General features: G+C 66.8%; 59 protein-coding genes and 1 pseudogene (2 of these 60 cut by a window edge). 26 read left to right on the top strand and 34 right to left on the bottom strand.

All coding sequences use genetic code 11. The features are described 5' to 3' along the window. Window positions 1-611, bottom strand: the beginning of a protein-coding gene (locus BM150_RS17290) for a glycoside hydrolase family 65 protein (protein ID WP_092928343.1). 1,810 nt of this gene lie to the left of the window's left edge; only the first 611 of its 2,421 coding nucleotides appear in the window; it begins with the start codon at window positions 609-611; its stop codon lies beyond the left edge, outside the window. A gap of 126 nt (window positions 612-737) precedes the next feature. Continuing rightward, complete coding sequence (gene otsB / locus BM150_RS17295; protein ID WP_092928344.1) at window positions 738-2,303, bottom strand: trehalose-phosphatase; 1,566 nt, start codon at window positions 2,301-2,303, stop codon at window positions 738-740. 172 nt (window positions 2,304-2,475) lie between these two features. On the opposite strand from otsB, the gene BM150_RS17300 reads away from it, so the two are divergent. Genes BM150_RS17300 through BM150_RS17315 form a run of 4 tightly spaced genes read left to right on the top strand, consistent with a single transcriptional unit; the run spans window position 2,476 to window position 4,771 of the window. Further along, window positions 2,476-2,793: an SAV_915 family protein gene (locus BM150_RS17300; RefSeq protein WP_217641716.1), complete on the top strand. Its 318-nt coding sequence runs from the start codon at window positions 2,476-2,478 to the stop codon at window positions 2,791-2,793. Continuing rightward, window positions 2,790-3,077 carry a hypothetical protein gene (locus BM150_RS17305; protein ID WP_092928346.1) on the top strand — a complete coding sequence of 96 codons (288 nt, stop codon included), beginning with the start codon at window positions 2,790-2,792 and terminating at the stop codon, window positions 3,075-3,077. Before BM150_RS17300 ends, BM150_RS17305 begins: the two co-directional genes overlap by 4 nt. A gap of 3 nt (window positions 3,078-3,080) precedes the next feature. Beyond that, the gene (locus BM150_RS17310; protein ID WP_139219578.1) at window positions 3,081-4,244 is read left to right on the top strand and encodes a hypothetical protein; all 1,164 of its coding nucleotides are present in this window, start codon (window positions 3,081-3,083) and stop codon (window positions 4,242-4,244) included. A gap of 53 nt (window positions 4,245-4,297) precedes the next feature. After that, window positions 4,298-4,771 (top strand): GNAT family N-acetyltransferase, encoded by a 474-nt coding sequence (locus BM150_RS17315; RefSeq protein WP_175496887.1) that lies wholly within the window; start codon window positions 4,298-4,300, stop codon window positions 4,769-4,771. 106 nt (window positions 4,772-4,877) lie between these two features. On the opposite strand, the gene BM150_RS17320 is transcribed toward BM150_RS17315, so the two are convergent. The 3 genes from BM150_RS17320 to BM150_RS24220 form a co-directional block, all read right to left on the bottom strand. After that, window positions 4,878-5,717, bottom strand: coding sequence for an SDR family oxidoreductase (locus BM150_RS17320; protein WP_092928349.1), 840 nt, complete (start codon window positions 5,715-5,717; stop codon window positions 4,878-4,880). A 113-nt stretch (window positions 5,718-5,830) separates the two neighbouring features. After that, complete coding sequence (locus BM150_RS17325; protein ID WP_092928350.1) at window positions 5,831-6,586, bottom strand: GAF and ANTAR domain-containing protein; 756 nt, start codon at window positions 6,584-6,586, stop codon at window positions 5,831-5,833. A 158-nt stretch (window positions 6,587-6,744) separates the two neighbouring features. Further along, complete coding sequence (locus BM150_RS24220; RefSeq protein WP_175496888.1) at window positions 6,745-7,266, bottom strand: STAS domain-containing protein; 522 nt, start codon at window positions 7,264-7,266, stop codon at window positions 6,745-6,747. A 2,115-nt stretch (window positions 7,267-9,381) separates the two neighbouring features. Here BM150_RS24220 and BM150_RS24225 point away from each other — a divergent pair. Both BM150_RS24225 and BM150_RS17335 read left to right on the top strand, forming a co-directional pair. After that, entirely contained in the window at window positions 9,382-9,543 is a 162-nt protein-coding gene (locus tag BM150_RS24225) for a hypothetical protein (RefSeq protein ID WP_175496889.1), read from the top strand. Window positions 9,544-9,599: 56 nt separating this feature from the next. Then, window positions 9,600-10,841 (top strand): MFS transporter, encoded by a 1,242-nt coding sequence (locus BM150_RS17335; protein WP_092928352.1) that lies wholly within the window; start codon window positions 9,600-9,602, stop codon window positions 10,839-10,841. A 141-nt stretch (window positions 10,842-10,982) separates the two neighbouring features. On the opposite strand, the gene BM150_RS17340 is transcribed toward BM150_RS17335, so the two are convergent. After that, window positions 10,983-11,651 carry a TetR/AcrR family transcriptional regulator gene (locus BM150_RS17340; protein ID WP_092928353.1) on the bottom strand — a complete coding sequence of 223 codons (669 nt, stop codon included), beginning with the start codon at window positions 11,649-11,651 and terminating at the stop codon, window positions 10,983-10,985. A gap of 113 nt (window positions 11,652-11,764) precedes the next feature. Here BM150_RS17340 and BM150_RS17345 point away from each other — a divergent pair, with 113 nt between their 5' ends. Continuing rightward, window positions 11,765-12,322 carry an NADPH-dependent FMN reductase gene (locus tag BM150_RS17345; protein ID WP_092928421.1) on the top strand — a complete coding sequence of 186 codons (558 nt, stop codon included), beginning with the start codon at window positions 11,765-11,767 and terminating at the stop codon, window positions 12,320-12,322. Between the two features lie 211 nt (window positions 12,323-12,533). Here BM150_RS17345 and BM150_RS17350 read toward each other — a convergent pair whose 3' ends face one another. The 5 genes from BM150_RS17350 to BM150_RS17370 all read right to left on the bottom strand — a co-directional run bounded on the left by BM150_RS17350 (window position 12,534) and on the right by BM150_RS17370 (window position 16,694). Further along, a complete protein-coding gene (locus BM150_RS17350) occupies window positions 12,534-13,076 on the bottom strand; it encodes a hypothetical protein (RefSeq protein WP_245755573.1) in 543 nt (180 codons plus the stop codon). A gap of 246 nt (window positions 13,077-13,322) precedes the next feature. After that, window positions 13,323-14,582: a metal-dependent hydrolase family protein gene (locus tag BM150_RS17355; protein WP_092928354.1), complete on the bottom strand. Its 1,260-nt coding sequence runs from the start codon at window positions 14,580-14,582 to the stop codon at window positions 13,323-13,325. Window positions 14,583-14,740: 158 nt separating this feature from the next. Beyond that, on the bottom strand, window positions 14,741-15,439 hold the full coding sequence (locus tag BM150_RS17360; protein ID WP_092928355.1) for a hypothetical protein: 699 nt from the start codon (window positions 15,437-15,439) through the stop codon (window positions 14,741-14,743). Further along, window positions 15,436-16,338 (bottom strand): ATP-binding cassette domain-containing protein, encoded by a 903-nt coding sequence (locus BM150_RS17365; protein ID WP_092928356.1) that lies wholly within the window; start codon window positions 16,336-16,338, stop codon window positions 15,436-15,438. Before BM150_RS17365 ends, BM150_RS17360 begins: the two co-directional genes overlap by 4 nt. After that, window positions 16,335-16,694, bottom strand: a complete 360-nt coding sequence (locus BM150_RS17370; RefSeq protein WP_092928423.1) for a GntR family transcriptional regulator — start codon at window positions 16,692-16,694, stop codon at window positions 16,335-16,337. The genes BM150_RS17365 and BM150_RS17370 overlap by 4 nt, the downstream gene beginning before the upstream one ends. A 334-nt stretch (window positions 16,695-17,028) precedes the next feature. On the opposite strand from BM150_RS17370, the gene BM150_RS17375 reads away from it, so the two are divergent. Next, window positions 17,029-17,460, top strand: coding sequence for an ester cyclase (locus tag BM150_RS17375; protein ID WP_092928357.1), 432 nt, complete (start codon window positions 17,029-17,031; stop codon window positions 17,458-17,460). Between the two features lie 134 nt (window positions 17,461-17,594). Here the strand turns inward: BM150_RS17375 and BM150_RS17380 are convergent, their stop codons facing one another. Together BM150_RS17380 and BM150_RS17385 are read right to left on the bottom strand one after the other, a co-directional pair. Beyond that, on the bottom strand, window positions 17,595-18,683 hold the full coding sequence (locus BM150_RS17380; protein ID WP_092928358.1) for an LLM class flavin-dependent oxidoreductase: 1,089 nt from the start codon (window positions 18,681-18,683) through the stop codon (window positions 17,595-17,597). Window positions 18,684-18,784: 101 nt separating this feature from the next. Next, window positions 18,785-18,997: an RNA-binding S4 domain-containing protein gene (locus BM150_RS17385; protein WP_092928359.1), complete on the bottom strand. Its 213-nt coding sequence runs from the start codon at window positions 18,995-18,997 to the stop codon at window positions 18,785-18,787. Between the two features lie 585 nt (window positions 18,998-19,582). On the opposite strand from BM150_RS17385, the gene BM150_RS17390 reads away from it, so the two are divergent. From BM150_RS17390 to BM150_RS17410, 5 genes are all read left to right on the top strand, one after another. Continuing rightward, on the top strand, window positions 19,583-19,942 hold the full coding sequence (locus BM150_RS17390; protein ID WP_092928360.1) for a hypothetical protein: 360 nt from the start codon (window positions 19,583-19,585) through the stop codon (window positions 19,940-19,942). 286 nt (window positions 19,943-20,228) lie between these two features. Beyond that, window positions 20,229-21,038 carry a pyrimidine reductase family protein gene (locus BM150_RS17395; RefSeq protein WP_245755565.1) on the top strand — a complete coding sequence of 270 codons (810 nt, stop codon included), beginning with the start codon at window positions 20,229-20,231 and terminating at the stop codon, window positions 21,036-21,038. A 134-nt stretch (window positions 21,039-21,172) separates the two neighbouring features. Next, complete coding sequence (folP, locus tag BM150_RS17400) at window positions 21,173-22,042, top strand: dihydropteroate synthase (protein WP_092928361.1); 870 nt, start codon at window positions 21,173-21,175, stop codon at window positions 22,040-22,042. A gap of 80 nt (window positions 22,043-22,122) precedes the next feature. Next, entirely contained in the window at window positions 22,123-23,121 is a 999-nt protein-coding gene (locus BM150_RS17405) for a glucosyl-3-phosphoglycerate synthase (protein ID WP_092928362.1), read from the top strand. Between the two features lie 60 nt (window positions 23,122-23,181). Beyond that, entirely contained in the window at window positions 23,182-23,928 is a 747-nt protein-coding gene (locus tag BM150_RS17410; RefSeq protein WP_092928363.1) for a class III extradiol dioxygenase subunit B-like domain-containing protein, read from the top strand. Between the two features lie 32 nt (window positions 23,929-23,960). On the opposite strand, the gene BM150_RS17415 is transcribed toward BM150_RS17410, so the two are convergent. After that, the gene (locus BM150_RS17415) at window positions 23,961-25,298 is read right to left on the bottom strand and encodes an NAD(P)/FAD-dependent oxidoreductase (protein ID WP_092928364.1); all 1,338 of its coding nucleotides are present in this window, start codon (window positions 25,296-25,298) and stop codon (window positions 23,961-23,963) included. A gap of 316 nt (window positions 25,299-25,614) precedes the next feature. On the opposite strand from BM150_RS17415, the gene BM150_RS17420 reads away from it, so the two are divergent. After that, a complete protein-coding gene (locus BM150_RS17420) occupies window positions 25,615-26,013 on the top strand; it encodes a carboxymuconolactone decarboxylase family protein (protein ID WP_092928365.1) in 399 nt (132 codons plus the stop codon). A gap of 4 nt (window positions 26,014-26,017) precedes the next feature. Continuing rightward, complete coding sequence (locus tag BM150_RS17425; protein ID WP_092928366.1) at window positions 26,018-26,242, top strand: hypothetical protein; 225 nt, start codon at window positions 26,018-26,020, stop codon at window positions 26,240-26,242. 105 nt (window positions 26,243-26,347) lie between these two features. Here BM150_RS17425 and BM150_RS17430 read toward each other — a convergent pair whose 3' ends face one another. The 4 genes from BM150_RS17430 to BM150_RS17445 form a co-directional block, all read right to left on the bottom strand. Then, window positions 26,348-27,070: a YqeB family protein gene (locus tag BM150_RS17430; protein WP_217641717.1), complete on the bottom strand. Its 723-nt coding sequence runs from the start codon at window positions 27,068-27,070 to the stop codon at window positions 26,348-26,350. Window positions 27,071-27,305: 235 nt separating this feature from the next. Beyond that, window positions 27,306-28,565 (bottom strand): hypothetical protein, encoded by a 1,260-nt coding sequence (locus tag BM150_RS17435; RefSeq protein WP_092928367.1) that lies wholly within the window; start codon window positions 28,563-28,565, stop codon window positions 27,306-27,308. A 217-nt stretch (window positions 28,566-28,782) separates the two neighbouring features. After that, window positions 28,783-29,880: a carboxylate-amine ligase gene (locus BM150_RS17440; protein ID WP_092928426.1), complete on the bottom strand. Its 1,098-nt coding sequence runs from the start codon at window positions 29,878-29,880 to the stop codon at window positions 28,783-28,785. 118 nt (window positions 29,881-29,998) lie between these two features. Next, the gene (locus tag BM150_RS17445) at window positions 29,999-31,978 is read right to left on the bottom strand and encodes an FUSC family protein (RefSeq protein WP_245755567.1); all 1,980 of its coding nucleotides are present in this window, start codon (window positions 31,976-31,978) and stop codon (window positions 29,999-30,001) included. Window positions 31,979-32,293: 315 nt separating this feature from the next. Between BM150_RS17445 and BM150_RS17450 the strand changes: the two genes are divergently transcribed. From BM150_RS17450 to BM150_RS17465, 4 genes are all read left to right on the top strand, one after another. After that, window positions 32,294-32,962, top strand: a complete 669-nt coding sequence (locus BM150_RS17450) for a trimeric intracellular cation channel family protein (RefSeq protein ID WP_092928369.1) — start codon at window positions 32,294-32,296, stop codon at window positions 32,960-32,962. Window positions 32,963-33,220: 258 nt separating this feature from the next. Continuing rightward, window positions 33,221-34,144: a metal ABC transporter solute-binding protein, Zn/Mn family gene (locus BM150_RS17455; protein WP_217641718.1), complete on the top strand. Its 924-nt coding sequence runs from the start codon at window positions 33,221-33,223 to the stop codon at window positions 34,142-34,144. Further along, complete coding sequence (locus tag BM150_RS17460) at window positions 34,141-34,902, top strand: metal ABC transporter ATP-binding protein (RefSeq protein WP_092928371.1); 762 nt, start codon at window positions 34,141-34,143, stop codon at window positions 34,900-34,902. Before BM150_RS17455 ends, BM150_RS17460 begins: the two co-directional genes overlap by 4 nt. Then, window positions 34,899-35,723 carry a metal ABC transporter permease gene (locus tag BM150_RS17465; protein ID WP_092928372.1) on the top strand — a complete coding sequence of 275 codons (825 nt, stop codon included), beginning with the start codon at window positions 34,899-34,901 and terminating at the stop codon, window positions 35,721-35,723. Before BM150_RS17460 ends, BM150_RS17465 begins: the two co-directional genes overlap by 4 nt. Window positions 35,724-36,618: 895 nt before the next feature. On the opposite strand, the gene BM150_RS17470 is transcribed toward BM150_RS17465, so the two are convergent. From BM150_RS17470 to BM150_RS17480, 5 genes and pseudogenes are all read right to left on the bottom strand, one after another. Beyond that, window positions 36,619-37,845: an MFS transporter gene (locus BM150_RS17470; RefSeq protein WP_217641719.1), complete on the bottom strand. Its 1,227-nt coding sequence runs from the start codon at window positions 37,843-37,845 to the stop codon at window positions 36,619-36,621. Next, entirely contained in the window at window positions 37,842-37,979 is a 138-nt protein-coding gene (locus BM150_RS24790) for a hypothetical protein (protein ID WP_245755568.1), read from the bottom strand. Before BM150_RS24790 ends, BM150_RS17470 begins: the two co-directional genes overlap by 4 nt. Window positions 37,980-37,985: 6 nt before the next feature. Continuing rightward, window positions 37,986-38,147 (bottom strand): annotated as a pseudogene (locus tag BM150_RS25295) (GntR family transcriptional regulator); the annotation flags it as partial. Beyond that, entirely contained in the window at window positions 38,144-38,299 is a 156-nt protein-coding gene (locus BM150_RS23835; RefSeq protein ID WP_139219579.1) for a GntR family transcriptional regulator, read from the bottom strand. The pseudogene BM150_RS25295 and the gene BM150_RS23835, both read right to left, overlap by 4 nt. A gap of 81 nt (window positions 38,300-38,380) precedes the next feature. After that, complete coding sequence (locus BM150_RS17480) at window positions 38,381-39,175, bottom strand: IclR family transcriptional regulator (RefSeq protein WP_092928374.1); 795 nt, start codon at window positions 39,173-39,175, stop codon at window positions 38,381-38,383. A 151-nt stretch (window positions 39,176-39,326) separates the two neighbouring features. Here BM150_RS17480 and BM150_RS17485 point away from each other — a divergent pair, with 151 nt between their 5' ends. After that, window positions 39,327-40,028 carry a CoA transferase subunit A gene (locus BM150_RS17485; RefSeq protein ID WP_092928375.1) on the top strand — a complete coding sequence of 234 codons (702 nt, stop codon included), beginning with the start codon at window positions 39,327-39,329 and terminating at the stop codon, window positions 40,026-40,028. Between the two features lie 148 nt (window positions 40,029-40,176). Then, window positions 40,177-40,821 carry a 3-oxoacid CoA-transferase subunit B gene (locus tag BM150_RS17490; RefSeq protein ID WP_092928376.1) on the top strand — a complete coding sequence of 215 codons (645 nt, stop codon included), beginning with the start codon at window positions 40,177-40,179 and terminating at the stop codon, window positions 40,819-40,821. 83 nt (window positions 40,822-40,904) lie between these two features. Here BM150_RS17490 and BM150_RS17495 read toward each other — a convergent pair whose 3' ends face one another. Then, window positions 40,905-41,654 carry an enoyl-CoA hydratase/isomerase family protein gene (locus tag BM150_RS17495; RefSeq protein WP_092928377.1) on the bottom strand — a complete coding sequence of 250 codons (750 nt, stop codon included), beginning with the start codon at window positions 41,652-41,654 and terminating at the stop codon, window positions 40,905-40,907. A gap of 197 nt (window positions 41,655-41,851) precedes the next feature. On the opposite strand from BM150_RS17495, the gene BM150_RS17500 reads away from it, so the two are divergent. Beyond that, complete coding sequence (locus BM150_RS17500) at window positions 41,852-42,460, top strand: dihydrofolate reductase family protein (protein WP_092928428.1); 609 nt, start codon at window positions 41,852-41,854, stop codon at window positions 42,458-42,460. Window positions 42,461-42,585: 125 nt separating this feature from the next. Here BM150_RS17500 and BM150_RS17505 read toward each other — a convergent pair whose 3' ends face one another. Both BM150_RS17505 and BM150_RS17510 read right to left on the bottom strand, forming a co-directional pair. After that, window positions 42,586-43,140: a dihydrofolate reductase family protein gene (locus BM150_RS17505; RefSeq protein ID WP_092928378.1), complete on the bottom strand. Its 555-nt coding sequence runs from the start codon at window positions 43,138-43,140 to the stop codon at window positions 42,586-42,588. 50 nt (window positions 43,141-43,190) lie between these two features. Beyond that, window positions 43,191-43,673 (bottom strand): helix-turn-helix domain-containing protein, encoded by a 483-nt coding sequence (locus tag BM150_RS17510; protein WP_217641721.1) that lies wholly within the window; start codon window positions 43,671-43,673, stop codon window positions 43,191-43,193. 37 nt (window positions 43,674-43,710) lie between these two features. On the opposite strand from BM150_RS17510, the gene BM150_RS24545 reads away from it, so the two are divergent. Continuing rightward, window positions 43,711-44,001 carry a hypothetical protein gene (locus BM150_RS24545; protein WP_217641722.1) on the top strand — a complete coding sequence of 97 codons (291 nt, stop codon included), beginning with the start codon at window positions 43,711-43,713 and terminating at the stop codon, window positions 43,999-44,001. Between the two features lie 168 nt (window positions 44,002-44,169). Here the strand turns inward: BM150_RS24545 and BM150_RS17515 are convergent, their stop codons facing one another. After that, a complete protein-coding gene (locus BM150_RS17515) occupies window positions 44,170-44,670 on the bottom strand; it encodes a TspO/MBR family protein (RefSeq protein ID WP_092928379.1) in 501 nt (166 codons plus the stop codon). Window positions 44,671-45,222: 552 nt separating this feature from the next. On the opposite strand from BM150_RS17515, the gene BM150_RS17525 reads away from it, so the two are divergent. Next, on the top strand, window positions 45,223-45,420 hold the full coding sequence (locus BM150_RS17525) for a hypothetical protein (protein WP_092928381.1): 198 nt from the start codon (window positions 45,223-45,225) through the stop codon (window positions 45,418-45,420). 5 nt (window positions 45,421-45,425) lie between these two features. Then, window positions 45,426-45,800, top strand: a complete 375-nt coding sequence (locus tag BM150_RS17530) for a type II toxin-antitoxin system death-on-curing family toxin (protein ID WP_092928430.1) — start codon at window positions 45,426-45,428, stop codon at window positions 45,798-45,800. Window positions 45,801-45,925: 125 nt separating this feature from the next. Here the strand turns inward: BM150_RS17530 and BM150_RS17535 are convergent, their stop codons facing one another. The 7 genes from BM150_RS17535 to BM150_RS24950 form a co-directional block, all read right to left on the bottom strand. Beyond that, entirely contained in the window at window positions 45,926-47,161 is a 1,236-nt protein-coding gene (locus tag BM150_RS17535) for a hypothetical protein (RefSeq protein WP_092928382.1), read from the bottom strand. A 362-nt stretch (window positions 47,162-47,523) separates the two neighbouring features. Next, a complete protein-coding gene (locus tag BM150_RS17540) occupies window positions 47,524-48,171 on the bottom strand; it encodes a LutC/YkgG family protein (RefSeq protein WP_092928383.1) in 648 nt (215 codons plus the stop codon). Then, window positions 48,168-49,622 carry a LutB/LldF family L-lactate oxidation iron-sulfur protein gene (locus tag BM150_RS17545; protein WP_092928384.1) on the bottom strand — a complete coding sequence of 485 codons (1,455 nt, stop codon included), beginning with the start codon at window positions 49,620-49,622 and terminating at the stop codon, window positions 48,168-48,170. Before BM150_RS17545 ends, BM150_RS17540 begins: the two co-directional genes overlap by 4 nt. Then, window positions 49,619-50,356, bottom strand: a complete 738-nt coding sequence (locus tag BM150_RS17550) for a (Fe-S)-binding protein (protein WP_092928385.1) — start codon at window positions 50,354-50,356, stop codon at window positions 49,619-49,621. Before BM150_RS17550 ends, BM150_RS17545 begins: the two co-directional genes overlap by 4 nt. Before the next feature lie 154 nt (window positions 50,357-50,510). After that, the gene (locus BM150_RS17555) at window positions 50,511-52,007 is read right to left on the bottom strand and encodes a rhamnulokinase (protein WP_092928386.1); all 1,497 of its coding nucleotides are present in this window, start codon (window positions 52,005-52,007) and stop codon (window positions 50,511-50,513) included. Between the two features lie 105 nt (window positions 52,008-52,112). Further along, window positions 52,113-54,161, bottom strand: coding sequence for a bifunctional aldolase/short-chain dehydrogenase (locus BM150_RS17560; RefSeq protein ID WP_175496892.1), 2,049 nt, complete (start codon window positions 54,159-54,161; stop codon window positions 52,113-52,115). A 129-nt stretch (window positions 54,162-54,290) separates the two neighbouring features. Further along, the gene (locus tag BM150_RS24950; protein ID WP_281243717.1) at window positions 54,291-54,422 is read right to left on the bottom strand and encodes a hypothetical protein; all 132 of its coding nucleotides are present in this window, start codon (window positions 54,420-54,422) and stop codon (window positions 54,291-54,293) included. 132 nt (window positions 54,423-54,554) lie between these two features. Between BM150_RS24950 and BM150_RS17565 the strand changes: the two genes are divergently transcribed. Then, a protein-coding gene (locus tag BM150_RS17565) for a substrate-binding domain-containing protein (protein WP_092928387.1) crosses the window boundary here: on the top strand, window positions 54,555-55,298 show its 5' portion. It continues 303 nt past the right edge of the window; the window shows 744 of its 1,047 coding nt (coding positions 1-744); its start codon is at window positions 54,555-54,557; the stop codon falls past the right edge of the window.

Genomic DNA, 55,298 nt, shown 5'->3' on the forward strand with positions numbered 1-55,298 from the left:
GCGTGCAGCACCACGAGGTTCTCTCCGACCTCGTTGCCGTGGGTGTCGACCAGATGCCGCCCGTTCAGTTCGCCGTAGCGTTCCACACCGTGGTTGCCGACCCGCCCGTCCAGGCCGCAGCGGAACGTGATGGTTCCTGACCAGTCCTCCGGCACGAGCGTGGTCTCCAGTCCCGCCAGATGAGGTCGGCTCATGTGCACGAACCGGCGCTGCACCATCCTGGTGGTTCTCCCCGAGCCGTCCCGCAGGCGCGCCCTGCGTACCAGGATCCCCCGTTCCAGATCGAGTTCCTGTTCGTGCTCCAGCGGCTCCACCACCGTCGGCCCGAGCCAGGGGCCGTCGTCGATGCGGAAGGTCAGCGCCAGCCAGTTCGGCATGTTGACCAGCGACTCGTGTTCCAGTTCCCGCCCGGACACCGTCGAGGTGATCCGGTTGTAGCAGCCCGCCACGTAGGTTCCCGGGTAGTGCACGCCGTCGTCGTCGGCCTCGGGCGCGCTCCCCCTGGTGGCGAAGTAACCGTTCCCCAGTGTGCAAAGCGCTTCCCGCCGCTTCTCGTCGGCCGGGTCGAAGTCGGTGAAGACGAGTCGGTGTGGACTCAGCGGATCGTTCATGACCGTGTCCCTCGTGGGCACAGCGGCGGAGCAACGCACCCGAACCCGCGTGGCGATCGGTCACCACGCGACGACGGGATTACCCGGTGAGGGTAGCCGGCCGGATTCCGAGACGCCGTTTCGAACTCAACGGATCCCACCCGCACGGTTCGAGGCGATGTGCCCCAGCACGTCGGTGAGTTCGTCCTGACCGTCGACCACATAGTGCGCCCAGCTGAGATGATCGGCATGTTCCGAACTGCGCACGAATATCCCGACACCGCTGTCGTGGACCACGCGCAGCGCGTCCTCGTCCGTCCGGTCGTCGCCCGCGTAGAACACGACGAAGCCCGAGTCGTTCGCCGCGGCTCTCACCCGCTCCAGCAGCCGGTGCAGCGCGGCGCCCTTGTCCCAGGCCACATTGAGCACGATTTCGATCACCCGGCGCCCGGTGGTCGGTTTCACCGTCTCCCGGTCGGCCGCCGCGTCGTACACCGGCCTCGTGACGTCCTCCACCTCCTCGTCCGCGACACCGCGATAGTGCACCGCCAGCGCGAACCGCTTCCGCTCCAGGAAAATCCCCGGCGTGACGAGTTGGTTTCGCAGCCGGGCCTCGATGGCGTCGAGATCGTCGACACCGGCTTCGCCGGCCCCGTGCACGAACACTTCACCGCCAGGTGCGGCCAGTTCGAAACCGTGGTTCCCGCCGTACCAGAGCTCGGACAGCCCTACCTTCTCCCGCACGTCGCACAGATCGCGACCGCTGATCACGGCCACTGTCGAGCACCCGGCGAGTCTTCGCAGCACCTCTCGACCGCGGTGAGGCAGCTTGACTTCGGACGGGGTGTCGGCGATCGGTGCCAGCGTGCCGTCGAAGTCCAGTGCCACCAGCAGCGGTGCGGTGCCGAGCCGTCCGACGATCCGGTCCCGGTGCGACACGGCAGCGGGTAGCGTCCTGATGTCCCGTGGCTCGGTGGCCTCCTGTACCGCTACATCGAACAGAGTTGTGACCACCTCGTCCGCCCCGGAGGAAAGCAGCGCCTCGGCATGACCGGTACGGTCCACTCCGATCACCCACCCGAACCCACCGGCTCTGCCCGCGCGTACCCTGGCCTCCGCGTCCTCCAGCAGAACGCACTCCGACGGTTCGGCTTCCAGCAGCCGAGCTGCCTCCAGGAAGATCGCCGGGTCGGGTTTGCCTGCCAACCCGAGCTCATCCGCCCGCAGTCCGTCGAGAACGACGTCGAACAGTTCGCCGAGGTCCGTGTGCCGCAGCGCCCACTCGCAGTTGCGGCTGGCCGAGACGAGCGCCGTGCGCGTCCTCCGCTGCCGCAGGGAATCGAGAAGTCCACGAGCGTCCTCGTGAACCCGAACACCGTTCGCCTCGACGAGTTCGCGGAAGTAGGCGTCCTTGCGGTTACCCAGACCGTGCGCGGTGTTCCGCTCGGGCCCGTCGTCGGCGTAGCCCAGCGGTATCTCGATCCCCCGGGAGCGCAGCAGTGCCAGCACGCCGTCCGTCCGGCGTTTGCCGTCCACGTGACGCCGGTATTCCTGCTCGGTGAAGCGATCGTGCGCTCCCGACGAGGTCGTTCGAGTCGCCAGGTACTCGTCGAAGAGCCGTTGCCACGCCGCGAAGTGCACCCGGGCGGTGTCGGTGACCACACCGTCCATGTCCAGCAGTGCCACCTCGTACCTGGCCGGATCGATGTTCACAACCTCATGATGGCTCTCCTACCGTGACACCGCAGACCGTTCGGATCGGGCACGGTGGTCGCACAACCCTCCCGCCGGGGCGGGCGTCCCACGAGTGCCGAGCGAATCGGTGCGTGGTGCACGGGGCTCGGTCGCGGCGGCATCCGTACGTGTCGGTACGAGGAGTGGTTCGGTGACCGGGACTACTGGTGGATCGGGAGAGAAGCGGCTACCCGAGGATTTTCCGCCCATGATGTACCTGCCGTGCGAGACGCACGTGGCTCGGGCGGAGGACGCCGTGGTGCAGCTGCGCGAACTCGACGACGGCAGGCTGGTGCTGCCCGTCTACTCGGCGCTCGACCGGCTGCACTCCTGTTGTGGAAGGCGACAACCCTGGTTGGTCATGCCCGCCACGCAGTTGGGAAAACTACGGCGGATCGCCTACTTCGATCTCGTGGTGCTCGACATGGACATTCCCGAGGAACAACGTGTCCAGGAGGTGAACCGGTGAGTTCCGGTTTCCGAATCGACCCGGTGATTCTGGAAGAGATTACCGGCACCCTGCGGCAGGCGGGTGACGAGCTGCACCGCACACGCGCCACGGCACCCGCCGAGCCGGACGCGGGTGAGGCACGCACCCCTGTGGCCGCACTGCTCAACCAGCTCGTCGAAGAAGCGGAACGGCTCTCGGCCACCGCCTCGGCGGCCGGTGACGCGGTGGCCGACAGCGCGGCCGCCTACACCGAGGCCGATCGACGGGCACGCGAAGAACTCCCCGATTTACGAGGGCAGTAGGACATGCCTATCCGGACCACAGTGACCGGTGACCCCTCCGCCGTGTTCGCCGCGGCCGAGTGGATACGCGGCACGCTGGCCAGAGCGGTAACCGACACCGCCGACCGGGTGTTCACCGCCCGCAACCGGGCGGACTCCGGCTGGCAGGGCACGGCGGGGGAGGCGTTCCGCGACACGTTGACCCGAGGGGGACAGCTCGCGGACGAGCTCGTCGGTGACGCCGACGGGATAGCCGCCAGGTTCGACGAGGTCGCCGCCAGTCTGCGGTGGACCCAGCGGGAGATGCGTCGCATCCGTACCGAAGCCGTGGCGGCGGGACTCCCGGTCACCGAGCGCACGGTGGAGGAGCCTGGTCCCCTGCCACCCGATCCCGGCCCCGCACCCATGGGGAGCGCTGCGACACCGGACGCGCTGCGGGCACACGCCGAGGCCGTGACCGCGAGGCAGAATTTCGCGGCACGGCAGCGGGTGTACGAGAAACTGCGTGTCGAGGCCGAGGTCGCGCACGCGGAGTGGAGTGCCACCGGTGCCGACATCAACAACACGGCAGGGCGATTTCTCCGGAAGAACTGGCCCACCATCGGCAGCTCCGTGGTCGCGGCCGGTGAGAGCGTCGCGAACTACGACCGGTCCATCAAGTCCGCCCAGGCCGGGATGCTCGGTGACGAGGCGGCGCTGCGCGGCAGCTGGGCGGAACGCGCTTGGCGTGCCGGTAACCGGGGCGAGTTCGAACGCCTGCTCGGCCGGTCCGAGAAGTACGCCACCCGGGCGAGCACCGCCTCGGACGACGTGGCCGCCTACGGCAAGACTATCGGCAGAGCGGGGCTGGCATTCAGCGGTGCGCTGACCGTCGGAGCGGTTGCCTACGACATGTCCAACGGCGAATCGGCGGCCCAGGCGGTTTCCTCCAACGGGGTCGGGCTGGCTTCCTCGGTGGTCGTCAGCTCGGCCGTGTCGGGAGCGTTGGCCGGGACCGCGGTGGGCGGTCCGGTCGGGTTCGCGGTCGGTGCCATCGCCGGTGTAGCCGCCGGTGCTATCACCTCGGGAGCCGTGGACCACGCCTTCGAGAACGGCAGTGACGATGTCGGGCGGTTGGCCGACGACGCGGGTGAGGTACTCGACTCGGGGGTCGACGACGCACGGGGCATCGTCAGCGGACTGGTCTGAGCCGCCCTGTTCACATGTCCCCGAAGCGGCTCGCCGGGGCGTATCCTGGCCGAGTGATCCCTTCGGAGACCGGGTGCCGACTCGGTGGGAGTGCCGAGGCCGATGAGATAGCCGGACTGCTCGACCGTTTCCAGCTCGAGTTCGACGAGTTCACCCCGGGCGCGGGCCCGCTCGCCGAGCGGATCCGCGCTCACGTCGCGTCGGAGATCAGTGTTTTCGTGCTCGCCGAGCCACGTCACGTGGGTGTGGCCCAGCTGCGGTTTCGCGATCACCTGTTCACCGCGAAGCCGGTGTGTCTGCTGGAGGAGTTCTACGTGGTGCCCGAGTATCGCGGGAGGGGATACGGAGCAGCTGTCCTGGGTGGCGCGATCCACCTCGCCCGGCAGCGTGGCGCGGCCACGATGGAGCTGGGCACGGCCCAGAACGACACGGCGGCACGGAACCTGTACGAGAAGTACGGTTTCACCAACCTCGAACGCGAAGGCCGTCCGGAGACGCGGCTGCTGTACTACGAGCGCGAGCTGTGAGCCCGCTTCTTCGCCGGACCGGCGCCTGTGGCCCTTCCGGAGACCAGTAGTCCTGGCGTGTATCGGCCCGTCCGCGTCGAACCCGACTCGCGCGGCCTCGGCCGCTTCAACGGTGCCGTGTGCCCCGCTCCGCCAGCACAGCCCGGTAACCCGCTCGGTAGTCGGGATAGGTGAACCGGAACCCCGATTCGAGGAGTCGATCGTTGCGGCAGCGCTTGCCCGCTCCGCCCGGTGCCGCTGAGTCACGTACGGCCGGAGGGGCCGTGCCGAGCTCCTCGGCGAGGAAGCGCAGTATCCGGGCGCGGTCGACCGGTTCGTGGTCCACGCCCATGTAGACCGGTGCCGGGTTCTCCACCGCTGTCGTGAGATGCACGATGGCCGAGGCCGCGTCGTCGCGGTGGATGCGATTGGTGTACCTCGGGGTGGACTCGACAGTGGCGGTGCCGTCTCGTACCCGGTCGATCAGTGAGGTACGGCCGGGACCGTAGATCCCCGCCAGCCGCAGAGCTATCGCCTCGGGAAACCTGCTGTGCAGCCTCTCCTCGGCAGCCACGAGCATCTCGGCCGTCGCCGAGCCCGGGGCGGTCGGGGTGTTCTCGTCGACCACGCCGTCGATGTCGCCGTAGACCGCCGTCGACGACACGAACAGGATCCGTGGCCGGACTCCCGTCTCGTCGATCGCGTCGAGAACGTTGGTCAGACCGTCGAGATACGTCGAACGGTAGCCCTCGGCCGTGCGTCGATCGGCGGTGAGCACGATGACGACGATGTCGGTGTCGCCGGGCACGGATGGACGCTCTCGGGTGAGATCCACGGCCTGCCCCCCGATGTTCTCGGGAAGCAGGTCCGGAGTGCGTCGCAGACCGAGCACGCGGTGTCCGGCGGCCGCGAAACGCAGGCCGGCCTCCGTCCCCAGATCACCACATCCGGCGAGCAGCACCCTCATCGTCGTCGCTTTCGATCGTCGTCAACCGGTCACAAGCCTGTCGGTACCGTTCGACACCTCACGGACGAGCGGACCTAGCACCCGAAGCATTCGTGAATGCGCGAGCGGGCGGGTCACCTCGTCGTGTCGGTGCTCGCGGGACCGACCGCCTCACTGATCATACGCTCGGCGACTTCGCGCAGTTTGGTGTTGCTGCGCTGGGAATAGTCGACCAGGGTGGCGAAGGCCTTCTCCGCGCTGTAGTTGTGCAGCACCATGAGAATGCCCTTGGCCTGTTCGATCATCGGACGCGACTCCAGGGCGGTGCGTAACTGCTCGGTGAGCCTTCGAGTGGCGAGGTAGCGCTGCCAGGTGCGCAGATAGCCCTCGATCGCGGTGGTGTAGAGGTCCAGCACGGTCGCGTCCAGCTCGCGGTAGCCGTGATCCCGTCGCGAGTAGAGGTTCATCGCCCCCTGGTACTCGTGGTCTATGAACAACGGCGCGGACAGGTAGCTGCCGAGCCCCGCGTCGGTGGCCGCGCTGGTGAACTCCGGCCAGCGCTGCTTCGCCTCCGTGAGTTCGACCCGGACGATTTTTCCGGTTTCGGCTGAGTGCAGCGAGGGGCCGTTGCCCACCCGGTACTGCTCGGCGTCGACCTCGATCACCGTCTCGTCGGTGCAGACGAAGGTCTCCGGCCCGTCCTCCCGATGCAGTGTGATTCCGGCCATGTCCACATCCGGTACGGCTCGCAACACCTGCCGGCACACCCGATTCAGCAGTTCCTCGAGTTTCTCCTCGCGCTCCATGGAGTCGGTCACGGTTTCCAGGGCCCCGGTGATCTCCTCCAGCTGGGCCTGCCACTCCGTGTCCTGCGTCGGATACTGCTGCATTCGGGCCTTCCTTACCGTGAGCTAGCCGAAGGCGATCCTACTTGTGCGGCCATGATGCTCCCGGGCGAACCGCGTGCTCTCGGCACACGACGTTCCACGCGGACGTGGGAGTCCCGTGGCAGCGGAGCCAACAGTCGGTCACACGGTTGCGGTTCCCGCTACCGCTCGCCGTTCGACAGGATTCCGGCGGAAGCGGCGGCACCGGTGGAACCGACCCCTTCGGGCACGCGTGCGGCCGGGACGGTTTGCAGCGCCGATGTCACCGTCGGATGACTCTCCACGACGGCGCCCAGACCCGCTTGCCACACCGCTCGCCGAACCGCGTGCGTGTTCACAACCAGTCGCAACAGCATACCCCGGTTGAAGGCCTGGGAGTGAGCGTAGCGTAACAGTTCCAGGCCGGAAACGTTCAGGAAATCCACGGCGCCGAGATCGATCACCAGGAGTCGGGCCGTGGCCGACAGCCGAGGAAGGAGTACGTCCCGGAACCGTGTCACGGTGGTGGAATCCACCTCGCCGACAGCGGTGAGCAGAATGGTGTTCGGGCCCGGTCGCGCGATTCGCAGCCGCAGCCTTTCGGACTCCTCGGCCGGCTCCTGCCAGGCCGGTTCGGACGCCGGAGGTGTTCGGCGGTCCGCCCCGGCGGAAACGGGGTGTTGTTCGAACGGATTCGGTGTCATGGTTTCTCCTCCACCTGCATCGACGTGTGCCGTCGACCCAGGCGTGTAAGCCCGATGCGGAACCGATCGAAGAAGAGGCCTGAGCCCGTGCCCGGCCGTGAAAGCAGTCCTGCGAGCCTGGATCCGACGACACCCTGCTCGGATGTGCTCCAAGCCCGAATGTGATCCGGCTGACTGCTCAACCTTCCCCGAGCGTAGCAGTAATCGCGCCGGTGGGGCACATGTCACCGGGGTGGTCGTGACCCGGATCACCCGGTTCGACCGCGGAGTTCTCTCCAGGGGTGTCGCGAAAGGATGTATCGGGCGGGGCTGATGTGCCGGGCGGGGATCGGGGACTCGTCGTAGCGGGCCCGTTGTGAAGGGAGGGGTGTCCCCGCTGCTGGTTCGAACGGGAGCACCCCCCCTGTTCATCCCCGGGACGACGTGGCTGTGGGTTCAACCTCGTATCCCTCGGCCAGGTATGGCCCGGGCACCCCGATGACCTCCCGACCAGGGTTACCGGGAAAGACCCGATCCACACGTGGTCGGCGGTGGTGATTCGGAGTCCGGTCGAGCCGTGAGGTGGACACTTGGTCCGGTTGCGAGACGTGGAAGGCGCTCGGCAATATCGTGAACTAATTTCGTGATTGCTGTCCCGGCGGTGGTCCTCGAAATCTTCGTCGCGGTTTTAGTAGCTCGTTCGTGTGTTTCACGGAGTGAGCGTTTGTCGATGTCCACATTCGATGTATAAGCTTTTGATCAGCGAGTGCGATACAAGCTTTCCGTGGTGTTCGTCGGGACCGGTGTCGCTGGCTCGGCCTCGTTTCGGGCGGAACGGGTGTTGGCAGGGGCATGACTGACCGGAGGGCGCGGTGGAACAGCGTGATTCCGCGAAGGGGGTGTGAACATATGTTGCACGGTTTATAGCATCGCTGGTTACAGGGAAAAACTTTCCCGTCCGGATGGACACCGCGCATCATCGGTCAGGATCAGGCGTGGGGGCGCGTGCGATGACGATCACCGGTCGTTTCTTTTTCTGCTGATGTTTTTCGTCGTGTAGCCGACTGGCGTGGCGCTTCCTGTGCCGGAAGTACCGAACATCCACCTTGGGATCCTTTCAGGAGCAAAGGCTCTTCGAGGACACTGTGTTGGCTCGTGTGTTCATCCTGATCCGGTCGAGTGGTTCCGGTGCGTGAGTCGCGATGCATCGTAGAGGTGCTGGGCACGTGACCGGCAATCGGCGCAAGCTCCGGCCTTCGGGCCGGAGTGAGCCGATCAGGTGTGTTCGTGGTCGGACAGGTTAAGTAGGGAGCCGTTTTACGCGGGGCCCATTGGTTCTGCGCGTACTGTCGGACGATACGCGGCGGTGAGCCACCGGAGAAGGTGGCAAAATACGAGGGTGGGCACAGGCGTCCTCGGTGGTTCCGGGTGGAAGTGTTGCTTACCTCGTCGCGAGGCCTCGTCTGTGAGGCTGTTTACCGGTTTCGATGCCGCCGAGTGCGCTGCGGGCACTCCACGAATGGGTTCGGGTTCGTTCTCGCCGATGCGGTAGCTGAGCATCGCCCCGAAAACGCGGTGTCGACCAGTGTGATAGTTCTCGGACAGTAGGCTGGTAACGATATTTCGGTATTGAATCGTTATTCATATCGGTTGTATTTGAACCGAAATTCCTGCAGCTGTCCGGGGATCCGGAGCTGTGGCAGCGGAGCCGTGGCAGCGGACTCGTGAATCCGCGCCGTCGCGTTCCACACCCGAATTCCTCCGTGCATCGGTTACCGATCGGGCCGCCCGCTCTCGTCATGCGTGTTCGGGGTGCCGTGGTTGCTGGACGCGTCCCGTGCGAAGCACCGCGATGATCTCTCGTGAGACATCCGGTTCGGGCGGGCGAGCCAGGAGTCGTGTCATCCGAGCGCTGCTGCCGGACGGATCCCCCACTGGTGGTCGGTCCGTCCGTATCTATGGCGTGACCAGCACGAAATCAAAATTGAAGTTTTACTTAAATTTTTTGTAGAAAGCTTCACTTGTTCTACCGCGATCTCGTCCGCATCGTTGAAGGGGACAACGAACTGTGACCGTCGGATCCCGGGGTAGTGGTCTGACGGTCGCGGCGACCGAATCGGGAGCGGTGAGACGACGATGCACGAGCAGGACGTTCAGAGCGAGACGGTCACTTCCGAGGTCCGATCACGAGAAGAAGCCGAGGTTGCCGAGCCGGCCGCCACCGGGGTCGATTCCACGAGGAAGCCACGTTCCTGGTTCGCCGAGATCGGGCGTTGGCGTGCCGACGTCGTCAAGTGACATCGCCGGGAATACGTGCGGTAGCTATGAACGCGGGACTGCTGGAGGTGTGACTGATGGGGCTCTCCGCTCGGTTGGGGATTCCCGGTGCGTTCTGGCTGTTGTGGTGGGGCCAGGTCGTCAATCGGCTCGGGATGTTGGTTCCGGCCTTCGTGGTGCTGTACGTGCGCCAGGAAGGGGTCGTCTCACCGTCGGTGATTCCGGTGATGGTGGGACTGTTCGGGAGCGGGGTGCTGCTCTCGAGTGCGGTGGGCGGCGTGTTGGCCGACGTGCTGGGGAACCGCCGGGTAATCCTCGGTGCGCAACCGGTGGCGATGATCACTGCCGTCGGATTCGTGCTGGCGCAACGGGGGTGGATGGTGTGTGGGCTGGCGCTGTTGGCCGGTTTCGTCTCGATGGTCGACCGCCCCGCTTCGGCCGGCGCGATCGCACGGTTGGTGCCCGCGGATCGTTTCGCCAGGGCCTACGGAATCCACATGGTCGGATTCAACGTGGGCATGTCGGTGGGGCCTGTGGTGGCGGGATTCGTATTGGCGTTCTGGCCGCCGCTGCTGTTCGTCGTCTGGGCGGGCTGTGCGCTGATCTACGCGGGTTTGGTGTGGTGGTTGCCCGCTGACGAATCCACCGGCACTGTCGGTGCCTCGAAGGGGTATGCCGCGTTGGTCGGGCTCATCGAGCCGTTTCGGCGCCCCGCCCTGGTGCTTTTCCTGGTGCTGACCTTTTTGCTGGGGTGCGTCTACCTGCAGATGAATTCCTCCCTGCCCGTGGACATGCGCACCAGCGGTCTGGATCCCACGCATATCGGGGCGATATTGGCTGTCAACGCCGTGCTGGCGATCGTGCTGGTGGGAGTCCTGCCGCGTGTGCTCGCCGGGTGGCGGGACCATACCCCGCTGGTGCTGGCCGCCGTGCTGGTAGCGGTGGGATTCGGCCTCAACGGGTTGGCCTCGGGTATGGGGATGTTCATGACGGCCACCGTGGTCTGGACATTGGGTGAGGTGGTGTGGGCGCCGATGTCCGCGGCCTTCATCGCGGGGCGTGCCCCCGCGGGCCGTGTGGCCACGTATCAGGGCTCGTACTTTCTGGCCTGGAACGCGGCGTTCGTAGTGGGTGGGCCACTGGGACTGGCGCTGGGGCAGTCGTACGGGTTCACCACACTGTGGTCGGTCGTGCTCGTGGTGGGACTGGTTACCGCGGCGGGGTTTCTCGCGCTTCCACTTCTTTCCGGCTCCACCTCGAACAGTTCACGCTCCGGTGAGTCGGTGGTGGAGGAACCTCAGTACGCCGAGACGTCCTGAACGGGCGGAATGCGTGTTCGATCGGACGTTGTCTTCTCGCCACGGATGGGGGATTCATCGGCGGAGAAGACGACGTCCCTTCGGAGAGGTTGTGCGAGACGATATGTTCCTCGGCCGGTGGCTTGGCGCGGGCCGGGTGAGTCATCCGTCGGAGCTGCTGGCCACGAAGCGTGTGACCAGATCACGCCATCCCGATTCGACCCGGTTTACCGACATCTCGAGCTGATCGAGCAGGTACCGCGTCAGTGCCGTGTCCAGATAGCCCAGCAGTGTGTGCGCGAGGAGTTCGACATCGCCGTCCGTGCCGGCCTCGCGCAGCAGGGTGGCCACGTGGGTGAGTCGAACCCGTCGGGCGGGCACGGTGAAACGGCGTTCGGCCGCGGGTTCGGCCGCGAGGTAGAGATCGCGGTGCGCGTCCTCGTGGCGCAGTACCGCCGGACCGAAGGCACGTAGCCGCTCCGCGGGCGGTGCCCCCGGGCCCACTGGTGGGGGGCCGGTGAGGAAAGCCGTCTGCAACTGCTTCTCCTGGTGATCGAGCAGCGCGAGGAGCAGGCCGTTTCGGTCTCCGAAACGGCGGAAGACCGTTCCCTTGCCCACCGAGGCCGCCTGGGCGACGCCTTCCATGGTCAGGTTCGAGGCACCGTGCTCTGCCACCAGTCGCGTGGCCGCCTCCAACAATCGGGTTCGGTTGCGGAGTGCGTCGGCGCGTGGGGTGGAACTCTCATCGGTGGCGGTCAGCGGCAGCGTAACCCGGCCGTTCGAGGACGTCTCCGAATCGGGCTCCGGCAGTAGCGGGATGTCGGTACTCATGGCGTCAGCGTAGCCTCCGTCACTTTAAGTGGACCGTGGTCCGATTATACTGGTAAACCAGTAATCGGACCACGGTCCGTTTGAATCGGAAGTACTACACCCTGGAGCAAGCCGTGTCTGCCAACATCCTCGTTCTGGTCGGTAGCCTGCGTACCGGCTCGCACAACCGTCAGTTCGGCGAAGCCGCTGTCAAGCTCGCCCCGGAGGGGGTCACCGTCGCGATCCACGAGGGGCTGGACGCCCTGCCCTTCTACAACGAGGACATAGACCTCGACGGCGAGGTGCCCGACGCCGCGGCACGGCTGCGTCACTCGGCCGGGCAGGCCGACGGGTTCCTGTTGATCTCTCCCGAGTACAACGGGACCATGCCGGCGGTGCTCAAGAACGCGATCGACTGGCTCTCCCGTCCGTTCGGTGCGGGTGCGCTCACCGGCAAGTCCGTCGCCGTGGTCGGTACCGCCTTCGGTCAGTACGGCGGGGTGTGGGCCCAGGACGAGGCCCGCAGGGCCGCGGGCATCGCGGGGGGAACCGTAGTCGACGACGTCAGGCTTTCCGTGCCGGGATCACTGACGCGGTTCGCCGAGACCCACCCGGTCGACGATCCCGAGGTCGCCGAACAGCTCTCCGCCGCGATCGCTCGACTGAGCGAGGGAGTGACCGCGCAGGCCTGAAGTGTTTCCGAGTCCGGCCCTCGACGATCCGTTCGGTGTGACCACCGGGTCTTCCGGTGTCGAGACCAGGGTCGGTGGCGGTGAAGGTGTCGCCGCCACCGCCGGGCCGGAAGAGTGGAACCCGTCGCTGGAGTGCCCGAGGCGGGCATCGGCGTGATACGGATGCGGTTCCTCCGCCGGTTTCTGGAGCTGTGCCGTGGAAGTGAACGCGTCACACGAGCAGCGCGTAACCACCACCGGCCAGCAGACCGGCGATCGTTCCCGCCGTGACCTGGGCCGTCGTGTGGTCGTTCACGGCGACCCGCGACCATCCGATCGCGGCGACCAGCGGGGCGGAGGCCCACCAGCCGGGGCCGAGCGTGACGGCGAGGATGACCACCGCCCCGGCGGCCACCGCCGTGTGCATGGAGATTTTCCATCGAATGGTGATCATTCCGGTGACCAGTAGAGTCAGTACCATCGTGATGTCGAGCGCGATGAGCAGCCAGGGACTGCGCAACACGATCAGCAGCCCGAGCCCCAGCCCGCTGGAGCCGAGCAGTACCAGGAAGGGGATCAGCCTCCCAGCGCGGTCCCGGACGTGGTGACCGTCCCAGCGACCGGTCCGCGCGCCCCAGACGATGACCCCCATCGGTAAGAGGCTGCTGGTCAGTGCCACGAGTAAACCCCACAACAGCGTGGCGGTCAGTGAGTCGGTGGCCCGCCGGGCAACCATGAGCGGAAGTAGTAGAACCAGCACCCACGGTGCGAACACCTCGGTCAACAGGTGAGCGCATGTCGTGGTGATCGTGGCCGTCCTCGAACGGACTCCGACTGGTTTCACCGGGGCCTCCGGTTTGGACGCGTGCACAGTCGGAAGACTACGACCACCCGCTTCAGCCGGGCGATCTCGGTGTCGAGGTCGTCGTTTTCAGTCGCGCCGGTGCTCGCGGCACCCGGATCAGTAGGTGTGCCGGAGTGCCATTCGTGCGAGTCGTGGACGATGCCACCCCACCGCTCGTTACGAGGCGGAAGCCGCCTTGTTGCTGAGCGTGTTCTTGCGGATCTCCCCTGCCTGGGCGACGAGTACCACGGCGTCGGGATCGGCCAGCCCCGCGATGTTCCGCAGCGGGTCGACGTCGGTCACCACGAAGTCCGCCAGCATACCGGGGCGCAGCGTTCCCACCCGGTCTCGCAACCCCAGTAGTCGTGCCGATCCCCCGGTTCCGGCAGTGAGCGCCTCCAGTGGGCTCAGCCCGACCTCGACGAGATGCCGCAGCTCGTCCAGGTTGCTCGCGTGCGGTCCGATGCCGGAATCGGTTCCCAGGGCCACCGGGACACCGGCCGCCACGGCTCCGGCGATGTTTGACCTGCTGTGCTCGGCCCAGCGGTGCTTCTTCTGCCACAGGTACTCCGGCACGGTGCCGCGTTCCGGCATCCGCAGCGCCGCCGACAGCGTGGGCACCAGCACGGTCCCACTGCGCAGCATCAGCTCGTTGCCCTGCGGGTCGAGCCCGTAACCGTGTTCGAGGCTGGTCACACCCGCGCGCAGCGCGTTGTGGATTCCGACGATTCCCTGCGAGTGCGCGGCCACGCCGTCCCGGCGGCGGTTCGCGGCCTCGCCGACCACGGTCCGGATGGTTTCCTCGTCCAGTCCCACGTCCTCCGGGTCGTCCGAAGGGGTCGTCATTCCGCCGGTCGCACACACCTTGAGCCAGTCGACCCCGTCGCGGAGCAGCGTTCGCGATTCCCGCCGGGCCTGTTCCGGTGTGTCCACGACGCTTCCCAGTCCCGGATCCGGGCACGAGCCGTCGGGGAGGGTGAAATCGGAGTGCCCACCGGTCGGGCCCAGCATGCGGCCCGCCACCCGCAGCCGTGGTCCTTCGAGCAGCCCGCGTCGCTGGGCCTGTCGATATCCCGCGTCGATACCGCCGAGATCTCGTGCGGTGGTTATCCCCGCGCGCAGCGTTTCCCGCATCCGGTGAGCGGTCTCGAAACTCCGCAGGCTCGGAGGTGCCGCCATGTCCCGCAGGGACGACATCATGTTCCCGCCCAGCCCGAAGTGCACGTGGCAGTCGAAAAACCCCGGCAGCAAGGTGTGCCCCGACAGGTCGACCACCGGTGTCGCGTCCCGTGGCGGGGCTGAGTCGGCCGCACCGGCGTAGTCGATCAATCCCTGATCGTCGACGAGCAGCACGGCATCGGTGACCGGCTCGTCACCGGTGCCGTCGATCAGTACCGCACCCTCGTAACGTGCGCTGACCCCGTTCGACGTGGTCATGTGGTCACCGTCCCCGGGCGGATTTGTGGTTTCGGCCAAGCTGCCACGAGCCGTCGGGCCGTGCACTCCGGACGAGTGACACCCGGTCTTTCCGTGCTCGTTCGGTCGGGACCGGGTGCCCTCGTCGGTTTCGCCGTGCGTATCCGCCGCGGCGGTCGCTACGGGATCGCGCGGCGGATCGTCAGGTATCCGGCAGCGGCGAACACCGCTGCCAGCCCCAGCGGGTAGGCGAACAGCAGTGCCAGCGGTGGCTGTTCGACGAAGAAGGCTCCGACCGAGGCCCACCATTCCCGCCAGGTAATCAGGAAGGCGAACAGCACGGCCAGCAGCCCGACGCTGATCACGACCGTGTAGACCCCCGGCTGGCCCCACCGCTTGAACACGATGCCGACCCAGACGCCGATGAACGACAGCAGCAGGAACGGCGCGGTGTAGATCAGCAGCTGCAGCAGCGGATTGTCCTGAACGAGGAAGGGGAGCCCGAAGAACCTCAACCCCATCCCCCAGCCGTCGGTGCCGGACTCGACCAGCTTCAGCAGGGTCAGCAGAGTTCCGTAGACCAGTGACTGCCCCAGTACCACAAGTGTCGTGGCACCGAAGAACGTGCGGCGGGTGACGCTGAGACCGGCGGCGAACGGAAAGAACTGGGTCATGGTCTGCAGGTGCACCGAAAGCAGGACGAAATAGATCGACATTATCGCCCCGCTGGCCGGTTCGCCCTGCTGAGCCGAGTCGCTGATCATCGCGAAGATCGCCAGATTGGCGAGGAACGCCAACCCGAGCACCAGCAGTGGCAGGCCGAACACGACGGGAATGTTGATCAGTTGGATTCGGCTGACGTTGAGCAGGCGTCTCATGAGTGGGTTTCCTTGTCGTTCGCGGCACCGACGAACGTCTGCTCACCGGTCGCCTGTCGGGTGGTCTGTACGACGAGTTGTTGCAGGGAGACCGGCTCCACGTGCAGATCCTCCGGGGTTCGTTCGGGGAGTGCGCCGCTGAGTGTGACCCGCAGGAAACCACCGAGCTGTTCACGTTGAAGTTCGGTGTGGTTCGCCGCGAACTCCTCCACCGCTCGCGCCGGTCCGGTCACCGTGACAGCGCTGGCACGAAGCTTGTCCGTGTCCTCGTCGAGCAGTACCCGGCCCTTGTCCACGAGGGTGACGTGTTCTATCAGGTCACTGATCTCGTCGATGAGGTGTGTGGAGAGCACGATGGTGCGCGGATGCTCGGCGTAGTCGGCGAGCAGGCGGTCGTAGAACCGGTGCCGCGCCACCGCGTCCAGCCCCAGGTACGGCTCGTCGAAGAAGGTCAGCGGTGCACGTGAGGCCAGTCCGATGATTATGCCCACCGTCGACATCTGGCCGCGGGAGAGTTTCCTGATGCGTCGTTTGAGCGGTAGCGCGAACTCCTCGACCAGTTCCTCGGCGAGTTCCGCGTCCCAGTTGTCGTAGACCAGGCTCGCCGCGGTCAGCGCGTGGTGGACCGCGAACATGTCGGGATACTTCTGCGATTCCTTGATGAAGCAGACGTCGCGCAGCACTCTGTCGTTCTCGTAGGGGTGTTCACCGAACACCTTCACATTTCCGGATGTCTCGAAATTCTGCCCGGTGAGAATCTGCATAATTGTCGTTTTGCCCGCGCCGTTGCGGCCGAGCAATCCGTGAATCCGGTTCTCGGTGAATCCGAGTGACACGTCGTCGAGCGCGACGGTGTCACCGTAGCGTTTGCTCACCCCACTCATGCCGGCTACCGTCATGCCTCTTCCCTCCAGGCGTCGATCATCTTCTTCAGATCCTCGGCGTCCATCCCCAGCTTCTGTGCCTCGCCGAGCAGCGGTGCGATGAACTTCTGCCCGAAGTCCTGCCTGCGTCGTTCCAGCAACTGCTCGCGTGCCCCGCCGGCCACGAACATTCCGATCCCCCTTCGCTTGTAGAGCACCCCGTCACTGACCAACTGGTTGATCCCGTTCGCCGCGGTCGCGGGATTGATCCGGTGGAACGCGGCGAGTTCGTTGGTGGAGGGAACCCGTGTTTCCTCGGGCAGTGAGCCGTCGATGATCGAGCCCTCGATCTGCTCGGCTATCTGGAGGAACAGCGGGCGACCGTCGTCCATCACGTCCACCACCGTCGTGCGAACCAGTTAGTTGGTTCATTAGTCATGTGGGTAACCATGTCACTAGGTTACCTGGGCGTCAACCCAAGGAACCGGGGTGGTGCTTTTCAGGTCAGGTCACTCCGGTGTGACGGGATGTGACCACGCAGCCGGGACGCGGGCCCGTCGGAGTCTTTGGACTCTGGTCGAACTCGGTCCGGGCGGAGCAGTGTCGGACGTGGGGAACCAGGAACCGTCGTCGACGACGCGCCCGGCGCTTTCGACACCGTGTGATTCAAGGCGGGAACAGCGGAAACGGAACTCCGGCGCCGGGCACCAGGAACAGGAGAAACCTATGACACACGCCGAGACGCACCTGAAGATGCACCAACTGTTCAACGAGCGTCGGTTCGACGAGATGGACGCCTACGTCGGTGAGCAGTACGCCTATATCGACCACGCTCGGGGAATCACCATGCACTCGCTCGACGAGTTCAAGGACTGGATGAGGGAGTGGTCCACCGCCTTCTCCGACGCTCGGGTGCTCGGCGAGTCGTTCGTCGAGGGCGAGTACGTCTCCGTGTCCTACTTCCACGGTCGTGGTGAGAACGACGGCCCGATGGGGTCACTGCCCGCGACGCGACGGCAGATGGACATCCCCTTCTGCGAGACGCTGCGCTACGACCAGCAGGGCAGGGTCATCGGTGGCGAGGTCTACTACGACCAGCTGAGCATTCTCACCCAGCTGGGACACATCGAGAGTTCGAAACTGACCGGGGCTTCCTGAACCGACGAGGTGACGAACTGACCGGGCTCCCCGAGTTCTCGCGGTTGGTCCGCGTGACCGGGCAGCCGTTCTGATCGGCCGCTCGGCCACGCGTGACCCGCCAGGGCGGTATGCCGTTCGGTCCGGTGGGACAATCAGTGCACCGTCTCACCGCTCCGTGCGCGCAGCCTGGACTCGTGCGTGGGTGCCTCGGGCACGTGCGAGGGTTTGAGCGCGTCGAACTCCTCGCGCAGCACCGGGATCACTTCTTCGCCGAGCATGTCCAGCTGTTCCAGCACGGTCTTGAGCGGCAGCCCCGCGTGGTCGATGAGGAACAGTTGGCGCTGGTAGTCACCGACGTACTCCCGGAAGGACAGGGTTCGGTCGATGACCTGCCGCGGACTGCCGACGGTCAGCGGGGTCCGCGAAGTGAACTCCTCGAGCGAGGGTCCGCCGCCGTAGACCGGGGCGTCGTCGAAGTAGGGCCGGAACTCTGCCACCGCGTCCTGGGAGTTACGGCGCATGAACACCTGACCGCCGAGACCCACGATCGCCTGGTCGGCCGAGCCGTGCCCGTAGTGCTCGAACCGTTGCCGGTACAACTCGACCATCTGCTTGGTGTGCTCCGGTGGCCAGAAGATGTGGTTGTGGAAGAAGCCGTTGCCGTAGTACGCGGCCTGCTCGGCGATCTCGGGGCTGCGGATGGAGCCGTGCCACACGAACGGCGGCAGATCGTCCAGTGGCCGAGGCGTGGCGGTGAAACCCCGCAGCGGGGTGCGGAACTCGCCCTGCCAGTCCACCACCTCCTCGTGCCACAACCGGTGCAGCAGGTGGTAGTTCTCGATCGCCAGCGGTAGTCCCTGGCGGATGTCCTGTCCGAACCACGGATACACCTGCGCCTGATTGCCACGCCCCAGCATGAGATCCACCCGACCGTCGGCCAGGTGCTGCAGCATGGCGAAGTCCTCGGCGATCTTGACCGGATCGTCCGTGGTGATCAATGTCGTCGAGGTCGAGAGGATCAGCCGTTCGGTCCGCGCCGCGACATACCCCAGCATGGTCGTGGGGGAGGAGGGCACGAACGGCGGGTTGTGATGCTCGCCGGTGGCGAACACGTCCAGCCCGACCTCCTCGGCCTTGCGGGCGATGGTCACCATCGCCTTGATCCGTTCGTGCTCGGTGGGAGTTCGGTTGGTGGTCGGGTCCGGCGTGACGTCGCCGACGGTGAAGACTCCGAACTGCATGATCCCGACCTCTCGGTGCGCTTGGACAACGGCTTTCGCGGTGCGAACACGGTGGCGGGCCCGGTTGTTCCGGGATGTCGCCTTCGTTACACCATCGCGACTCAGGCCGAGGTGACCCGCACTGTCTCCGCTCCGACACTGACCTCGTCACCCGGTGACAACTGCCGCCCACGTCGTGTCTCCGGCTCGTCGTTGACCAGCACCTCACCGTCCTGGATCAGGCTTTTCGCCTCGCCGCCGTGCTCGACCAGCCCCGCCAGCTTCAGCAGCTGTCCGAGCCGGATGGTGCCCTCGCCGATCTCCACGTCCTCCATGCGTTCGATTGTCCCCGAACTCTTGGCCGTTCGACGAACCGTTCCGGGAGGTTCAGAGGAGTACACCACTGGGGGGCTCCGCCCGGTGGGTCGGTCGGCTCGAGTCCCCGGGTGCGAACCCGGCCGAGCGGGTTGATCGTTCCGTGTTCGGTGTTCCTCGCGGGTTTCCGCGTTTTGCCCTACGAACAGTTTTCAGCTCTACTCGGAGTCGCGAAAAGGTTTTGTTGATTTGTCTTGTTTCGATTCGGTGTAGATTTTCGGGTTTCGAGTGTTCTCCTGGTCGTTGGGGGTTTTCGGTGGTCGCGGATGTGAATTTTTGTCGTTCTGCCCTATGGGGAGTGAATTGTTTTTCCTGTTGTCTTCGGCAAGTGTGCAGAATGTGGGATCGCGCTGCGGGAGAAGAAGGGTTCTGTTTGTCTGCGAGTGGCTCGGGAAGATTCGGACAACAGGAATTTTTCGTGTCCGTCACCACCAGGACTCTGAGTGCGTTGAGTCTGGCCGCGCTGACGCTGACCGCTCCGGCCGCCGAGCAGACCGCCGAGCGGCCGCCCGCCCCGTGGCGGGGAGTCACGGCGCTGATGAGCGTTGACAACGAGAGGCTACAGCGCCGAGCACGTCGAGATCAACAACGTCAAGTGCCTCTACGACGACGGAGAGCAGGGCTCCAACGTCAGCGTTTTCGAGGGGTGGTGCGGAGTCGACGAAAGCTCTCCGACGTCCGGGACGGGCCAGTACATCGAGCGGAAGCTCAGCGGCAAGTGCGCCAAGAGCTCCGCTTCGTTCAAGGTGAACTTCGCCAAGGTGGGCTGGGTGAAGATCAAGAGCAGCCGGACCAAGGGTTACCACGTGGTCAAGAACACCAACAAGAAGCACATCGATGTCGACATCACCCCCTACAGCGGTTACCCGCACTACACGCAGCGGATCGAGGTCTCGGTCGACTGATGCGGTGACCGCGTGATCGGTCGAGCGGCGCCCACCGGAGAACGCGCTCCTCCGGTGGGCGCCGCTGTACGTGTTCGACCCCCGGATTCGGGTTCGCCGTGGTTCCCGGTGCCGTTTCGCCGGGCCGGCCGAGAGGCGATCGGTTCGGGAATCGTGTTGTGCGAATTCCGCTGTGTGATCGGGCGGGCCTTTTCCCGTAGCGTGACAGTCATCGGTGATGCCTCTTTCTCGAATACCGCACGAGCGAGCGAACCTTTTCGTTCGGTCTCCGAGTAGGATCGTGGCGGTGGTGAACGGCACGGAGGTGCCGATGAAAGGGGCCGCGGTGTTCGTGCGTGACGTGGAACGCAGTCGCGACCTCGAAGTCGAGGAACTCGCTTCGAGCTATGCCTATCCCGAGTCGTTGACTCACCCGTGGACGAGGGTCAATTTCGTGACCAGCGTCGACGGTGCGTCCAGTGTCGAGGGGCGCAGTGGCGGGCTGGGACATCCCGCCGACGGGGTCGTCTTCGAACTGGTGCGGGACCTCGCCGACGTGGTACTCGTCGGTGCCGGTACCGCGGTGGCGGAGGGCTACAGCGGTGTATCCCGAACCGCCGAACGGGTGCGACGTCGACGTGCGCTGGGGCGTTCCGATGTGCCACCGCTCGCCGTGGTCACTCGCGGAGCTCTGCCGCCCGATGCCGGGGTGCTCACCGACACCGAGGTGCCAACCGTGGTGGTCACCTGTGCCACGGCGGGCAGGGAACGCATCCAGGCTTACCGCTCGGCGGGTGCCGAGGTGCTCGTGGCGGGCGAGTGGGAAGTGGACCTGTCGTGGACCGTCGCCGAGTTCGGCAGGCGCGGCTGGTGCCACGTCGTCTGTGAGGGCGGCCCCGGGCTTTTCGGCAGAATGGTCGGCAACGGTCTCGTCGACGAGGTGTGCCTGACCGTCTCTCCCCTGCTGGCGGGGTCCGGTGCGGGGCGCATCGTCAGCGATCTCGCGGAGGACACTCACAGGCGGCTCCGGCTGTGCTCCGTCGTGCGCGCCGAGGACGCGCTGCTGCTGCGGTACTACACCCAACAGGCGGTCCGCAGACTGGACGAGGTGTGTTGATCACGTCAGTGCCTCGGTGTAGAAGTAACCAGGGCCGCTGTTTCGAGTGGCGCACGACAAACGAGACCGTGGTCGGCCCGTTCGATGTGGCACATTGGTCGGGGTGATGGCCCCGACGAAGCGGATTGGTGGATATGCGGACGACCGTGCGCTTCCGGGGACGTGACCTCGGTGCTCAGCGGCCACTGGTGATGGCGATCGTGAATCGCACACCGGATTCCTTCTACGACAGGGGCAGGACCTTCGAGTTCGACGCCGCGTTGTCCGCCGTCGACGAAGCAGTGGCCGACGGTGCCGACATCGTCGACATCGGCGGCGTGAAAGCCGGTCCCGGGACCCTCGTGGGGGTGGACGAGGAGATCGAGCGTACCGCTCCGTTCGTGACGGAGGTGCGGCGGAACTTCCCCGAGCTGGTGATCAGCGTGGACACCTGGCGACACGAGGTGGGGCGTGCGGTGTGCGTGCGGGGAGCCGACCTGCTCAACGACACCTGGGCCGGGGCCGATCCCAAGCTGGTCGAGGTCGCGGCCGAGTTCCGGGCGGGTTATGTGTGTTCGCACACCGGCGGTGCCGTGCCACGCACCCGTCCGCACCGCGTGCGCTACGAGGACGTGGTGCGTTCCGTGGTGGAGGAGACCACGCGACAGGCGGAACGAGCCGCCGAGATCGGTGTTCCCGAGGACGGCATCCTCATCGATCCGACCCACGATTTCGGCAAGAACACCAGACACAGTCTGGCTCTGCTGCGGCACACCGATCAACTGGTGGCGACCGGATGGCCGGTGCTGATGGCACTTTCGAACAAGGACTTCGTCGGTGAGACGCTCGGCACCGAGCTGTCCGAGCGTGTGACGGGAACCCTGGCGGCCACCGCGCTGGCCGCCCGTGACGGAGCCGCCGTGTTCCGGGCGCACGAAGTACGGCAGACGCGCCAGGTGCTGGACATGGTCGCGGGCATCGCAGGAGAGCGAGAACCCGCCTCGACCGTGCGCGGCCTGGCCTGACCGCTGTGCCGTTCCCGCGCGGACGAGGTGTTCGGGGCGGCAGGAAGCATCCGAGCTGCTGGGAGCAGTGACCAAGAAACATGACACCCGAGGCCGAGCGGTGGTTCGCCGCTCGCAGCTGGCAGGACCCGTCCTGGTCGGTCGAGGAACTGACACGACTGAAAGAAGCTCGTCGAGTCAGTGTCGTGCTGCCCGCGCTGAACGAGCAGGACACGATCGCCCCCATCATCGCCGAGCTCCTGCCGCTGGCGGAACCGGACGGGGCGGGAGAAGCCCTGGTCGACGAGATCGTGGTGCTCGACTCCGGTTCCACGGATCACACCCGCGAGTTCGCCCAGTGTGCCGGTGCCCGTGTGGTGGCCCGCGAGGACGTGCTGCCCGAGTTCGAGCCCCGGGCGGGCAAGGGAGAGGTGCTGTGGCGCTCGTTGGCTGCCGTTTCCGGCGATCTTCTGGTGTTCCTCGACTCGGACCTGGTCGATTTCGACGCCCGGTTCGTTCCGGCATTGCTCGGTCCCCTGCTCACCGGTGACGAGCCGGTACTGGTCAAGGGCTTCTACCGGCGACCGTTGCGGTTGCCGCGGGAAGGTGTGCGCCAGGAAGAGGGAGGCGGGCGCGTCACCGAGCTGCTGGCTCGCCCCGTGCTTTCCGCTGTGCGCCCCGACCTGGCGGGCGTGGTTCAGCCCCTGGGCGGCGAGTACGCGGCCCGCCGCGGGTTTCTGGAATCCGTCCCCTTCGCCCCGGGCTATGGTGTGGAGACCGGACTGCTCATCGACGCCTACGATCGCCACGGCCTCGACGGACTGGCCCAGGTCAATCTCGGAGTGCGCAAGCACCGCAATCGAGGACTGCTACAGCTCGGGGTGATGTCCCGGCAGATTCTGGCCGCCGCCCTGTCCCGCACGGAGGGGAACTCCTTCCCGGACGGAGCTCTCGACGATTCGCGCGATGAGGTCTCCTGCCCCCAGGAGATTTCCTACACCCAGTTCGTCCAGTCCGACTCGGAGTGGGTGCCGCACGATCAGCCGATTCCGACGGCGGAGCGTCCACCGCTGCGTAGCCTGCGGCGGAACTCGAGGTGATGAACACGGCAACGATCTCCGCCGGGCACGATTGACGGGCACGATTGAGACGAGGCGAACATGCTGGTAGCGGCCGGAGTATTCCCCCATCCCCCGGTGCTGGTTCCCGGGGTGGCCGGGCACCGGGCGGCGGATCTCGACGGGATGCGAGCCAACTGCGAGCTGGCTGTCACCCGGCTGTTCGACAACGACCCCGATCTGGTCGTGGTGCTCGGCGGGGACGATCGCACCGCGTGTCACGGCTCGGACGTCACGGGCACGCTGGCCCCGTACGGACTGGACATGACCTTCGGCGACGGAAGTGCCCGACTGCCGTTGTCGCTGACGATCGGACGTTGGCTGCTCGAGTCGCACATCGATCGGGCGGCCCGCGAGTTCCACTCGGTGGCCTGGAACGCCACCCCGGCCGAGTGCTTCCGGCTGGGGGAGCGGATCGCCGACCGTGCCGCACGGGTGGCACTGCTGGTGCTGGGGGACGGTTCGGCGTGTCGCACGGAACGTTCACCGGGGTTTCTGGAGCCGGACGCCGTCGCCTACGACGACCACGTGGCCGAGGCGCTGCGCTGCGGGGACACCACCGCGCTCGCCGCGTTGCGGCCGAAGACCGCCGACCGGTTGCTGGTGGCCGGACGCCCGGCCTGGCAGGTACTCGCCGGGGCCGCTTCCGAACGCTCACCGAGCGGTGAGCTGCTGGACTACAGCGCGCCCTACGGAGTCGGGTACTTCGTCGCCACTTGGCTGTTCGACAGTGCTTTCCCGAGTTCGGGCCGTTCGGAGCCGGATCGGGCGGAAACCCGCGCCGAGTGAGCGTCTCGGCGAACCCCGTCGACGGACTCCTGTCAGGTCCGGACCGAGCTCTGTGCCTCCTGCTCGCCACGTAGGTTCGGCAGCTCGGGTGAGGAGGTGTCCAGTGGCACCGTGCCGGAACGGACCATGCCCAGCTGCACGCACTGCCGTTTGGTGGTGGCCTCCAGCAGCCAGTCGATGGCCACCCGCAGCCGGTTCGTCGGCATCGCCATGAGGTGATAACCCCTGGTGACCGCTTTGGCGGCGAAACCGGACAGTGGAATGTGCAGTGGATTGGCGGCTGCCTCGCGTGCCCCTAGGTCCACGACGAACCCGAGGTCGCGGTGGTGATAGCCGTTGAGCCGTTCGCCCCGCAGCGAGGCGAGCACGTTGCTGCCCGCCAGTTTGCCCTGACGCGTGGCGTGCTGGGCGGTCATGGCCGTGAGCCGGCCGGGGTTGGCGCGGTCGGGAACAGCCGCGGCGTCGCCGCAGGCGAAAACGTGCGGATACCCGGGCACCGTCAGCGTCTCGTCGACCGTGATCCTGCCTTCCGTGGTCTCCAGACCCAGCGACTGCACCAGCGGGTCGGGACGTACACCGACGCACCAGATCAGTGACCGCGTCGCCACCTGTTGGCCGCTGTCGAGGGTGACACCGCTCTCGGTGGCTTCGCTGATCGAGGTTTCGGTCAGCAGCTCCACGCCCCGCCTCCGGAGTACGTCGGTGGCGGTACTGGACAGCCGTCGGTCGAGGCCGGGAAGTACCCGGGGAGCCACGTCGAGCAGCTTCCACCGAATCTCCTGGTCACGCAGCTCCGGATGGCGTTCCGCCAGGATGCGGGTGAACTCGGGACCCTGTGCCGCGATCTCGGTTCCGGTGTAGCCGGCTCCGACCACCACGAACGTGCAGCGGGCGTCCCGCTCGGCCTGGTCGTCGGTGGCGGCCGCGAGCTCGATCTGCCTGGTGACGTGATCCCGGAAGTACAGTGCTTCCGGTACTCCCCGGAAGCCGTGTCCGTGCGTGGCCAGCCCGGGGATCGGCAGAAGCTTGTTGACGCTGCCCGCGGCCAGGATCAGCCTGTCGAAGTTCACCGACCCCGTGTTGTCCTCGGGATCGGTGTAGGTGAGGTAGCGGGCTTCCGGGTCGATCCGGTCCACCTCGCCCAGTACCAGCCGAACAGCGGGCAGTGTGCCCGGCAGCGAGACCGTGATCGCGCGCGGGTCGAGGATCCCGGAAGCGACCTCGGGCAGCAGCGGCAAGTACAGAAAGTAGTCGGTGGGGTTGACGAGGATGATCTCGGTTTCGTCCGGTCCGGTGTTCTTGGCGAGCTGTTCGGCCGCGTGGTAGCCGGCGAATCCGCCCCCGACGATCACTACTCGAGTGTGTCCCATCGCGTTCCCAACTGGTCGGTTCCTCTCCGTTTCCGCCTACCCGAGACAGGACTCGATCAAACCGGCGATGCTCCCCGAACCGGGGGTGCTCTTCGGAACCATCGTGGCCGGTATCGAAAGACCGAAGACTCTAGTGCCGTCGGGGAGCCAGGCCGCACGATGAAGGAGTCGAAGCGGTCGCCAGCGGCTCGGTCCGCCGCGATGTCCGGTGCTTTCGTTACCGCTGCGTTGCGGCGGAAGCCACGGGGCACGGGCATCGCGCGGCCGGGTTCGCTCGCGTGCCGGTCACGTGACGGAAAGCGCAGGTGCGGCAATCATGACTACCACCACACTGACCCGGGCCGAGGTGGAGGCCGACATCAGGGACACCCTCGGTCTGGTACCCACGTTCTTCTCCCGGATCCCCGACGAGCTGCTCGCCCCGGAGTGGGAGATCTTCAAGCGCCTGGAACTCGAGCAGACGTTGATTCCCAACAAGTACAAGGAACTGATGGGGGTGGCGCTGCACGCCGAGACCAAGTGCTACTACTGCACCCTCTTCCACACCGAGGCGGCGAAACTCTTCGGCGCCAGTGACGAGGAGATCCAGGAGGCGGTGCACTACGCCAAGAGCACCCTGGGGTGGAGCGCCTACCTGAACGGCATTCGGGAGGACTACGACAACTTCGCCGCGGAGCTGACCCGTATCGGCGATTACCTCGGTTCCCGGGGTTGAGCTCATGCGTCTGGAACGGACCCGCCCGACGGTGCTGCGGCTGGTGCTGCACGCACACGAACTGGCCACGCTGATGACGGCCGCGCGCTGCGTCGCGGAAGCGACCCCGGCGGAGATACCCGAATCGGCGCGGGAGGAGCTTCGTGCGCTGCTGCGTGACTACGACCAGCAGCTGCGGCGGCTCGACACGACGGCGACCGACGAAACCGATCGATCGCGATCCGGTTGAGAGCACCTCCCGCCGATGCCGTCGGAGGTCAGGAGCGGGAAGTCGATCGCGTTCCGGGGTTCGGCGGAGGTGGAATTCGGTGGACCCGGCTGATCCGGACGGGACTCACCGGCCGTGGGACAGTCGCCAGTACTGCTTCTTGTCCGAGTCCCGCACCACCACGCCGAGCCGGGCGAGTTCGTCCCGCAGTTCGCGGGCGTCCTCGTTGGAATCACTGTGACGCAGTGCCCTCGCACGGGCCTTGAGCAGCGCATCCGCTCCGGTGGGCATACCGGGAGTGTCGGGTACCCAGCGGCGGAACTCGTCCGCACATGGGTCCTCGTCGGCCCAGCGGTAGCCGTGGGAGCGGAAAGCGGTGGCCAGCCTGTCGGTTTTGAGGTCGAACTCCTCCCGCGCCAGTTCCGCCGTGTCGCCGTCCAGCAGCACGAGCTGTTTGCCGTCACGGCAAGCGACTTCCACGGTCTCGCCGGGCCATTCCCGCGTGCTTCCCCGTCGGTGCAGCGCCACCCGATCGGCGCCTACCGTCACGGTGAGACTGTCGTGATAGGCGTGCAACGCGAGCGTGGTCCCGGCCAACGCCCCGAGCGCGACGAGACCGAGAGTCACCCACGGTTCGGGCAACGAGTTCACCAGTTCCGCCGGGCCCCGCATCGGTGCCCAGGGCAGGCTCACCAGCCAGTCGGCGAGCAACCGCACGCCCCAACCCAACCCCGCCCCGAGCACGGTGAACACGACCCCGACCGCCGGGTACGTCCACGACGGTTCGGCCACCACGGTGGGGTCGGTGGGTTCTGGTTCGGGGCTCAGCGGCGAAGGGTCGTCGGTCACCCGGGAAATCCTACTGAACGCCTCTCGCCGCAGGGGGCTGTTGACCGTTTCCGTCCCTGTGGCACCGGCCACGTGGGCTTTCACTTCCGAAACCCGCCCGGAGGTCCCGGTGTCACGGCATGCGCGGCACCGGCACCTCGTTCAGGTCGCTACCCGATGTCGGGCACCCGGCGCGAGAACCGGCGGGGAGGCTCCGCCGAGGGAGCATCCCGACAACCAGACCGGAGAGCCTCGATCAGCGGGGATGACCGATGTCGGCCGCCGGCTCGCTCCGTCCGAAGTGGTTACCGGAGGCCCACATGTGCATCCACTGGTCGTTCTCCTGGCGGTAGGCGTTGCCCTGCTCGTTGACCGCGACGGGTTTCGAGTCGTGGTAGAACCAGTTGTTGTCGATGTCGCAGCGGTTCGCGGGGACTCCCCGGATCGCGATCGCTTCCTGCGCACGGCTGTCGGGGAAGACGTCGGTGGTGAACCGGAAGGTGTTGTGGTGGATGTTGATGGTCCCACCCGCCACTTCGGTGTCGCTGCCGTCGTTCTGGGCGCGCCCGTGCATGTCGAAAGCGTGACTGATCGGGTGTTCACCGACCAGGTTGTAACGAGCCGTGTAGCCGTTGCTGGCGTAGCCGTAGCCGGCGATGGAGTGCCGGTTGTAGTCGAAGTAGTTCCACTCGATCACGGAATGGCCGTTGTAGAGGTTCACGCCGTAACCGAAGTGCTCCATCGGGTTGTTGTGGATACTGTTGTGATCGATCCGGGACGAAACCTGGTAGCCACCGGCGCCGACCGAGATGGCCGCGTGGGTGAAGCCGTACAGCTGACAGTTGTCCACCCGGCAGTCGTCGCCGAGGAAGTGGATACCGCCGATGAGGTAGTTGTCGTAGGCCGTGTCGTCGTAGGGGTTGCCGTCGTAGCCTTCCGGGTCCCAGTAGTTCGCCAGCCTAGGCCCCTGGAGCCGTATACCGGTGAACCGGACCCGGTCCCCGTAGGTCTTGAACATGGGCAGCGCCTTGTCGGCCACCGGATTCCGGTTCCTGGTGGTGTAGATCAACCCGCCGAGGCTGCCGTTGTTGCCGCGGCCTCCCGAAATGATGACACCGGTACCGATCGAGAGCGTGTTCTCCGCGCCTGTCATGTCGATCGCCGCGTCGTCGGCGACGCGGATGATGTCGCCGTCACCGGCGCTCTCCAGCGCGTTCTTGAGCCCGTTGAAGTCGTTGACGTGGAACTCCGGAGTGTCACCGGGACTGGCGTGATAGGTCACACCGCCCCCTTGCTTCAGGTCCACCGGGGCGGGGTCGGGCATCGTGGTCACCGCCGCCGCGGTGTTCACCGAGGTGGGAGCGGCCGTGGTTCGGGAAGACGCCATCGCCGTACTCGCGGTGGTTCCCGCCAGCGCGAGTCCCGCGGCTCCCGCGGTACCCAGTTTCAGGAAGTTCCGTCGGCCGAGTCCACCCTCGGTGTTCCGATCCGTCCCGTTCGTTCCGTCCGGACTCATGGTGATCCTCCCGTGCCTTGTGGGCTTGTTACGGACGATCGTGATCAATCCGGCGGGATGGTCGGTTACCCGCGGACCCCGCGTCAATACCCGATGTGTTGCTCCCGGTCCTCGGTGAGCCCGTTCCGGCTGGTGAAGCGCCCCGGCCGAGTTTCGGAATTCGTCCGTTCCTCGCGTTTGGGCCGTCACGTTCCGGCACTGGTTCCGCAGCGGCCGCTCACTCCCCGTTGTGGGTGACGGTCATCGCATCGAGCACGTCGTCCAGATTGCCCCGTTTACGGAACGCGTCTCGTTGCGCGGCCACGCTCGTGTTTCCGCTCAGCAGCCGGGAGATCCAACCGCGAACCCTCTCGTGGTCGCCGTGGGCGCGCAACGACGCCTCCAAGTAGTCCAGCATGCGTCGTACCTGTTGTTCGGCGGGCCGGGAACGCGCCGAGATCGGGTCGACGAGCTCGCCGGAGAGTCCGGAACGGGCGGCCCGCCAACGAGCCGCGTGCTCCAGCTCCGGCCTGGGAACACGCGGCGGTACGCGGTCTCGTCGCTCTGCCACGCACCGCTCGGTCAGTGCTCGGGCGATCCCGGCCAGCACCACGGTCTGTTCCGGACGTGGGTCCACGTCGCAAACCCGGAATTCCACTGTGGAAACGTGCTCCGAGGGGCGCACGTCCCAGTAGAGCATCTCGCGGTCCCGCAGCACCCCGACGTCGACCAGACGCTGCGTCGAGGCCACGTAGTCGGCGTAGGAGTCGAACAGCCCCGGCATACCGGCACTCGGCCACTGCCACCAGATCTGCGCCCGGTAGCTGGCGTAGTCGGTGTCCTCGCCGCGCCAGAACGGTGAGTTCGCCGAAAGGGCCAGCAGCACCGACATCCAGGGGCGAACACGATTCATCACCGCCACGGCGTCCTCGGGGTCGTCGACTCCGACGTGGATGTGACAGCCGCAGACCAGCTGTTGCCGTGCCACTACGCCGAACCTGGCCATCGTTTCCTCGTAGCGCGCTTTCGGGGTCACCGCTACCCGTTGGGTTCCCGGATACGTACCACTGGCGATCAGACTGTTCTCCCGCTCGTTCGCCGCGGTTACCAGCTCGCCACGGAGTCGGAGCAGTTCCGAGTGGAGTTCGGCCAGTTCGGTGCACACGGGGGTGGACAACTCGATCTGAGAGGACAGCATTTCCGGATCCACCCGTCCCGGCGCCACACCCGTCAAGCGTTCTCCCGCGAGCCGGGGACCGGCGTCGGACAACCGCCCGGTGGTGGTGTCGACGAGGTGGAACTCCTCCTCCACACCCAGTGTGAGCGCATCGTGCACACCATCACCTCCGGAAACTCCCACTCCCATCCTTGCTGGTCGCTCGCGAAGCCGCCATCCGGAGCACCGGACCGGACGCCGTCGCATGACCAGCATCTCGATCGGCGGTGCGCGGGAATCAGTGGTGTGCGGCCTCGGCACGTGCCCGTTGCCGGGCGGGTAGTTCCCGCTGTCGTTCGTTGATCTCGTCGCCGAGCTCGGCGAGTCGGTCGGGAAGGGTGGCGGGGGGCTCCGCCGCCCCGGTGCTGGCGACCTCTCGCAACTGGCGTGCCGTCGATCGCATGCTCGACACGATCCGCTGGGTGTGCTGCAGGCTGAACGCCTCGTCACCCCGTTCGATGTGAATGGCGCGTTCGGTGGCGCCGTCCACGAGTCGTTCCAGCACGATGATCGAGGTCCACCACTTCTCCGCGGTGCTCGCCGAGGTGGGTTCCACCAGGCGTTGTCGCAGCGCGGCACGCAGCTCGGACAGTTGCCGGTAGCTACGACGGCGTGCCGTCGACCGCCCCTGTTCGACTCCGCCCAGCGACAGCGACACGTATTCCGAAACCGTCTCCACAGCCGCGGCGAACCGTCGAGCCAGTGGCGTCTGTCGCCGCAGCGGAGAGAAGAGGACGCCGATCACCAGCAGAATGGCGCAGCCGAGCAGCGAGTCGATCAATCGCACCGCTGGCAGTGCCGGTATCGGTTCCACCTGGACCATCTTCAGCAGTACCAGGCACGTCACCACACCGGTGAACAGGCCGTAGTGTCGGCTCAACGAGTCGGGCACCAGTGCGGCCAGCAGCACCATGAACGGCAGCAGCCACCAGCCGTGCGGCACGAGGGCCAGCAGTGCGGCCGCGGTGACCACGCCGAGCACGCTGCCGATGCCGCGCAACATCGCGCGCGCGAACACCGAACCCGAATTGGGCTTCAGGATCAGCGCCACGGTGAGGGCGACCCAGTACGGTTGTTCGAGCGGCAGCGCCAGCCCCACCACCTCGGCCACGGCCAGGCACAGCGCCATCCGCGATGCCAGCAGCCAGCCGCTGCGCCCCACCGCCAGGCCCTCTCGCCAGGCCCGGAACCGGGCGCGGCGGTCCCGCCTGTCGGCCAGCTCGGTGGGGTCGGAGAGCTTCGCGGTGCGCAGCGAGTCGATCAATCCCGCCAGGGACTGCTCCAGTGCTCGTACGGCTGTGGAGGTCTCGTGCGTGGTCGGTCGGGACGGTGACGGGGTCGCGCCGGAGCGCACGCACCGTGCCAGGGTGCGCATCGTGGTCAGGGTGCGTTCCGGGGGCCTGCTGCCCGCGTGCGCGAGGGCCACGGAGGCCTCCACCATCGGTGTGGCCTGTGAGAGCACCACGTGGAGCCGATCGTGCACGCGACTGCGCGCGGTGGCTCCCGCCGTGACCGTGATCAGGGTGTCGTGCGCCTCGTCCAGTGCTCTGGTCAGGGCCTGCCGCGCGTCGGTACGGGTCCTGGGGTTCTCGGCGGTGAGCATCCGAACGGTCGTGTCGAAGACCCGCGCCACCGCTTGCCGTGCGGGTGCTGTGCGACGGAACGGCCAGGTCGCGGCGATCAGCGCGAACGCCGTCAGCTCACCCGCCACGAACCACCACAGTTGTCCGTTAGCGCTCATCGTCTCGGCGGGGTGGCCGGTGGCCACGATGCAGAACGTCAGCATCTGGGTGCCCGCCGCCGCCCAGAGGTCGCCCATCCGGCTCGCCAGCACCGACAGCACCGAAACCGTCACCACCACGACCGCGGCGGACCACGGTCCGGGTGCGTGAATGCCGAGGGCGAAGCCGACACCTCCCAGCACCACGGTCAGCCCCACCCGGCGCAGCCGGTACCGGTAGGAGCTGGTCAGGTCGGAGAAGCTGATGCACAGCGCTCCGAGCGAAAGCAGGATCGTCTCGGCGATCCGTCCGCTCGCCAGCCCCACCGCCTGCGGACCGGCTATTCCCAGTGCGGCCACACCGACCCGGCTCCAGTCCACCGGTATCGGGGCCGGACGCAGCATTCTGCGCAGCCAGGAAGGAACGACAATTCGCAGTAGATACAGTAATCCGCTCCACCACGGCCGTTGTCGGGTGACCGCACCGACGGAGAACACTCCACCTCCCGATGATCATGAGTACGCCGCTCGGACTTCCGCCGCGTCTCGTGGTTCACTCCCATTATTGCCCGATTCGCCCACGCGAAGTCCGGTTCACCACGCACATCACACCTTGTCGTGTGTCACTCCGAGATATTCGGTGAATGCCGGGTAAAAACGGCGTGTCGGGTGTTTCGGCGCGTTTTTCGGTGTTTCCCGCGAGCGAGTGAGTGCGGTTGTCGAATTCCGGAAAGTGCGAATTGTCTCTCATGTTTTGGGAATCGCCTAGCCCGCTATACCGGGAACTTCCGAGGCGCCCGGCACACTGGGGCGATGACCCAGACACCGTTGCTGCTGGCCCTCGACCTGACCGGAACATTCGCGTTCGGTCTCAACGGCGCGCTTACCGCGGTACGCGCGGTACGGCTGGATCTCGTCGGGGTGCTGACGTTGGGAATAGTCACCGCGTTGGGCGGCGGTATCGTTCGGGACGTTCTCATCGGCTCACTGCCACCGGCCACCTTCAACGCCCTCAGCTATCTCGGAGTGGCCGCGGCCGGTGCGTTGCTCGCGTTCTTCCTGAGCCTGCCGCTGGAACGGTTCTCCGCACTGATCACGATCTTCGACGCGGTCGGACTGAGCGTTTTCTGCGTAACCGGTGCGAGCAAGGCCCTGGAATTCGGGCTGGACGGGGTGCAGGCGGTTCTGCTCGGGGCGATCACCGCCGTCGGTGGCGGAACGATGCGCGACGTGCTGATCCGCCGCGTTCCGACGGTGTTGAGCAGTGATTTCTACGTCGTGCCCGCCATGGTGGGGGCCGCGGTGACCGTGCTCGCCGAGCGGATGGGAGTTTACGGTCTGGCCAGCGCACTGGTCGCCGCGGCTGTTTGCTTCGTCATCCGAATGCTGGGTCTGCGATTCGGTCTCTACGTGCCGAGCACGCCGCGTCGGACCAGTCGTCGGGACGGGGAGGCCGCCTCACCGGACTCCGGGGGAGAGTGAGTCCGTTTCGTCCGGCCGTCTCTTCGGGGCAGCCGCGGTTCGTACCCGGTGATCGGTTCGATGACCGGGAGTCTTCCCGGGAACGGGGCGCGTTGCCTTCGATGCCGCTTCGCGCGAGCACCCGAGATGGTGATCTTTTGCACACTCGTAAGTCTCGTCGGGTGATTGACACAGTCTGTTGGTAACGGTTTTCATTTTCATGTCGCTGGACAGTGGGAGTTCCCGCCCGGCCGATTACCCAACGTGTCTGAATTCGAGGTGAGTCGAGACTTGTTCGAACAACGGCGAAAGCCGCGCGGCGCACGGAAGTCGCTGGCGCTCGTGCTGGCGGTGTCCGGTGTGCTGGCCGGTGCCTGCGGAACCGGGGGAAGTGAGCAGAGCTCCAGTGAAGACGCCGTCGAGCCATTGCGGGCATTCGTGAGCATCCCGCCGCAGCGCTACTTCGTGGAGCACATCGGCGGTGAGCACGTCGACACCACCGTGCTGCTGCCTCCCGCGGCCTCGCCCGCGCTGTACGAACCCAAGCCGTCCGAACTGCGGTCCCTGTCCGAGGCGGATGTCTACTTCGGCGTGGACGTGCCCTTCGAGCGCTCCATGACCGACCGGATCAAGGCGGCCGGTGGTGACGACATGCGATGGGTGCGGACCTGGAAGAACGTCGACCGCGGGCAACTGGCGGGCGGCAAGCCGGATCCGCACATCTGGCTCTCCCCACAGCGGGTCAAGACCCAGGCCGAGACGATCGCGGCAGCACTGAGCCAGGTCGACCCCGCTCACGAGGCGGACTACCGGAACAATCTGCGGCGGTTCAAGGAGCGCGTCGACACCGTCGACGCCGACATCACGCGCGAGCTCGAACCCGTCGCCGGCAGTACTTTCATGTCGTTCCACCCGGCGTGGAACTACTTCGCAGGCGATTACGACCTGAAGATGCTCCCCATCGAGTCCGGTGGCAAGGAGCCCAGCGCCGCGCGGTTGCGCGAGATCGTCGAGCGGGCCGAGAACCGTGACATCCGAGCCGTGTTCGTCCAGCCCCAGTTCTCGAAGAACGACGCGCGCACCATCGCCAAGCAGGTGGGAGCAACGGTGAAACCGCTGGACCCGCTGGCACGTGACTGGGAGAAGAACATGCGCCACGTCGCGACCGAACTCGCGAACGCGTTGCGGGACGGCTCCCGATGAGTTCGCCGAACGCCGTGACACTGACCGGGGTCCGTGCGGGATACGGTGCCACCCCCGTGTTGTCCGAGGCGAACCTGACACTGGCATCGGGCGAGTGTCTCGCGGTGACCGGCCCCAACGGCGGGGGAAAGTCCACCCTGCTCGGGCTGCTCGTCGGTCTGGTGCGCCCGTTCGCCGGGACGGTCGAGATCCACGGTCGGTCGCCGCGCCGGGCTCGGGGACGCATCGGCTACCTGCCCCAGGCGGCGCGGCTCGACCTCGAGTTCCCCATGACGGTCCGCGACCTCACCGCGATGGGGCGTATCCGTTCGACCTGGTTGCCACAACGACTGCGTGCCGCCGACCGCGCGGCGGTAACGGAGCTCCTGCGGTGGGTCGGTCTCGCGGAGCTCGCCGCACGCCCCGTGGCGGCCCTGTCGACCGGACAACGCAGACGTGTCCTGCTCGCCAGGGCACTGGCCACCGAGCCGGACCTGCTCGTGCTGGACGAACCCGAGGCGGGCATCGACGCCGAGTCGGCCGAGCGGCTCCAAAAGCTGTTGTCCTCGCTGATCGGCAGCGTGACAGTCGTCGTGGCCTCCCACGACATCGAAGGCACCGCCTCCCTGGCGACGTGCGGCGTCACCGTCGACCACGGTCTGACGCCGTGGTCCGGCGACGGGCAGCAGGACGATTCGCCGCGGCGAGCCGGGGGTCCACCGTCGAACACCGGTGACCACCTCCCGGAACACGCGAGTCCGATCGGAGGTTCGATGTGATCGAGGCGCTGCGCCTGGAGTTCATGCAGAACGCCGTCATCGCGGCGGTACTGGCCAGTGTGGTGCTCGGCGTGGTCGGTTCCCTCGTGGTGGTCAACCGGGAGGTCCTGGTGGGCGGCGGTATCGCGCACGCCTCCTACGGTGGAGTCGGGCTGGGCTTCCTGCTCGGGCTCGACCCGTCCGTGACGGCCATGCTCTTCGGAGTTCTCGCCGCTGTGATCATGGGTGTGCTGCGGCGTTTCGTCCGGCAACGCAACGACACGCTGATCGGGATGCTGTGGGCCGTCGGCATGTCGCTGGGAGTTGTCTTCGTCCAGCTCACCCCGGGATACACCGCCAACGCTCGCAGCTTCCTGTTCGGCTCGCTGCTGTCGATCCCACGCGGCGACCTGCCGCTGCTCGGCGCGGTCGCGCTGGTGCTCCTCGGTTTCGTCGTGCTGTACTACCGGCCGCTGTTGGCCCACTCCTCCGACCGCGACTTCGCGCTGAGCCGCAACCTGCCGGTCTTCTCGCTGGAACTGGTGCTCTTGGCGGCCATAGCCCTGGCCGTGGTCGTGCTCATCCAACTGGTCGGTGTGGTCCTGCTCATCGCGCTGCTGACCATCCCGGCCGCGACGGCGGGACTGTTCACCCGCACGCTCGCGACCATGATGACAGCCACCGTCGTGGTGGGCGTGATCGTCACCCTCGGAGGGTTGAGTGCCTCCTACACGTTCGACCTGCCCTCCGGGCCGGCGATCGTGCTCAGCGCCTGCGCGCTCTTCGCCGTCTCGCGGGTTGTGCTGCTTACAAGCCGAGGGAGCGATGAGGCGGCCCTGTGAGAACAGGTTCAATGCTTGCGACGGTTGTGTTCCGGTAGTCCACCACCGCTGATAAATCTTGCTGGAGGTGGTTTGCGAGATTTTGGTCCTGGTGAGAGCTCGGCTTGCCTTTTCGCCTGTTTGCGTTGAGCGGCTTGAAGCTCGAGGTTCGCCCGTTGCCACGGTGTCGTGCGGGATCGTTTTTTCGAATGTTTTCCCGGCGACCCGGAATGGCTTTTTCTGCTGCTTTCGCAGCCATTTTTGCAACGAAACTTGTGGGTAGTGTTTTTCGGGACCATGCGTCCACAACGAAGACATTCGGTCGGCCGGCACTGCTTGTGCCACCGAAGGCCCTTTTGAACGGCTTCGACGGGAAGGTGGAGCTCGCACACAACGCAGAAGGAATGTGGTGATCGACGCTGTTCGGCCCGGCGGAGACCGTGTTCCTCGGAACGGCCAAGCGTGCCTGATTTCTTCTTCGGTGGATCGCTCTTCGCGGCTGGCTGCTTCAGAGTGTCGCGTTCCTGCCTGGTCAGTCCCGTGCGTCTGTACAGGTAGGCATCCCAGTCGAGGCTTTCCGGGTCCGGAGCAGTGCCGTTACGGCGAGCCTGTACGATTTCGGAGCAAATTTCCGGGCAAAAACTGCGAGCCTGCTGTGCGGTTTTCTTCCAGGAAGGGTGTCCTGCTCGAGCGAGCCGGAAGGACCGCTCCAGCGAATCGAGCGCGAGGACTACCATTCTCTTGCTGTGCCCGCATTTTTGCCCGCTCACGGTTTCCGAGCGTAACTACGTGAGTCGAAGGTGATCCAGGAAATATACCCGTAAGATGTAATCACCAACGGCTCGTTGCGAAACTCGAAGCGCGTGAGAGGATCGCGGTGGCTTACCGGCGTCCCGCCGAAGTCACCGCACGCCGCTCACTCCGCGTGCGCGTCCTCGCCCGGGCCGAACCGGGCCAGCCCGCCGGTGGCCAGCAGCACCACCGCGGCGAACAGCAGGGCGCTCGCCGCGCCCAGCGAACCGGACACCGCGCTCGCGCAGGCGGGCAGCACCACCTGACCGGCGCGGTTGGTCCACAGCCGCAGCGCGAGCCCGGAACCGCGGTTGGCCGCACCCGCCGTTCGCACCACCGCGGTCATGGTCAGCGGTTGGCCGATTCCGAGCAGGAATCCGCCGATTCCGAGTGCGGCGGCCATCGCCGCCACTCCCAGCCCGGGTGCGATGACCAGTGCCAGGCATGTCCCGGCACCGAGGCAGCTGGTGACGATCAGGGTGCGTCGCTGCCACCGCGCCGCCAGATACCCCAACCCCAGTCGCGAGAGGATCGAGGCCGCCGACCGCACCGCCAGGAGTACACCGGCCAGAGCGGGAGCGATGCCGCGGTTCTCGGCTATCAGCGGTAGGTAGGCGGTGAGCAGGTCGACCGCGCCGAGCAGCGCGAGGCTGGTGAGCAACCCGGTGGCCATCCCCGGCCTGCGCAGCAGGCTGAGCGTTCCCCGCCGGTCGCCTGTCTCAGGAGGGCGGGACGTGCCGGAAGTGCCGCGGCGCAGCAGCAGTGCGGGCAGCAGACCGACGGCGGCCGTGACCGCCCCGACGAGGAAGGCCTCGCTCGTCGCCCCGGTCAACGCCTTCCCGGAGGCATTTCCCAGCAGCAGCCCCGAGCCGAGCGGGCCGAGCATCTGCCCGACGGACACGGCGGCGGTGAACAGGCCGAAGTCGCGGTCCAGCGCGTCGTCGGTGGAGACCGTGGTGATGAAGCGCTGACCACCCATCATGAACACGATGTGCCCCAGGCCGAGCACGGCCGACCCGATGGTCACCCCCGGCAGCGAGGTAGAACTCGCCAACCACAGCGGCGCCGCGACGAGCAGACAGGTTCCGGTGAGCAGCACCGGCACGGTTCCGCCGTTGCGGTCGGTGTAGCGGCCCAGCGGTAACGCCACCACGAGCGACAGCATCGCGTAGGCAGCCGTGATGAGTCCGACCGCGACCTCGCCGCCACCGAGGGAGATGGTGCGGTACGAGATCAGCGGTCGCGCCAGGTTGAGGGTGGTCTGGGTGCAGACGACGCACACCAGCAGCAACACCAGTCGCGGGGAGACGCCCTCCGAAAGCGAGACGCCCTTCGCTCTCGTCGTGCTCACGTGGCCGGCCCGATCTCGACAGCGAAGGTGCCCGCGTCGATCCCGGTGGTGAGCCGCTCGATGGTCGCCTGCCGCGTGCGGGAGAGGTGCTCGGTGAGTGTGGTCGCGGCCTCCTCGGCATCACCGGCGAGCACCGCACGACACATCCGCCGGTGTTCCCGCGCGGAGCCGGGCAGTCGCTGGATCGCCGAGTGCGCGACTTCGAGCAGCCGTGCGGACCGGCCACGCTGGTGGGCGATCGTCCGTGCGAGCTGCGCGTTGTGGCAGGCGGTGGTGCCGGCCAGGTCGAACCGTTCGGTCAGCCGGTGGAAGGGCGGTGCCGGCTCGGTGTGCGGGAGGCTTCGAGGCGCTCCGCCAGGCTCGTCTCGCTCAGCTGCGCCCCGGGAGGTAGTTCCATCTTCTCGATCAGCTCGCGCAGGCGCAGGTAGACGGCGTGGGTCCTGCCGGACGGCATCGCTCTCCTCGGTTGGGATACAAGCCAGTGTACAAACCGGTGTGCATGAGGTCCGCTGGTGTCGTGAGCTGCGGTTCCTGGTCAACGCGCTGCCCGGTGCTCCGGGACGTCGAGCGTGCGGCCGAGGTTGTGGGCCTCGTGCAGCAGCAGGGCGCCGAGTTCGGGGCGACGCTCCGGGCGGAACCGGGTCTCGACACCGGTCAGGGTCAGTGCCCAAGCGGGGCGGCCGGACCGGTCGAACACGGCCGCGGCCATTCCCCAGCTCCCCTCGACAACCAGTCCCGGGTTGACGGCGTAGCCGTCGCGACGCGTGCGCGCGATGCGCTCCCGGATCGCCTCGGCGGAGTGCGACCTGCCCCACCGGTCGGTCAGATCGGTGCGTCCGAGATAGGCGTCGATCTCGGTGTCGTCGAGGAAAGCGAGCAGGGCCAGTCCCGCCGAGACGACTCCCAGTGGGAACCGGGCACCCTCGTGGAGCACGAACGAACGGATCGGAAAGTCGCCGTTCTCCCGCAGAAGACACACCGTTTCCTCGCCCCGAAGTGCCGAGAAGAACGCGCTCTCACCGGTTCTGGCCGCCAGCCGATGCACGTGGGCGCGGGCGTGGTGCGTCACGTCGTAGCGGGTGCCCGCGGTCTGGCCCAGCAGGTAGAGCTCGGGACCCAGGAACCACCGTCCGGTTCGACGGTCGCGATCGACGAAGCCCTCTTCGGTCAACGAGCTGAGCAGTCGGTGCACCGTCGGTCGTGGCAGCTCGGTTGCCCTGGCGAGGTCGCTGGTGGCCGCGCCTGCCTCGTTGGTGGCGGAGAGCGCGCGCAGCACGGAGCCGATCCGGGGGACCAGGTGGGCGTTCGGGCCGTCGTTCACGACCGTCATCCTAGCGTTCGTGGAGTGGACGCACTGTCGGTGCGGTGGTCGATCGGCGAGCGGTTCGGGGCTCGTTCGTCCTGAATTCTTGCGGCAGAGACCCAGTGACCCGTTTACTGCCGCCTGTTCGTTCAGTGGACCCGAGACACGAGGTGACGAGTTGTCCGAGTTGTGTACCGATGCTCGAGAGGCACTGGCCGGGTTGCTCACGGACGGGATGACGATCGCGGTCGGTGGCTTCGGACTGTGCGGCATCCCGAACGACCTGATCGAGGCCGTCCGTGACAGCGGGGTCACCGGTCTGACGGTTGTGTCCAACAACATGGGGATCGACGGCAAGGGCCTCGGGCTGCTGCTGGAGGACCGCCAGGTGGACAGGGTGATCGCCTCCTACGTGGGCGAGAACAAGCTGTTCGCCCGGCAGTACCTGGACGGGACGCTGGCCGTGGAGTTCGCACCACAGGGGACGCTGGCCGAGCGGATGCGAGCGGGTGGGGCCGGGATCGCGGCGTTCTACACCCGAGCTGGGGTGGGAACCCCGGTGGCGGAGGGAAAGCCCTCGGCCGAGTTCGACGGGCGGACCTACGTCCGGGAGCGGGGGATCGTCGCCGACCTGGCACTGGTGCACGCCCACACCGTCGATCCCGCTGGCAATCTCACCTATCGGGCCAGCGCGCGAAATTTCAACCCGGTCGTGGCGACCTGCGGAAGAGCCACCGTGGTCGAGACGGAGAACCTCGACCAGCGGTACCTGGATCCGGAGCGGGTGGTAACCCCCGGGATTTACGTCGACCGCCTGGTTCACGCCGAACCGCGCCTCAAGGACATCGAAAAGCGCACCGTGCGGACTCCGACGCGCTGACCGGGCCCGCGGAGCGTTCGCGGGGCTGAACACGCCCCTTCGAACCACCTCCCCGATGTCGGGCCGCCCGGAGCGGGAGCCGGCAGGGGAGGGCCGCAGAGCGAGCATCCCGACAATCCGACCGGAAAACTTCGAGCAGGAGGTAGCCATGGCCTGGAGCCGTGAGCGCATGGCGGAGATCGCCGCCGCCGAGATCGGCGACGGCGACTACGTCAACCTCGGGATCGGTATCCCGACGCTGGTCGCCAACCACATCCCCGAGGACGTGCGCGTGACGCTGCAGAGCGAGAACGGCATTCTCGGCCTCGGCCCGTTCCCGGAGGAGGGAGCGGAGGACGCCGATCTCATCAACGCGGGAAAGCAGACCGTGACGGTCACCTCCGGAGCGAGCTACTTCGACTCGGCGTCCTCGTTCGGGATGATGCGCGGTGGCCACATCGACATCGCCGTCCTGGGAGCCCTGCAGGTCGGCGAGAACGGTGATCTGGCGAACTGGACGATCCCGGGCGCCATGGTCAAGGGCATGGGTGGTGCCATGGATCTCGTCGTCGGTGCCCGGCGGATCGTCGTGCTCACCGATCACGTGGCCAAGGACGGAACCCCCAAGATCGTCGAGGAGTGCACGCTGCCGTTGACCGGCTCGGGGGTGGTCAACCGGATCATCACCGATCTGGCGGTGCTCGACGTGATCCCGGACGGCCTGGAACTGGTCGCCATCGCTCCCGGCGTCACCGAGGACGAGGTTCGCGACAGCACGCGGGCTCGCATTCGCCAACGGCTCCCGACCGGATGACGCGAACTCGCCGTTGACGAGTCGCCGAACCGGGCGCGCATGCTCCACTCACCTACGGAGGAGTCGCTTCGGGGTGAGCGGGATCAGGCTCCGAGGAATCCCCTGATGTTCGTCGGAAACGTCTCGGGGTCCACGGCCGGGCTGCCGTTGGATGGTGGGTGGTCCAGTGCCGTGGCGACGGCTGCCTTCGCCGCGCGGATGGCGGCCGGCGGTTTCTCGACGATCGCGGTGAGCAGTTCCTCGGTGCGTTCGGTCAACTCCGTTTCAGGAACGGCACATTCGACCAGCCCCTCGGCCACGGCGGCCACGCCGTCGAGCAGTTCTCCCGTGTACAGCAGCCGCCGCGCTCGCGCCGGGCCCACGAGCGAGACCATCCGCGCCGCGAACGCCGGGCTGGTGTTGATACCGAGTCGGATGATGGGCATCCCGATGCGGGCGGAGGTGCTCATGTACCGCAGATCGCAGGCGAGAGCGAGTTGACATCCCGCTCCGGCCGCGACGCCGCTGATCTCGGCGACCACCGGTACGGGGCACCGCTCGACGGCGTGGAAGGCCGCTTCCATCCGGGCGAAGGAATCCTCCACGGAGTCCAGGTCGGCATCGACCCATTCGGTCATGTCCGATCCGGCGCAGAAGGTGCCGTGGCGGCCGCGAAGCACCACCACGCGCGTGGTTTCCTCGGTGCCGATCCGCTCGACGGTGCGCCGTAGGAGGTCCCAACCCGCCCGGTTGAGCGCGTTGCGTTTCGTGGCGTCGCCGACCGTCAGTTCGACCACTTGCGAACTGGGACGCCGCACCGCTACTGGGGACGCGTCTTCGAATCCGGTACTCATCGAACGGCTCCTCGGGCTCGCGACTGCTGCGGTCGAGTGTGCTCGTTTTCGAGATCGGCAGCGAGCTCCTCGGTGTGCGGGAGAACGCCGGTGGGAGGCAGAATCGGGGTGTCCAGGGAAAGCCATCGACCGACCGAACCGGGCCACGTCGCGGCCCGGCCGGTTGGTTCACCCGACCGTGGGAGCCAGGACTGCTCATGCGCGAACTGGTGGTAACGACATTCGTGAGTCTCGACGGTGTGATGCAGGCTCCCGGTGGCCCCGAAGAGGACCGGGAAGGGGACTTCGACCACGGCGGGTGGGTGGTCCCCTACTTCGACGACGAGCTGGGCAGGCAGATCGACGAGTGGTTCGCCGGGGCCGAGGACTTCCTACTCGGGCGCGGCACCTACGAGATCTTCGCCGCCTACTGGCCCCACGTGCACGACGAGGAAGACAACGTCGCCAGGGCACTGAACACACGCCCCAAGCACGTCGCCTCGCGGACGCTGCGGCGCGTCGACTGGGAAGGGGCGTCACTGCTGGGTTCCGATCTCGTGGGCGCCGTCGAGGAGCTGAAACACCGGGACGGGGGCGAGCTGCAGGTGCACGGCAGTCACGGACTCGTCCAGACGTTGTTGGAACACGACCTGGTCGACAAGCTGCGGTTGATGACTTTCCCGCTGCTGCTCGGCAGCGGGAAACGACTGTTCGCCGACGGCACTGTCCCGACCGGACTGCGGCTGGCCAAGTCCTCGCCGACGAGCAACGGGGTCCTCGTCACGAGTTACGAACGTGTCGGGAGCGTGCGCACCGGCTCGTTCTGACGAGGTCCGAATACCGCGAGCCCCGCCAGGCGAGAAAGCGAACTCCCCGCAGCGTGCTGATGGGATCCATGCCACTGCCGCCACGATCGGCAGAATCGATACGACGGTGATCGTTCGAACGCCCATCATCTCGGTCGATAGGTAGCGATGATCGTGCCGCTGCTGGTCGATTCGGAATTCACCAGCTCGAGATTCTTCAACGGGCTGTCGTCGGCGAACAACTTCCCGCGACCATTACCGGCGATCACCGGATGGATCAGCAGCCGCAGCTCGTCGAGCAGATCCCGGTACAGCAGGGACGTGACAAGACCGGGGCTGCCTGCCACGGTGATCCCTTTCCCCGTCCCGGCTTTGAGCTCCTCGACAGCGCTCGTCAGATCGGTTTCGATCAGAAAACTGTTCGGCCACTCCTCGACGCTGTCCAAGGTGGTCGAAGCTACATACTTGGGTGATTCGTTGATCCACCGGGCGAATTCCGAGTCCTCGCCGCCCTTGTCGTAGGATGGCCAGTACCCGGCCCACTCGGTCCAGGTCACCCTGCCCAATAGCACTGTGTCCGTGGTCTCCAGCGTAGCGGCCAGCGACGCGCCCATCTCCTCGTCGAAGTCGTGCTGCCATTGGTCCGGCGATTCGACGACGCCGTCGAGCGAGATGAACAGACTCGAAACGATCCGACGCATACTCTCTTCTCCGATTCCTCGTTCCTGAATCACATGTTGCGCTCGAGAGGCTATGCGTTTGCCAACGTTCCCGTCTTGTACAGCAGCGACAGCGGCTCGTCCGGTTCCGCCGAGGGACGCAACCGCGTCGCGTTCCGCCCGACATATCGCAGCAACGACCGTGCCAAGTGCGGTTGATCGAAATATCCGAGCCGATCGATCACGTCGTGAGCCGAGCCACCCTCCTGGAGCAGTACCGCGGCCTGCCGGGCACGATCGATCCGCCGAACGTCGCCACGGGGCAGCCCGGTCGCAGTCACGAAGCGCCGCTGGAGGGTGCGTTCGGACACCTTCGGCGAGACCCCGGCAAGCACGTCCGCCACGAGCGGATCAGCGTCCAGAACACCCTGGCTTACCAGCCGCTCCACGAACGCCTCGGCACTGTCGTAGGTGGGAAGCGACCACCACCCGCCCTTGAGCCAGAACGAAGCACTCGTCGCGTCGGGAATCTCCACCGAGCTGTCGACCAGTCCGCTGGTCGGAAGATGCGGCATCGACGTGCCGAGCGCGAAAACAATTCCGAAGAACGTCGTGTCCGCGGGAACCGGAGCTCGGCTCGCTCTCGACTCGGGCCCACGAACAGCCACATTCACCTGGCCGTGCTGCTGCCAAATCACCAGCTCCGGCCGCGAGGTCGCGATCGACATCATCCTCGATGCCGCGGCAGAACTACGGCTGCGCCATACTCGCTCGATCCACCGCGACTCCGAGGATCGACTCTCGATGATCAAATCCACCCCGGCCGATTCCCTTCCGCTGTCGAACAACCCGCTGTCGAACCACGACCTCACCCCGCCGAGTGCGCGCCGGGACTCGTGGTGACCGCACCTCGTTACCGCACGACGACGCGCGTCGCCGTGCTCGTACTCTCGAACCGCAGCGAGCCGGACACCCCTATTGGCCGCCGAAGCGGGTCCCGACGGTCGGATTCCAGCATGCCGGAACCAGCGAATCGGCAAAAGCCGTGCCGGGGTGGGAAAACCGCACGGTTCACGCGTTGAGCAGCCATATCGATCCGTTCAACGCGGTGGCGAACAACGTCCAGCCCGCGTAGGGGAGGAGCAGCATCGCAGCCGGCAGATGAATGCGGGCGAACAGCACGATCGTAAGCACAATGGCAATCAGCAGCAGGATGATGGCGGCGAATGCCGTGCCGTAGAGTCCCGCTCCGAAGAACAACGGGGTCCAGGAAAGGTTCAGCAGGAGCTGCAGCGCATAGACCCCGAGCGGGATACGTGCCATGCGCACCGAACCGGAGCGACGCCACACGAGCCAGCCGGACAGGGCGATCATCGCGTACAGGACGGTCCAGACGGGTCCGAACAACCAGGACGGCGGTGCCCAGGCAGGTGTGCGCAGCGCCGCGTACTCCTGCCCGGCCGAACCCGCTGCCAGCGCACCCACTACGGCGACGACCGCCACACAGCCCACGAAAACCGCGGCCCCAGCGAGGTCACGCAGCGCGTGCCTGGTCGAGATCGGCCTCGGCATCGCCTCTCCAGTTGCTCGAGCGGTCGGAGAACTTCACGGTCGAGACAGCTGTGATCCCTCGTCGAGGTACAGGGCGACCAGCGTCGCATTCATCGATCATGCCCAGGATATACCCGACGGGGGCATCGTGCACCCAGCAAGCCACGGCGTGTACCGAATCATGCCTCCACATGTGCCCAGAGCTGCTGGGGTGGGCCTTTCGGCCACCTAGTCGGCTCCCTGGATCACTAGGTTCTTCTGCGCGTCCCGACCGCTTTCGTCGGTTGTACTGCTGTGCGCATCGTGGGGGCGCTGACCGCGGTTAGGAGATGTCGTTTTCGCGTTGTTCTCTTCCCTTCGGACCCCTTGAACGCCTCTCGCGCTTTCTCCGCTTGCCGTGGCGGTCTTCGCCATGGGAACTTCGGAGTTCGTGCTCGCCGCTCCGCTGCCGGACATCGCCGCGAGCTTGGACGTATCGGTCGGTACAGCCGGACTTTTGAACTCTCGGTTGTGGTTGTTTGTGCACCGCAAGGTTGGTACCAACCTTGGTGCCTGGCGGGTATGCTACGAGGTATGCCTGCCTTGAATGTGGATTTCACCGAGGAAGAGATGATCCAGTTGCGTGAGGCGGCCGGGCGTGAGGACAAGAGCCTGCGTTCGATGGCCCACGATGCGGTGGTCGCCGAACTGCGTCGTCGCAAGGTCGCCGCCGCGGCCACCCGTGTGGCCGGTATTTCGGCGGGACTCAACGAGCGCCTGGCCGAGAAGTGAGCGATATCGAGTATCTCGACGTGTCCGATGTTGTCGAGATCGCCCGTATTACGCTCGGCACGGCTCCGGGCGTGCGGGATTACGGCCTGTTGGAAAGCGCGGTGGGTCGTCCGCGTGCGTCGGTGTTCGGCGAGGATGCCTACAGCGATGTCTATACCAAGGCTGCCGCGATGCTGCATTCCTTGGCGAGTAATCACGCGCTCGTGGACGGCAACAAGCGCACAGCGTGGGCGGCGGCCATGGTCTTTCTCGACATCAACGGGCATCCCCTGCACGCTGAACTGGACGAGGACACCGCCGAAGATCTGATGCTGCGGGCGGCACGTAACCGGGTCGCCATCGACGAGATCGTGAAGGTGCTCGACAGGTTCACCGACTGATGGGGGAAGCCGCGGTTTTGTCGCGGGTGGCAGTGTCGAGGGGCGGGACTCGAATCCGTGGGGCTACCGTTCGGCAACCCCACGGGTGATCGTTTTCGACCGGACGTCGTTACGTGCCGCGCGGCTCAGCACACGTCGCGGTAGGAGTTCTCCAGCGTGTTGTTGGTGATGGTTATGTTGTCACCGCACGGGTTCTCGACGATGGCCGAATCGGTGACGGTGAGATTGTGCAGGGTCACGTTTCTGGTCACCGGGAATTCCGATCGCGCGGCCAGCCGGATCGTGCCAGGCCCGGTGACCTGACCGCTTTCCGCCGCGATTTCGACGTTGTAGCAGTTCTCGACGAGGATCGCGTTGTTGCCGGTGTTGGCGATGTCGATGTTGTCGATCACGGCTCCGCCGCTCTCGGAAACGCAGAACACGCCTCGGCCACCGCCACGGGCGATCACCTCGTCGACGTGGATGTTGGTCGGGTAGCTGCCGTTGACGCGTCCGTTCCGGTTGGCCATCCGGAAAGCGGCGTATCCGGTGCCGGTGCCCGCGTTCTGGGCATCGACCGTTCCAACGGTGGCGTTGGTGGTGTCGTTGAGCAGCAACCCCGAATAGGCGACGTCGCGAGCCACCACGGTGCCCACCGTCAGTCCGTCCACACCGTAGGTCTCCACGCCGTGGTTGTCGGTGCCGGAGACGTAGACGTCGTCGATCCGCACGTTGGTGGTGAGTTCGCCGCGGTCACCGTGGTTGTCGATGCGGATGCCGAGTCCGCCGGACAGTCGCAGGTCGATCTGGCCGAGGTGGATGTCGTCGCCGTTGCGGAAGAAGACCCCGAAGTAGGGCGCCCCGGTGACGCTGAGGTGCTGTACCTCCACGTGGTCGGCGTCGCGGCCCCGGACCACGGCGTTGTTGGCGGAGACACCGCCGGTCACGTCGATCGTGCCGCAGGAGTCCAGAACGGTGTAGCTGGGCAGGTCGATGGAGCTGCTCGCGCTCATGGTGCCCGAGTTCCACAGCACCACTCGTTCCTTGCTCTGCCTGCCCGCGGTCAGGCTGTTCACGGCCGCCTGGGTCGCCGCGCGCATGTCGCCGCCGCTGTAGACCGTCGTGGAGCCGTTGCGGGCGATCCAGCTGCCGTCGTTCGTGTACACCTCGGCGTCGTAGGACCCGCTGCCGCAGGTCGCCTGGGCCGAGGCGGTGCCGGTTGTCGCGGCCGAGGTGGACACGTCGTCGGTGGTTTCGCTCGCCGTGCTCGTGTCGCGGTCGGCGTATGCCGGTACCGCGAAGGTCAGTGTCGCCAGCAGGGCCATTCCCAGGATCTTCGGGGTCCGGCCGCGTTCACCGGCTTGCGAGGTGCCGATTCTCATTGTTCGTTCCCGTGATTGTCGGAAGTTTCACTGCACTGTGTCGGGGCAGCAATCGCCCGGATCTTCCAGTCGGGTTCGTCGTTGAGTGGCTTCTTGCGGTTTCCGAGGGAGGAAAATCGGATTTTCCCACTTTTGGTAAGCGCTTACCAATTAGACGGCGAGTGTATAGGAATCACGGGTAACAATGTCAAGAGAGCTTCGATGAAACCCCGAATAACACGATTAGTTTCCGGTGGTCCGTTTTTCCCATCGGAAAGAATCCGAAAAGCGTAGTGGGGTCCTCGGTTCACGCCGGGGAGGTGACACGAGAAACCGGCACGGCATCGTCGGAGCGACACCGTGCCGGTTTCGGCGGGGGAGGTTCACACGTCGCCTACGATGACGACGTGAAGGTCCCGGGGGCCGTGCACCCCCTCCACCCGTTCCAGCTCGATGTCGCTGGTGGCGGACGGTCCGCTGATGAAGGTCATCGGTCCGACCGGATCCAGCTCCGCCAGTGCGGCGGGAACGTCGTCGACGACGCGGGAGGCGGCGACGAGGCACACGTGGGTGTCGGGAAGCAGGGTCAGTGCCCTTCGCCCCTGCCCGGGGCCGTGATCCAGCACGATCGTGCCCGTGGTGGCGATGCCGACCGTGCAGGTGGTCAGTACCGCGTCCGCGTTCTCCAGCGTCGTCGTCGACAACCGGGGACGGTCCTCGAGCGTGTCGTGGCGTTCGGCCACCGGATCCGACCACTGTGCGGGCAGACCCTCCGGTACGACCACTCGCCGCGCATCGGCCCGTTCCAGGACGCCCAGCACCGTTTCCGGCGCCCCCGCAGAATCGGTGGTGTGCACCGCGGCGCGGTATTCGGCAACCCGTTCCCGGAACAGCTCGGGCAGGGCTTCGACGTGGCGCCGCCCGCGGTACTCACGAGGTATCGAATCGGCCGAGCCACGTTGACCACCGGCGAGTGCGGAACGCACGGAACCGAGTACCGCTTCGCGCGCGTCGTGGGAGGATCGTTTCAACGCTCGTCACCGCTTCCTGTCCGGTTTCGTTCCCACCACTGGCGGAAGGACTCCGGGGCGGGTGCGGGAGCGTCGCGTGCGTCGGTCCAGCGCGACATCGGCCACGGCAGCCTGCCGATCCCACGTCTGCCGAACAGCCTTCCGCCCAGCGAGGCGATCCGTTGCGCCCGGCCCAGCCGCTTGCTGTCGCCGAAGACCCACCCCAGGCCCCGCATCGCCGTGCCGGTCAGCCGATCGAACCAGCCCTTCCGCTCCCGTGTCGTCCTGTTGCGCAGGTGCACCAGCAGTTCGGGGATCTCGATGGCCACCGGGCAGACGTCGTAGCAGGCCCCGCACAGCGTGGACGCGTAAGGCAACGAGGCGGTGTCCTCGGACTCCACGCCGTACAGCTGTGGCGTCAGCACCGCTCCGATCGGTCCCGGGTACACCGAGCCGTAGGCGTGGCCCCCGGCACGTTCGTAGACCGGGCAGACGTTGAGACATGCCGAACAGCGGATACACCGCAGCGCCTGACTGCCGACCTCGTCGGCCAGCGCCTCGCTTCGCCCGTTGTCCAGCAGCACCACGTGGAAGTTGCTCGGCCCGTCACCCTCGGTCACGCCACTGAGCACGGAAGTGTAAGGGTTCATCCGTTCGCCGGTGCTCGACCGGGGAAGCAGCTGCAGGAACACCTCGAGATCCCGCCAACTCGGCACGAGCTTCTCGATGCCGACCACGCTGATCAGATTGTCCGGCATGGTCAGGCACATCCGCCCGTTGCCCTCCGACTCGACCACCACGAGGCTGCCGGTCTCGGCCACCGCGAAGTTCGCCCCGGAGATGGCCACGTTGGCCCGCAGGAACTTCTCCCGCAAGTGGTGGCGGGCGGCCTCCGCCAGCTGCACCGGGTCGTCGGTGAGGTCCGCCGGTGCGGGGGTGCCACTACCCGCCATCTCGCGTCGGAAGATCTCGCGTATCTCGGAGCGGTTGCGGTGGATGGCCGGCACCAGGATGTGGCTGGGCCGGTCCTCGTCCAGTTGGACGATCAGCTCGGCCAGATCCGTCTCCCACGCCGAGATCCCGGCCGAGGCCAGCGCCTCGTTGAGCCCGATCTCCTGGGTAGCCATCGACTTCACCTTGACCGCCTCGGTCTCGCCGGTCTCGCGGACGAGCTCGGTGACGATGCGGTTCGCCTCGGCCGCGTCGCGTGCCCAGTGCACCGTCCCGCCCGCGGCCGTGACCGCCGCCTCGAACCGCTCCAGGTAGGTGTCCAGCCGGCTCAGGGTGTGCGCTTTGATCGCGGCACCCGAGGCGCGCAGCTGTTCCCAGTCGTCGAGTTCGTCGACCACCGCGGCACGCTTGTTCCGGATGGTGCTGGTCGCCCTGCCGAGGTTGTGGCGCAGCTGGGCGTCGCGCACAGCCTGGCGTGCCGCGTCCGGAAACGTGGGCATTCCCAGATCGACTCCGCTCATCGGTCCTCCTCGGTTCCCGCCAGGATCTCGGCCAGGTGCATCGTGCGGATCCCCTCGCGCTGCCTGTCGAGCAGCCCACCCATGTGCATCAGACAGGAACTGTCGCTCGCGCACAGGACCTCGGCGCCCGTCTCACGCACGTGCCTTGTCTTGTCGGCCCCCATCGCCACGGAAACGTCCGGGTTCTTCAACGCGAAGGTGCCGCCGAAGCCGCAGCACTGCTCGGCCTCGGGAAGCTCGAGCAACCGGATGCCGCGGACCTCGCTCAGCAGCCGCCGCGGTTTGTCACCCACCCGCAGCATCCGCAGCGAGTGGCAGGTCGGGTGGTAGGTCACCCGGTGCGGGAAGTAGGCGCCGACGTCGGTCACTCCGAGCACGTCCACCAGGAACTCGGAGAGTTCGTAGACGTGGGGCGAGACCCGGCCGACCGCCTCGGACAGCTTCCGGTCCCCGCCGCGCTCGGCCACGATGTCGTGCTGGTGCCGAATCGAGCCCACGCAGGATCCGGAGGGGGCCACCACGTGATCGTAGCCCTCGAAGGCGGCGACGAAGCTCCGCACCGCCGGGACGGCCTGCTCGTGATACCCCGTGTTGGTGTGCATCTGGCCGCAGCAGGTCTGTCCCGGTGGGAACTCCACCGTGCACCCCAGTCGTTCGAGCACCCGTAGCGTGGCGCGTACCGCCCCCGGAAAGAGCGTGTCCCCGAGACAGGTCGCGAACAGCGCTACTCGCATAACAGCGGTTTCCTTCCTGGTGATCCCCCACGACGATTCTGGTGTACGTGCTCGGTCCCCGATCGCGCATCCGAACCGGACGAGGGGGCCGTCGCCGGTTCCGGAAATTCGGCGACGGCACGAGCATCCGAAAGACGCCGTCGAAGAGCCGTCCTCATTCGACTGTCGCACGTGTCGTGGTGCCCGTGCGATCACGGACGCGGCGGTCCACGGCATCCCACGCGGCAGCCGAGTCGCCGGGTTCGAAACGTCGCAGCGGTTGGGTGGCCGCCACGAGTGCTCGCAGTTCGGACAGGTCACCGGCCATGCCGTGTGCGCGTGCCTGGATCAGCACGTTGCCCAGTGCGGTCGCCTCGGTGGGGCCTGCGACCACCGGAAGCCCGCAGGCGTCGGCCGTCAGCGAGCACAGCAGTTCGTTGCGGCTGCCGCCGCCGACCAGGTGGACGACCTCGACCTCCCGGTCGGCCAGTTCCGCGACGCCGCGCACCGTCCGGCGGTGGGCCAGCGCGAGGCTTTCCAGCACACACCGCACCGTGGCCTCGGGGCTTTCCGGGACCGGCTCACCTGCCGCGACGCAGGCCGCGCCTATGGTGGCGGGCATGTCCTGCGGCGCGATGAACGCCGGATCGTCGGTGTCGAGCACGCTGCGGAACGCCGGTTGCTGGGCGGCGCCCTCGAGCAGTTCGTCGAGATCCGCGCGCAGTCCGCGTTCCCGCCAGCAGCGCAGGCACTCCTGCAGCAGCCACAGCCCCATCGTGTTGCGCAGGTAGCGAGTGGTGCCGTCGATGCCGCGTTCGTTGGTCACGTTCGCCGCACGGGAGCGCTCGGTCAGCACCGGTGAGTCCAGCTCCAGCCCCACCAGGGACCAGGTGCCGCACGAGATGTAGGCGAATCGCCGATCGGTCGCCGGTACGGCCACCACCGCCGAGGCCGTGTCGTGCGAGGCGACGGATGTCACCCGTACCGATGGGGAGAGCCCGGTGTGAGCGCTGACCTCGGCCCGCGGCGTTCCGGCGAACTCCCCCGGGGAACGCAGTGGCGGGAACACGTGGCTCGGAAGTCCCAGCCGCCGTGCGAGGTCGTACGCCCAGTCCTCGCCGCGGACGTCGAACAGCTGGGTGGTGGAGGCGTTGGTGATCTCCGCACCGATCTCCCCGGTGAGCCAGTAGGTCAGCAGATCGGGGATGAGCAGCAGGGTTTCCGCCGAGTCCAGCTCGTCGTCCTCCAGGGAGGCGACGAGTTGGTACAGCGTGTTGATGGGAAGCTGCTGCAGCCCCGTGATGCTGTAGAGCTCGGCGTCGTCGACCCGTTCCCGGACCCGTTCGATCATTCCCGAGTTGCGGGGATCGCGATGGTGCCGTGGATCGGCCAGCAGGGTGCCGTTCCGGTCCAACAGGCCGTAGTCCACTGCCCAGCTGTCGATGCCGATCGAGCTGGGGGAGTGCTCGGCGGCGCGGCGCAGCCCCGACAGCACCTCGCGGTGGATCGTGCCGATGTCCCAGCGCCACCCGGATTCGTCCCGGGAGGGACTGTTCCCGAACCGGTGCAGTTCGGTCAGTTCCAGCAGGTCGCTGCCCACCCTGCCCAGCACCACACGGCCGCTGGAGGCGCCCAGGTCGACAGCGGCGCAGTTGAACTCGTTGCTCGTCATCGCGATCTCGTTCCCAAAGGTGTCGACGGGTGACCGACGGGACGGTCCGTGTGGTCGGGCAGGGCGGCGGTGCGTGACACGGTGCTCGCACCGGAAGGAGCGCTGTCACCGCAGGAAAGCGGCTGGCACTCCACTGTCGACCGGAACGTGCATTCCCGTCGTGTTGTTCAGGTCGCCGCCGACGAGCGCGAACACCGCCGCGGCCACGTGCTCGGGCAGCACCTCTCGCTTGAGCAGCGTGCGCTGGGCGTAGAACTCGCCGAGCTCGGTTTCCTTCACCCCGTAGTGGGCCGCTCGCTGCGCGCCCCAGCCACCGGCGAAGATTCCCGAACCACGCACCACGCCGTCCGGGTTCACGCCGTTGACCCGGATCCCGCGTTCACCCAGTTCGGCGGCCAGCAGTCGCACCTGGTGCGCCTGATCGGCCTTGGTGGCTCCGTAAGCCACGTTGTTCTGCCCGGCGAACACGGAGTTCTTGCTGGCGATGTAGACGATGTCACCGCCCTGCCCCGCCGCCGTCATGCTGCGTGCCGCTTCCCGGGAGACCAGGAACGAGCCCCGCGCCATCACGTCGTGCTGGAGGTCCCAGTCCGCCACGGTGGTTTCCAGCAGCGGTTTGGAGATGGACATCCCGGCGTTGTTGACCACCAGATCCACACCGCCGAAGGATCGGGCCGCCACCGCGAACAGCTCGCCGACCTCGGACTCGTCGGTGACATCGACGCCGACCGCCACGGCTTTGTCCGGGCCGCCGAGCTCGGTGGCCAGTTCCTCGGCCGATTCGGTGTCCCGATCGGCCAGCACCACGCAGGCACCCTCGGCGTTGAGTCGGCGAGCGGTGGCCCTACCGATGCCCGATCCACCACCGGTGACCAGCGCGATGCGACCGGCCAGCGGTTTCGGGGCGGGCATGCGGGCGAGCTTGGCCTCCTCCAGCGCCCAGTACTCGATGCGGAACTTCTCGGATTCCTCGATCGGCTGGTACCGCGACACCGCCTCCGCACCGCGCATCACGTTGATCGCGTTGACGTAGAACTCACCGGCGACCCGGGCGGTCTGCTTGTCCTTGCCGAAGGAGAACATGCCCACGCCCGGCACCAGCACGATCGCCGGATCGGCTCCCCGCATGGCCGGCGAGTCGGTGTCGGCGTGGCGGTGGTAGTACTCGCTGTAGCGCTGCCGGTAGGAGGCGTGCAGCTGCCGCAGCCGTTCGACCACGTCCTCCAGCGGTGCGGTGGGTGGCAGGTCCAGCACCAGCGGGCGCACCTTGGTGCGCAGGAAGTGGTCGGGACACGAGGTGCCGAGGTCGGCCAGCCGGGGGTGTTTCTCCCGTGCCAGGAAGTCCAGTACTTCCCGTCGGTCGTCGTAGTGGCCGACCTGCGTGTTGTCGGTGGAGACCAGTCCCCGGATCACGGGTGCGAGCGCCGCGGCCCGGGTGTGCCGCTCGGTCTCGGGCAGTGCCTCGTTGTCCGGTACCGGAGACCCGAACGGTTCGGGATCTCCCCGCTCGGCGAGGAACTCCTCCGCGGTGCGGATGATCCACAGTGAGTTCCGTTCGCACTCCTCACTCGTCTCGCCCCATGCGGTGATGCCGTGTCCACCGAGGATCACTCCGACCGCCCGCGGGTGCCGGTTCCGGACCTCGGCGATGTCCAGTCCGAGCTGGAATCCCGGACGTCGCCAGGGCACCCACACGACCTTGTCGCCGAAGCACTCCTCGGTCAGTTTCGGACCGTCGGCCGCGGTGGCGAGTGCGATCCCCGCGTCGGGGTGCAGGTGGTCGACGTGTTCGGCCTCGACGAGCCCGTGCATGGCGGTGTCGATCGAGGGCGTCGCGCCGCCCTTGCCGTACAGGCAGTGATCCAGGGCCGCGACCATCTCGTCCTCGCGCTCCACACCCGGATACACCTCTGTCAGCGCGCGCATCCGTTCCAGCCGCAGCACGGCCAGCCCGGACTCGGACAGCGTGCCCAGGTCACCGCCGGATCCCTTGACCCACATCAACCGCTCCGGGGCGGCGGTGACCGGGTCCCGGCCGGTGCCCTTGGCCGAGGTGTTGCCACCCGCGTAGTTGGTGTTGCGCGGATCCGCACCGAGCCGGTGGGACCGGTTCAGCAGTTCGTCGGTCACGTTCTCGGATGGCTGCTCGTTCAACGAATCGGCCCTTTCGTGCTTGGTGAGTGACTCACTGGTGTGCCTGCTCGGTGTTGGGGCTCCGCGGTGGGAGGTGGTTGGAGTCCCCGCCGACAGGGCTTCTCGCCGAGGGCGAGCGGAAAACTCCGATCACGCGCCCCAACCCGCTCGTCGCCCACCCCGTCGTTCGACTGCCGGTTCCTCCTGGGGTCCGTAGACCCGGGAAGGGGCCTCGATTCGCTGGTTCCGCAAGGCCGCCTCGACGGCGTTCTCGTCCGGCATCGCTGGTTGCTCCGATGGTTGAGCGGTGGGGCTGAGGGGGTGTTCCGCCAGTGTCGAGTTCGTGAGCGACAGCGGTGAAACGTTTCACTCAGGCGAAGGATAGGATGGGGGTACATCCGAGTCAAGGGAGGTGTGGTGTCGACCGGCGGGAGCAACCGCAAAACCACCGGAGAGGTCAGCATCAAGGACGTCGCCCACCGGGCGGGCGTCTCCATCGGGACCGTCTCCAACGCACTCAACCGCCCTGATCGGGTATCGGCGGACACCCGGTCACGGGTCCGTGCGGTCATCGACGAACTCGGTTACGTGCGCAGCGAGTCGGCTCGCCAACTGCGTTCGGGCGACAGCCGCATGGTCGCGCTGCTGGTGCTCGACATCGGCAACCCGTTCTTCGTCGCTATGTCCCGCGGCGCGGAGCGCGCCGCGCGTGAGCACGGGCTCGGCGTCATGATGTGCCACAGTGCCCAGGACTCGGAAGCCGAGTCGCTCTACCTGTCAATGTTCGCCGAGCAGCGGGTGCGTGGTGTGCTGGTGACCCCCGCCGACACCACCGGGGCGAACCTGCTGGCCTTCCGGCGCCACGGGATTCCCTACGTGTTCGTCGACCGGGTGGTCGACAGCGACGACGCCTGCTCGGTCTCGGTCGACGACGTCGCAGGGGGAGAGCTGGCCGTGCGTCACCTCGTCGAGAACGGCCACGAGCGGGTGGCCTACATCAGCGGCCCCCCGAATCTGGCGCAGTGCACCGACCGGCTCGTGGGGGCCCGGCGTGCGATCGAGGCGGGCGGTCTGGGGCCGGAGAGTCTGACGGTGCTGGAAACGGCCAAACTCGACGTCGCCTCCGGTCGGGACGCCGGGGCGAGACTGCTGGGGCTG

This window comes from Actinopolyspora alba (genome assembly GCF_900112765.1).
In the GTDB taxonomy this organism is placed as follows: Bacteria; Actinomycetota; Actinomycetes; order Mycobacteriales; family Pseudonocardiaceae; genus Actinopolyspora; species Actinopolyspora alba.

What these genes read in the sequence shown, in the direction of transcription:
- BM150_RS17310 (WP_139219578.1), top strand. Translation starts at nt 3,081, where the DNA reads ATGCCTATCCGGACCACAGTGACCGGTGACCCCTCCGCCGTGTTCGCC.
- BM150_RS17320 (WP_092928349.1), bottom strand. Translation starts at nt 5,717, where the DNA reads ATGAGGGTGCTGCTCGCCGGATGTGGTGATCTGGGGACGGAGGCCGGC.
- BM150_RS17325 (WP_092928350.1), bottom strand. Translation starts at nt 6,586, where the DNA reads ATGCAGCAGTATCCGACGCAGGACACGGAGTGGCAGGCCCAGCTGGAG.
- BM150_RS24220 (WP_175496888.1), bottom strand. Translation starts at nt 7,266, where the DNA reads ATGACACCGAATCCGTTCGAACAACACCCCGTTTCCGCCGGGGCGGAC.
- BM150_RS24225 (WP_175496889.1), top strand. Translation starts at nt 9,382, where the DNA reads ATGCACGAGCAGGACGTTCAGAGCGAGACGGTCACTTCCGAGGTCCGA.
- BM150_RS17335 (WP_092928352.1), top strand. Translation starts at nt 9,600, where the DNA reads ATGGGGCTCTCCGCTCGGTTGGGGATTCCCGGTGCGTTCTGGCTGTTG.
- BM150_RS17340 (WP_092928353.1), bottom strand. Translation starts at nt 11,651, where the DNA reads ATGAGTACCGACATCCCGCTACTGCCGGAGCCCGATTCGGAGACGTCC.
- BM150_RS17355 (WP_092928354.1), bottom strand. Translation starts at nt 14,582, where the DNA reads ATGACCACGTCGAACGGGGTCAGCGCACGTTACGAGGGTGCGGTACTG.
- BM150_RS17360 (WP_092928355.1), bottom strand. Translation starts at nt 15,439, where the DNA reads ATGAGACGCCTGCTCAACGTCAGCCGAATCCAACTGATCAACATTCCC.
- BM150_RS17365 (WP_092928356.1), bottom strand. Translation starts at nt 16,338, where the DNA reads ATGACGGTAGCCGGCATGAGTGGGGTGAGCAAACGCTACGGTGACACC.
- BM150_RS17370 (WP_092928423.1), bottom strand. Translation starts at nt 16,694, where the DNA reads ATGGACGACGGTCGCCCGCTGTTCCTCCAGATAGCCGAGCAGATCGAG.
- BM150_RS17375 (WP_092928357.1), top strand. Translation starts at nt 17,029, where the DNA reads ATGACACACGCCGAGACGCACCTGAAGATGCACCAACTGTTCAACGAG.
- BM150_RS17380 (WP_092928358.1), bottom strand. Translation starts at nt 18,683, where the DNA reads ATGCAGTTCGGAGTCTTCACCGTCGGCGACGTCACGCCGGACCCGACC.
- BM150_RS17385 (WP_092928359.1), bottom strand. Translation starts at nt 18,997, where the DNA reads ATGGAGGACGTGGAGATCGGCGAGGGCACCATCCGGCTCGGACAGCTG.
- folP (WP_092928361.1), top strand. Translation starts at nt 21,173, where the DNA reads ATGCGGACGACCGTGCGCTTCCGGGGACGTGACCTCGGTGCTCAGCGG.
- BM150_RS17405 (WP_092928362.1), top strand. Translation starts at nt 22,123, where the DNA reads ATGACACCCGAGGCCGAGCGGTGGTTCGCCGCTCGCAGCTGGCAGGAC.
- BM150_RS17410 (WP_092928363.1), top strand. Translation starts at nt 23,182, where the DNA reads ATGCTGGTAGCGGCCGGAGTATTCCCCCATCCCCCGGTGCTGGTTCCC.
- BM150_RS17415 (WP_092928364.1), bottom strand. Translation starts at nt 25,298, where the DNA reads ATGGGACACACTCGAGTAGTGATCGTCGGGGGCGGATTCGCCGGCTAC.
- BM150_RS17420 (WP_092928365.1), top strand. Translation starts at nt 25,615, where the DNA reads ATGACTACCACCACACTGACCCGGGCCGAGGTGGAGGCCGACATCAGG.
- BM150_RS17425 (WP_092928366.1), top strand. Translation starts at nt 26,018, where the DNA reads ATGCGTCTGGAACGGACCCGCCCGACGGTGCTGCGGCTGGTGCTGCAC.
- BM150_RS17435 (WP_092928367.1), bottom strand. Translation starts at nt 28,565, where the DNA reads ATGAGTCCGGACGGAACGAACGGGACGGATCGGAACACCGAGGGTGGA.
- BM150_RS17450 (WP_092928369.1), top strand. Translation starts at nt 32,294, where the DNA reads ATGACCCAGACACCGTTGCTGCTGGCCCTCGACCTGACCGGAACATTC.
- BM150_RS17460 (WP_092928371.1), top strand. Translation starts at nt 34,141, where the DNA reads ATGAGTTCGCCGAACGCCGTGACACTGACCGGGGTCCGTGCGGGATAC.
- BM150_RS23835 (WP_139219579.1), bottom strand. Translation starts at nt 38,299, where the DNA reads ATGCCGTCCGGCAGGACCCACGCCGTCTACCTGCGCCTGCGCGAGCTG.
- BM150_RS17480 (WP_092928374.1), bottom strand. Translation starts at nt 39,175, where the DNA reads ATGACGGTCGTGAACGACGGCCCGAACGCCCACCTGGTCCCCCGGATC.
- BM150_RS17490 (WP_092928376.1), top strand. Translation starts at nt 40,177, where the DNA reads ATGGCCTGGAGCCGTGAGCGCATGGCGGAGATCGCCGCCGCCGAGATC.
- BM150_RS17495 (WP_092928377.1), bottom strand. Translation starts at nt 41,654, where the DNA reads ATGAGTACCGGATTCGAAGACGCGTCCCCAGTAGCGGTGCGGCGTCCC.
- BM150_RS17500 (WP_092928428.1), top strand. Translation starts at nt 41,852, where the DNA reads ATGCGCGAACTGGTGGTAACGACATTCGTGAGTCTCGACGGTGTGATG.
- BM150_RS17505 (WP_092928378.1), bottom strand. Translation starts at nt 43,140, where the DNA reads ATGCGTCGGATCGTTTCGAGTCTGTTCATCTCGCTCGACGGCGTCGTC.
- BM150_RS17510 (WP_217641721.1), bottom strand. Translation starts at nt 43,673, where the DNA reads ATGCCGCATCTTCCGACCAGCGGACTGGTCGACAGCTCGGTGGAGATT.
- BM150_RS17515 (WP_092928379.1), bottom strand. Translation starts at nt 44,670, where the DNA reads ATGCCGAGGCCGATCTCGACCAGGCACGCGCTGCGTGACCTCGCTGGG.
- BM150_RS17525 (WP_092928381.1), top strand. Translation starts at nt 45,223, where the DNA reads ATGCCTGCCTTGAATGTGGATTTCACCGAGGAAGAGATGATCCAGTTG.
- BM150_RS17535 (WP_092928382.1), bottom strand. Translation starts at nt 47,161, where the DNA reads ATGAGAATCGGCACCTCGCAAGCCGGTGAACGCGGCCGGACCCCGAAG.
- BM150_RS17545 (WP_092928384.1), bottom strand. Translation starts at nt 49,622, where the DNA reads ATGAGCGGAGTCGATCTGGGAATGCCCACGTTTCCGGACGCGGCACGC.
- BM150_RS17550 (WP_092928385.1), bottom strand. Translation starts at nt 50,356, where the DNA reads ATGCGAGTAGCGCTGTTCGCGACCTGTCTCGGGGACACGCTCTTTCCG.
- BM150_RS17555 (WP_092928386.1), bottom strand. Translation starts at nt 52,007, where the DNA reads ATGACGAGCAACGAGTTCAACTGCGCCGCTGTCGACCTGGGCGCCTCC.
- BM150_RS24950 (WP_281243717.1), bottom strand. Translation starts at nt 54,422, where the DNA reads ATGCCGGACGAGAACGCCGTCGAGGCGGCCTTGCGGAACCAGCGAATC.